The organism is Acidobacteriota bacterium, from assembly GCA_040752675.1.
Taxonomy (GTDB): Bacteria; Acidobacteriota; Polarisedimenticolia; order JBFMGF01; family JBFMGF01; genus JBFMGF01.
Genome location: JBFMGF010000059.1, coordinates 1 through 41610, shown reverse-complemented (window position 1 = coordinate 41610; position 41610 = coordinate 1). Strand labels below are relative to the sequence as shown.

Here is a 41610-nt window from a genome sequence, read left to right as displayed (position 1 = left end):
AAAGATGTTAACAGCATGTTCTGGCATTCTATAATACCGACGCCTCCATCGAAATCATCTGAAACGAGATAACTATTAGAAAACAAAGACAAAAAGAGCCTTTTAAAAGGAATGAAATTTCTCATTGCCTGTTAGCCTTTTCTGAGTATAAATATAAGAGTAAATTATTGATCGAAAGAGGAGTTGCTCATAGAGAGCTAGTAGTGATCCTCATGTGAAATATTACACTTTTTGGAAAGAAAAAGATTTTTAGAAGGAGTTTTTTACTTTCAACTTAAGCTAATTCTATTATGGGAGGCGGGTTATGAAAAAATCCCTTGTACCTTGTTTGCTTTCATTTTTGATCATGTTTGCAGCAGGATCGATATTGGCCGACGTCCTGCCGAAGGATTACAGGATGGAGCCAGTTATGAGAGGGCTCACAAGGCCTTCGGCCATGGCTCTCGCACCTGATGGAAGGATATTCTATCTTGAGAGGACAACGGGGAACGTCAGGGTAATCAGGAACGGGAAGCTTCTCTCCAACAACTACATACACGTCGATGTTTCCACGACAGCGGAAGAAGGGCTTCTTGGAATTGTACTGCATCCTGATTTCCAGAAAAACGGTTACCTCTATATCTATTACACGCAGCTTTCTCCCAAGACAAACCGGATCGTCAGATATGTTGATCAGGGATCGAATGGGAGCAGCGCAACGGTGATTCTCGATAATATCGGTTCAGCCGCAGGAGGAAACAACAACGGCGGTGGACTAGTCTTCGGAAACGATGGGAAGCTCTACGCCACCGTCGGGGACATGGAAAGCAGCGGTGATGCGCAGTTACTCTCATCCCTGAAAGGAAAAGTCCTGAGGATGAATGATGATGGAACGGCTCCTGCTGATAACCCCTATCCAGGTGAACCATATCCTTATTCTTTAATCTATTCCATCGGATTCAGGAATCCTACGGATATCGCCATGAACAAGAATGTCGGCACGATCTATGATACTGATGCCTACGATGGAACGACACAGTGCGATGAGACCAACGTTGTCAAATCAGGGACCAACTATGGCTGGGATGTCGAATTCTGTCAGGGCTCTTCCTATGAACCGGCACTTCATTCTCTCGATCCCATGAACATCTCGGGGTTGTCTCCTTACCTGGGTTCAAAATACCCTGGATTTGAGAACAATCTATTCATTGCAGGAGAGACGGATGGGAAGATCGTCAGAGACGTTCTCTCCGGCTCCGCTTACGATACATTCTCATCCACGGCCAGTTTCTATGACTCTCCTTCGGGAACGGAATGCCCGATCGTCGTAAAGGACCTCACCGATGGCAGGGATAGCTGGCTGTATGCTGTTTCCGATGATTCCACCTCCTCAAGGGCCGGAATCTACCGGGTCATCCGCGACCAGTATGGTTATACCAATGCAAAGCCAAGAGAAGTTTCAAATACCCCTTATCTAAACATGACACTGGCAAAGGATGGTTCGGGCCTGAGGCTCTGGTGGGAAGACCTTAAGAAAGACGTCTGGACATGCTCTGATGCCAATAAAGATGGAAACTGCGACGCTGCTGGTTCTAAGACGAAAAGATATACGATATGGCAGGGAACTCTGAACTCTCCTTTCTCCTACACTCATACAAAGCTGGCGGAGACGGAGGGTGATGGAACCTCCCAGAACGATGCGCTCCGCTCGTATGGAATCGGCTCTATGCCTTCAGGAAACGTTTACTATCTCGTTTCTGGAAGAGGAGCGAACCTGGAAGGAACGGCAGGTTATAAAACAGGGGGAGCCGAAAGACCGGGTTACAGCTCAACAGAATCCGAGATCTGCAACGCCATCGGCTGGGGTGAAACATTAGGGAAATGCACGAATGACTGGGCTCACACGTATCCTGACCAAGATGGCAACATGCGCTCCATTCATGAATTCCGTGGCAAAGCCGTTTTCATCACCATGATGCAATACGGGTGAGCCCCATGCGATTCGGAGGCCAGTGTGGCTAATAAGCTCTACGATGATTTTCGCGAAAGAGGTTTTGAGATCATCCATGTCGTTATCGATGATGGTCCAGATGCTGATACCGTCGTCGATTGGGAGGATGCTAACTATTGGGCCTACGAGAAGGATTTCGATGGAACCGGGAGTTATACACCACCACTTAAATTCACTGTCGTTGCCGATACGGATGGCGGCCTGTGGGACATGTACACCGATCCCTTCCCCTTATGCCAGGTTACTCCTCAAGGGCAGATCATCGATCAGGGACTCGTCACAACCTATGACCCATGTGTCAATCCGTGTCTTACAGGGTGCGGATACAGCGATTCTGAAGTTCGCGACCATCTTAACGCCATTCTCCCAGCTAAGTGGTGTGGAGAGGCAACTCCTTGAACTATCCATGTTAGATGCGTAAGGGGAGCAGTTCCATCTGCTCCCTTTTTTTGTCTCCAAATCGATGCTATATTAAAGCCTAATTTTTTGGCAATATCGAGTATTAATAATAATCATTTTGGGGTGTTAGAAATATGAAGAAAAATCTATTATCTCTTCCCATCCTGAGTATTATCGTTGTCTTTGCATTAATCCCGGCTTTTGCGGATGATCCCCGGCCGTTAGAATCCGATGGCAAGGAAAGTAAGGAACAACCGGCAACTGAGGAGAACCAGGAACAGAACGAGCGGAAACCCGCGGAAAACCTGATGGCGATTCTTTCCGGAGAAAGCGGGGTGCGTGTAGCGCAGATGTGTACTAACTGCAACGTCGCCAACGTGACGATGTGCGGTCAAACCGGAGACAGGGTTCAGGTATGGAAGGATGGTATGCCGGTGATGGGTGGATTGGGTGCCATCTACATCCTTTCCGTCATCCCGCCAGTTGGTGTCGATCGGACCGAAGTGAACCGCGGAGCGGGTTCTGCTCTCACCGGTAGTGAGGCTGCTATCGGTGCTCTAGAGATCACTACGAAAGCATCGAGCCCGGACCCGATGCTTTACTATGAAGCCAATCTGGGAAGCTTCGACGGCTCGACCCAGAAAATCTTCGCCTCTGGAACGCTGGGGAAATGGGGTGGTGAATTGACATTCACCCACAGCCAGTCCGATGGGATCGACGCCAACGGCGATAAGGTTTTTGATCTCGGGGCGTTCAGGCGCTTCACCTATGATGCGAGTGTGACTTTTGACATTACTAAGAATATGGATGTGCGCTTCACTGCTCTCTACTACAATGAAGAGCAGAGAGAGAACAAGGGAGGGTACAGCGGAGCTTCCTTCCCGATCGACCTCGGTCATTTTCACAAGGAGGATGTGGACATCCGGAGGTCCGAGTTTTTGCTCGGATGGGATTACACAACCTCTAACCTTATGAGATTTTCGTTCAGAACTCTATATTCCAACCGCAACCAGAACACTACAGACGACGATGCTTACACTCAGCAGCCTTACATGGAAGTGGACGAAACTACCCGGCTTGCAGAGCTTCGCTTCGATACTCCTCTCTTCACGAAGCATCTACTCATGGCGGGGCTGACATACAGGAATTTTGACGTAGACGGTATATCATATAAACTGGATCCTCCCTTCTTCCTGCCACAGGAGGCGCACGATTTTATTCATCAGAGAGGCGCGTTTGCGCAGATGACGCTGTCTCTCCCGGCACGGATGGAGTTAACGGCAGGTACACGATACGATGATTACGAGCTTTATGGTTCCCGATTCTCACCGCGCATGAAACTGACCTGGAAAGCGACTTCCAAATTCTCAGTTGCATTCTCGGCGGGGGGTGCTTTCCTTGCGCCACGCCCCATCTTCGAGAGGGTATGCTGCGGCGCGCGAATACAGAGCAGTTACTATACGAAACCTGAGATCTCCCGCAACATGCTCCTCGACCTGAACTATCTTCCTATGCCCTGGATCAACCTAAGAGGAACGTTCTTCAGGAATGACTTTAAAGACTACCTGCAAAGGCTGGCGGTATTTGCGAATTCCAACTACATTCCGAACTATGCCCTGGTTAACTTTCCGGATGTCTACATACAGGGGGGAGAGATCGGAATGGACATCCGTCCAATGGAAAGGTTCACAATCAGTGCAAGCTACACGAAGCTAAAAGCAACGAGCGGTCGCGACACACAGACATACTTCACCATGGAGATTCCAGGCCAAGAGGAACCGTTCCGGTTTCCACTAACTCTGCTGCCTGCCGGCAAGATGCCCCTCCAGGCAGAAAACTCCGGAAGCGCCACCATAAAGTGGGATGACTCGCAGCGAAACTTCCAGGTAATGGCTCAAGCACAGTACACAGGTTCATTGCTCATCCAAGAATTGCCTGCATTCGGAGTCGTGAAAGACTTCAAAGAGACGCCGGATTTCTGGGTTTATAATTTCAGGGTCCAGCACAGAATTTATAAGCATCTTTCAGGATATGCCGGAGTGGACAACATCACCGATGAGTACCAGAACTGGCTCGATGACCCGAGATATGAGTTCAACTGGGGTCCACTGCGCGGTCGATACATTTATGCTGGCATCCTGCTGGATTTGTAGATAATAAAGCCAGGTAACCATGAACAAAAAAAGAAATAGGCTATTCCCGGCAACAATTCTTCTCAGCATTTTCTCGATTGCTTTTGCATCTGGAATCTATGAAGCCTGCCTCGCAATGGCTAATGAAGCGAGGGCTTCCAATGAGATTCTCTGGCTTGAAGATTTCGGCAAGACGCTTGATGCTGCAAAAAAGGATAATCGTCTGATGATGGTTGCTTTTTACACCTCCTGGTGCGTCTTCTGCAAAAAGCTTGACAGAGAGGTCTTTACCGATCCGCGAGTAGTCGAACTCTCGAAAGAGATCGTCTGCGCCAAGCTTGATGCCGAGATCCAGAGAGTGGCGGCCACGCGCTATCGACCCGCCGGCTTTCCTACCATCATCTTTGCGATCCCGGACGGGACAGAGGTTTTCCGGATAAGTGGTTACCGCACACCCGATGAATTTTACTCCGTAATGAAGATTTTCAAGGAGAAAGGATTCGAGATCAGCCAGTGGCACGACATCATCAAGAAGAATCCGAAAGAAACTTTCGCTCTAAAATCTCTCGGAAGAATCTATCTCGACCTGGGGTTGAGCGGCGAGGCGGTCCAGTACCTCAACAATGCCAAGAAATCGCTCACCGAAGTGGCAAAGGATGCCACCAAAAAGGCAACGCCGACAGGAAGTTCGGATGAAATGGCTACTAACGAAGCACCTTTGAACATAGAGGCCGAGAGAAATAGCATCTCTTTTTTTCTCGGTCGAGCCTACCTCGGAGCTGGCGAGCATAAGAAGGCCCTAAAGATATTCCAGGGGTTGATCGACGACAATCCGGAAAGCCTGGAGCTTCCCGATTACTATCTGGAACTCGGAAGAGTCTATCTCTTCTGGGGAAAAAAAGACAAGGCAAAAGAGATCTTCGCTTCCCTCACGAAACAATACCCTGACAGCATCGCTGCTAAGAAAGTAGCGGGCCTTTTCAATCACCCTTGACCATAATCATGCAATCAATATAATAATAGGTAATTTTTCTGATTCAGATGCTGGGGAGTCGTCCAACGGTAGGACATGCGGCTCTGGACCGTAGAATTGGGGTTCGAATCCCTGCTCCCCAGCCACTTTTAACCTGATGATAACATCTTTCGATTCCACTTGTTTAATATTCTTACTGTTCTCTTCCCTTAGTATTGTGCAGTAACTCTGTTCCTTGCCTGATGCAACGCTTCAGTTATCGACTGCTTGACATCTTTTTTTATGGGCTGCTATTATTTTTCACGGTGTCTTTGAGATAATATCTGATCAGAAACCCTGAAGAAATGGCTAGGCCGAGGAAAAAATCGCGATCCCCTATCTTGAAACGCATGCCTGACATTGAATTGAATTTGAGTCCACAAGCCCTTATTGAGCTTGAAGCGCTGGGACTTTATGACCGAACATCGATCGGATTCCATAAAATTAAAGGAGTGCAACTTCAACGGAAAGGAAGAAATAGAAGATCTTTCATTGATGGACTCGATCTTGTGAAGAGACGTACCCTGATATTCAAGCGCGCCATCTCTGCACCAGATGTGATCAATGAGGCTTATGATTATCCAGATCCTTCATCATTCAGCCGTGGAATGCGGGTGGAATTGCCCGGAGTGACGATGCTATTCCTCTCCGGCACGGCGAGTGTTGACGATAAGGGGAGGACGATTCATCCGGGCGATTTCCCAGCCCAGTGCCTGCGCACCTTTCGAAATCTGACTGCTCTGCTTGCATCAGAAGGTGCGAGCTGGCATGACGTTGTCCGAACTACCTGTTACCTGAAAGACATCAAGCTCTATTACGGCACATTCAACAGAGTCAGGACGATGTTCATGAAGACAATCGGACTGGACCCCCTTCCAGCAAGCACTGGCGTCGAGGCAAAACTATGCCGCCCCGATCTCCTCGTGGAGATAGAGGCGATCGCCATGATACCAAGAGGAAACAATAAAAGAGCGAAGAGGAATAAGTGATGAATGAAGGCTTGCCGGAGCTCAACATCCTGAGGAAGAACTGGCCGGAATATGCCGACTCTTCAGCGATGCACAAGGTAAAAGTCCGTGACATTACTATTGGGGGCCCACGCCGGGTTATCATAGCCGGGCCGTGCGCCGTCGAATCGCTCGAACAGACGCTCACAGTCGCTACAATCGCGAAGAAAGCCGGTGCTCATCTGCTTCGAGGCGGAGCTTACAAGCCCCGGACCAATCCTCATTCCTTTCAGGGCCTCGGGTTGGAAGGTCTTAAGATTCTCGACGAAGTCCGCCGCCAGACCGGCCTGGGCTTCGTCACCGAGGTTCTGGATCCGCGCCTCGTGGAGCAGGTAGCCTCTTATGCCGACATGCTACAGATCGGCTCACGTTCCATGCAAAACTTCCCCCTCCTGACCGAAGTCGGGCGCGGTTCAAGGCCCGTGCTGCTGAAGAGGGGCTGGAGTGCCACGATCGAGGAATGGCTCTGTGCCGCGGAATACATCGCAAAAGAAGGAAACAGGAACGTTGTCCTCTGCGAGAGAGGCATCCGCACATCATGCCATTGGAGTTATGCAAACTATCTTCTCGATCTTAACGTCATCGAACCACTTCGCAAGGCTACTCCCCTTCCGGTCATTGTTGATCCATCTCATGCCGCGGGTGATTGGAACCTGGTCGCCTCATTGAGCCGGGCAGCAATTTCAGCCGGAGCCGATGGTCTGCTCATTGAAGTGGTGGATTCAGAAGAACGCCGGGCAGAACTCAAATCCGACCGGGGACAGGGTGTCCCACCGGAAGTCTTCATAAAAATAGTTGATGACATCCGAAAGATTGAGAATTGAAAGACTGAGGCGAAATGATGAGTAGAAAAAGAAATAGCTATTTCTTTGCATGCCCTGCCATTATGAGCTGCATTGCCGTGGCCTTTTTGACGATGGCTTCCTTGAACAGTCAGGAAACCGGGAGCAAAGCGACTCCGCGGCGTAGCGATGTAATCCTGCTGGAAGGGAAGGTATTACTTGCAGACGGAGCACCGTTGAGATCCACAGCAGACGACGAGCAACAGAAGTTGATCAGAGGACTCATCCAGGCAGTGGCTGAATTGCGTGACGCCGCCGTGGTAACGATCGACTACCCGATGGATGTCTCGATCTTCCCGCCGGAGATAATCGCTCCGACGTTCCTCTGGCACGATGCGTCTCCAAAGGTCGACCGCTGGCTTGTCGATATTGCAATTAGCACTGGAAAAGAGACAGGAGAATCTCACATCTACGTACTGGTTCTCGCCATGGCACCGCCAAAGGGAGAGATCGACCAGAGCTGCATCGCAGTCACCAACGAAATTTATAAGCCGACTCCTTACCAGGCATCCGCCAGGGCATGGAAGCCCGGAGAAGACCTCTGGAATACAATAAAACACAACTCCGTGGAGAAGCCTGCAACAATCACTTTTTACGGTTATCAAAGCAGCGATGCACGAATCCTCTCACGCGGTAAGATGGTTTTAAGCACGTCAAGAGATCCAGTCGGTGCGCCGATCTTCTACCGTGATGTGCCGCTCATGCCCTCGAAGGGGAAAGATGGCGTAATCAAGCCGCTGGATCAGACTGCATTGCCGCTGATCGCCTGGCGACTGAAGGACATCTCTCGCCCCGATAGTCGCGTTCTTCTGAAAGACATGCCAACATGCGCAAACTGTCATAGTTTCTCCGATCATGGAAAGACGCTGGCGATGGACCTCGATGGCCCTGATGGCGACAAAGGGGCATATGCAATCGTTGACATTGGACCCCAGACTGTGATTCGCGACAGGAATGTTATCACCTGGAATGCATTCGAGGGGAAACCGAAAGACCGCCTGACTCTCGGTTTCCTGGCACGGATCAGCCCCGATGGACGATACGTCATCTCGACCGTCAACGATTCTCTCTATGTAAGAAATTTTACTGACTACAGATTCCTCCAGGTCTTCTATCCGACGCGGGGAATCCTCGCCTACTATTCTCGCGCAACTGGAGAGATCAAATCTCTGCCAGGTGCCGATGACCCGAATTACGTCCACTGCAACCCGGTCTGGACTCCTGACGGCAAGACCATCATCTTTCTTCGAGCGAAGGCCCGTAATTCCTACGATACAAGCAGCCCTGTAGCAATCTATGCCGGTGATCCCAACGAAACGCCTATCTTATTCGACATGTATCGCATTCCGTTCAACGAGGGGCAGGGTGGTCATCCAGAGCCTATCAGGGGAGCATGGAACAACGGCATGAGCAACTCATTTCCCAAGGTCTCCCCGGATGGAAAGTGGATCGTCTTCGTCAAGAGCAAGAATGGCTTGTTGATGCGTCCCGATGGTAAGTTGTGGATCGTGCCGGTAGCAGGCGGAGAAGCGCGTCTGATGCGGTGTAACCTCCCGACGATGAACTCCTGGCACAGCTTTTCCCCCAACGGACGATGGCTCGTCTTTTCCTCAAAGAGCAACACGCCATACACGCAGATGTTTCTGACGCACATCGACGAATCCGGAAACGATAGCCCGCCCATCCTTATCGAAAATAGCACTGCTGCTAACCGGGCCGTTAACATCCCCGAGTTTGTAAACATCTCCTACAATTCATTCCTCAGCATACTGGTGCCTGCGGTCGATCATTACCAGTACTTCCAACGTGGCAACAAGCTGGCGATGGAGAGCCGGCACCGTGAAGCGGTTGCAGAGTTCGAGAAGGCTTTGAAAGGTGAATCGAAAGACTGGAGGATCAACGACTGGAGGATCCACGATAGTCTCAGCAAGGTCTTGCTGCAGCTCGGAGAGACCGACCGCGCCGAGGAGCACATCCGCGAGTCACTTAAATTGAACCCCGACAACGCGGAGATGCATGGCAACCTCGGCTTTATCATGTTTGCAAGAGGTAATCTGGAACAGGCCCGAAAGAACCTGGACGTCGCACTCAAGCTTTCTCCTAAAACCCCCAAGCTCTGGTATGACAGGGCAACGATACGGATGTCCGCCGGGGATTATGGCGGCGGCATCGAGGATTATTCACAGGCCATTCAACTGGATGGTGCATATACCGACGCTTACAACGGTCGTGGCGTAGCGTTGCTTGCACAGGGTGATGCTGCTGGAGCACTGGCTGATTTCAACAAGGCTATCATGCTGGATCCAAAGAATCCGACCCCATGGTATTTCCGGGCGAAGATCCACAAGGATAGAGAAGAATTCTCTGAGGCACTGAACGATTGCGTGAAGGCTAAGGAGGTCTGCCCCCCTGATTCACCTCATCTGAAAGAGATACAGGATCTCCACCGTGAAATTCTTGAACTGCTGCGTAATAAAAAGCAAGCGAGCAGATAAAGATTGCTATTTTTTTCAATTCTTTTGGATTATAATTTTAAAAACTCTCCTGAAAGGAGGTGATAAAATGGCACGCGGGAAGAAGCCAGTCAGAAAGAGAGCCCCCAAAAAGAAAGTAACAAAAAAGAAAATCAAAAGAGCCGCAAAGAAAAAAGTAGCACCGAAGAAGAAGGTCGTGAAAAAAAGAATAGCACCGAAAAAGAAAGCCGTGAAGAAGCCGAAACCGAGGAAGAAAGCGGCGAAGAAACCGGCGCGGAAGCCAAAGAGAGGTCTCCCGGTGAAACCTGTGAGCATGCCCGCAAAACCAGTGGTGGCGCCGCCCATCGAGGAGAAGAGGCCAGCGGAAGAGGCTCCATTCGAAGAGAAAGAGGAAAGTTCTCCTTTTGGTGAAGATTCTGAAGAGTAAAGACTCCGGAGGAGCCGTACCGGCAAAAGCAGCACGGTGCGGCTCTTTTTCTTCTGCTTTTTTCTTTTTTTGCCCTTTCTTCTTATATTCTTAATTATTATTTCTGTCCTCTGTTTTTCCATTCTTGCCCTTCCTTCTCTCACATCTCTATAATATTGATATGAATACAATGATGAAAATCATGAAGAAACTTTTCTATTACACATTAAGATTCATTGGATTCATTATCGGCAAGACGTTCTTTCACCTGAAGGTCGAGGGAAAAGAGCATATTCCGAAGTACGGGCCTTACATCATTGTGGCCAATCATCTGAGCTATCTCGACCCGGTGGCCGTTCATGGAGTGAGCAGGAGGCAACTCAGCTTCTTCATGCTGGCTGAATGGTATTATGACAGAAGGCATAGATGGTTCTATGACATTTTTGGCTGCATTCCCCTGAAGAAAGGAGGAGCCAATCCGGAAGCTTTCGAGCGAGCCATTAAGGTAATAAATCAGGGTGATCCATTCGTGATCTTCCCTGAAGGAGGAGTGAGCCGAACCGGAAAGATAATGACTTGGCAGCCCGGAGTCGGTCTCCTTGCGCTGAGAACCGGAGCTCCCGTTATTCCCGTCATCATCAGGGGGACTTCAGAGGTCCTCCCAGCCGGAAGCTCTGAACTGAAGGTGCATCCGGTGAGCGTCTATGCGGGACCGCCTCTTTCTTTTAATGTGAAGAAAAGGGGAACGACCACGAGGAGCGAGGTCCAGGAGGCAACCCGGAAGATCCGCGATGCTTTCATCGCCCTGGCGAAGGAGAAGGGTCTCTATAATGAAATCGTTGGACCCGAGGTTGAAAAAGAGAAAATCATCGAGGACGAAGAAGACGTTGAAGATTGACATACATGTCCATGTATACGGTCGGGGAGACGGGGGAACGGGTTGTTTCATGAGAGGGAAGTTCTATCAATCTCTGTTGATTCCTTTCCTGAAACTATATCATGGCATCTACGGGAGAGAGTTCCGGGACAATCTCGATGCCATGTACATCGGGATGATCTTCCAAAAGCTTGGAGAATCGCCTTCCATCGAGGGTGCAGTCCTTCTAGCTCATGATCGGATTTACAGACATGACGGAGCGATCGACCCGCGAACTCATCTCTTCACTCCAAACGATTACGTTCTCGCCCTCGTCAGAGACCAGGAAAGATTATTTGAAGAAGTCCTCAAGAAAAATAATATGAAAATCATGACCGAAATGAATAAAAAGAGGGTATTTGCAGGTGTCTCCGTCCATCCCGACAGAAAGGAAGCCATCGACGAAATCCATAGATGCAAGGAGCAAGGGGCCGTTCTCATAAAACTGTTACCGGATTCTCAAAACTTCGATCCGATGAACAAAAAATACAAGGAGTACTATGAAACGCTCCATCGATTGAGCCTTCCCATGCTGGTTCACACAGGAGGAGAGCACATCCTGAGAACGCTGAATAAAGAGTACAGGAACCCTGAGCGGTTGAAACTTCCCCTCGATTGTGGGGTAACGGTCATCGCCGCTCATTGCGGCATGAAGAGCGGGATCGCGGACAGGGATTTTTTCGAGAACTTCTCTTCCATGGTTGGAAGCCACGACCATTTTTACGGAGATACTGCCGCCCTCTTGATACCGACCAGGAGAAGACCTCTGAAGAAGCTGCTGAAGAACGACACTCATTTCAAGAAGCTTGTCCATGGTAGCGATATCCCGGTCCCCTCAATCCCTGCATCGCTGACAGGTATCGTCCCCCTCGAACAGATCAAGAAGATAGCAAGGATCCGGAATCCCTTCGAGCGGGACTATCTGGCGAAAAAAGCCGCCGGATTCCCCGACGACGTCTTCTCGAGAGCCTCGGACATTCTCAATCTCAAAGCAGAGATAAAATAATCAAGGGAGCATGCTTCCGTGTATATCCATGCTCCTTGACAGTGCTACAGGTTCCCATATAATAATCTTCGCTATAAATTTGCGGCGCTATCGTCTAGGGGTCAGGACGGGTGGTTCTCAGCCATCAAACCGGGGTTCGAATCCCCGTAGCGCTGCCAAATCTTTTTAAAGCCTTGCTGCATTTCATATTGCCTTTCATAATCTGTGATCGAATTGGGACACAGTGGCTCACGACTTTTTCTACGCTCAGCGTCTCTCATCTGATAAAATAATCGCGATGAGCAAGAGAAGATACGAATACAGTGATGTTGCAGGATGGTCCTTCTCCCGCTATGACACATTCCGAACCTGCAAGAGGCAATACTACTTCGAATACTACGGAAAGAAACATGCTCCTCCGGAAATCATGGAGAGAATCGACTTCCTGAAGAGCCTGCTGTCGTCTGCTATCCTGCTCGGCCAGATCGTCCATGACGCCATTGCCACGATTCTCCGAAAGATCCAGTCTATGAACGAGGAGATCCCCCTCGATGATCTAAGGGAAAAAGCTACAAGGGTCTTCTCTGAAACCCTGGCGGGTTCTCTCCTGCTCGACACTTACTATGGTGCCATCATCACTCCCGCAAGGAAATTCGAGCTGGAGTTTCAACTCGAGAGTTGCCTTGAGTCCTTCTATGCATCAAAGTGGTATCAGGAGCTTAAATCGACTCCGGACGAGAGAAAGGCAAAGTGGATAATCGAACCGGAAGATTTCGGCGAGTTCAGGCTCGATGGTATGAAAGCATATGCCAGAGTCGATTTCGCCTTCCCGTCGGAGGATGGCTATCTGAACATCATAGACTGGAAGACCGGCAAGCGATACGATCAGAAGCATGCGATTCAGATGCAGGGCTACATCCTCTATGCGCACGATGTCCATGGATTCCCGCTCGAGAAGATCAGGGCAATACTGGAGTACCTTTCCGATAGTGATGATCCCGTGGAATGCGTGATGAATCAGGCACATCTCGAATCTTTCAAGAAAAGGGTCAGGAAGGAACTGACCGAAATGCACTCTTTCTGCCAGAACGTCGAGAGGAATTTTCCACTCTCTATGGAATACTTTCCCCTCAGAGACGATTCAAGAGCCTGCGGCTGGTGCCGCTATCGCGAACTCTGCTCGCGTTAAAATTCAAGCTTCTCCCCTGCTCGAAAGATATCCTTTTCAATTAAATGAATGAGCGGTTTTGATCTGGAGGAGGTGAATGCCGCCTTCTGAGAAGAGGCTTGTCGTCTCTTCCTTCAGGAAACGAAGGAATCTTTCTTCTTCCTTCTCATTAAGATTGTAGGCTCCGTAAATCCGGTGCAGGTGAGCCACTTCGCGCGGAGCATAGAGGATGTGCGTAATGCCGAGGGAGTGGAGCTTCCTGGATATCTCCACAGACAATTCACTCTCTCTGATGATCGGGATGATCGGATTCTCATTGTATGCGGAAGACCATACTGCTCTGCTCTTGCAGTAGAACGTTCTTGCTTCGCCGATAAAGAGGATCCGCGAATCCTTCTCCGCGATCTTATTGTAGAAATCGACGGCATCATAATATTCGAGATACCGCGAGAGGAAACTTCTCTCGCTTTCGATTCCAAAAACTACTTTCATGCTATCGGGAAGAGAGGCTTGCCGACTGAGGAAATACAAAGCGTTGAAGGCAACGATCACGACAAGGGATGCCGATAGAAACCGTCTGATAAAAAGGGACCCATCTTCAAAAGCGTAACGATGGATGGCCCTCCCGGAAAGAATGGAGAGAATAACCATAAGGGGAACGGCAAATCTCATCATGTTGAAGCTGAACGCCCAGAGCAGGAAATAGAGCAGAGCGTAAAGAATGAGGATGTAGTCCAGCCTCTCCTTTTTGTAAACAAAGATCAGAGGAAGGAAGATGAGAAAGACCGGGCCGACCCACGAGAACGATCCGAAGTCGCTGCTGCTGAATGACATCCTGTAGGGAAGATTCCATATCTCTGCTAGATCCCGCGGTGATTCGTTGGCCGCTTTTTTCAAAAGCCTGTCCTGCTGCTCCGTCCAGATTTCGTGGCCGAGATACTTCGAAGCCGCAGGGAAAATCGGGTTTCCCGTATTGATGTAGTTCCGGATCAGCCACGGGGAAGCCGCTGCTAACATGATGAGGATGACGAGAACCATCTTCATGAGATTCAAAGCGGTTTTTTCTCTTCTCACGGCGATGAAAAGGATGAAAAAGAGAAGGTTCAAGGGGAGCGTGAATATCAGGGCAGTATACTTTATCCCGAGAGCTATCCCGGAAAGAAGAGCAGACAGGTATAGGTACCGGTCATTCTTCTCGTAGAGCCAGAAGATGGCAAGAAGGAAGGAAGCAACCGTGAAGAAAGCGAACTCGAGATCGACCAGCGGATGAGTGGATAGTTCCATAATCGGGAAGAGAGAGGAAACTATCAATGCCGAAAAAAGAGCCGATCGCGCTCCGAAGAATCTTTTTGAAAAAGAGTAAACCAGGGCGATGATCAGAGGCAGGAAGGCAAAATTGATGAAATTGGCTACTTTCCATCCCGAGAGAAGAAGGGAGAGAAGATAGAGCATCTCCACGTTCATAGGGAAGTTTGATTGAACATCATGGGGAAGGTAGACCAATCCGCCGTTCTTGATGAACTCGGCAGGAACTGAAAGGTGATACTCCAGAGCATCGTAATGAACGGGTGGCCTGAAGGAAAAGAGGAATGTCAGGATAACAATCATCCACATAATGGTCGTCAGAATCTTTTCTAGTGCTCCATATTTCGTGGACGATAGTTCCCTTTCCTTTCTGAACCTGATGATGTAACAGAAGAATGATATGAGGAGCATTGAGATTATGGTCAGGACGACCCATCTTGAGAGGAAACCCAAAACGGCAAGCATCAGAGCGATTAGAGAGAAAACCCACGATCCTATCCCGATGGAGACAGGATGCATGATGGTAATTTCTGAGATCCTGAATCTCCTCCCTTTTAAGCCTGTGAAGAAGCTTCCCAGGAAAAAGGCGCTTGTCAGCAACAGGAGCATAAAGAATATCTCCCTATAAGATTTCAGGAGCTTCTCCACCGGATGAGCATTCAGAGCATAGAGGAGCAGCATGAAGATGACCCACAGGGATAGGGAAAGAATAATGATGAACCTTGAAGAAGAGGAGAGGAAATCCGGGTCTTTTCCTTCTCCGTTTTCACTCCTGCGCATGAGGTGGTCCATCATTTCTGTCAATCATTGTGGCATAGAATCTTTTAAATTTTCTCATCCCCGGTCGATTATAATCAATCACTTTTTCATAGAAGATACATTTCTTATCTAGAATCTGTCGCAATATTCATATTAATAATATCTGTTCGTCGGATAAAGAGCACCTCTTTTCGCCTGAATTAAAAAGAGCTTAACTTTTTTTACACTTCGCACGATGTTCACCGTATAATTTAGATCGTCCAGACTTTGAATGATTGAAAATTTGATCGATCGCTACATCGATCGGTCGAAACCGTGAATTCATAAGGAGGTAACATGAAGAGGACCAAGAACATTTCGACGCTCGCGATCGTCATTCTGCTGACGGTATTTTTTGGAGGGCTCCTTGGCACGAAGCTGGTGAGCGGCCCTCCGGAGGAATACGTCCCCGATAAGCTGCTCGTAAAATTCCAGCCTGGCACGGATCGCTCAAGGATCGACCTCATCAACGAGAGGATCGGAGCAGTCATAGAAAGCGATTTCCGGATGGATCCCGACCTCTTCCTGATCAGGCTTCCGGAAGATTCGGACCTCGGTAGAGCCATCGATCATTATCTGGGGTTCACCGAAGTAAAGTATGCTGAGAAGAACTGGATCATCCATGCGGTAGTCATCCCCAACGACACCAGCTTCAACATCCTATGGGGGATGCACAACACAGGTCAGAGCGGAGGAAAGGTGGATGCGGACATCGACGCTCCCGAAGCCTGGGACACCATCACCGGTGACCCCAACCTAGTCATCGCTAGCATTGACACCGGAGTGAACTACAGTCATCCCGACCTCTCAAACAATATCTGGACCAACGATGACGAGATACAGAACAACGGGAAGGATGACGACAACAACGGGTTCATCGATGATTATCACGGCTGGAACTTCGCATACAACAACAATAATCCGATGGACGACCATTCGCATGGTTCCCACACTTCCGGAACCATGGCCGCTGAAGGAGACAATGGTCAGGGTGTCGCCGGCGTCGTATGGTCTGCAAAAGTCATGTCTGTCAAGTTCCTGAACTCCTATGGAAGCGGGACGACCGATAATGCCGTGAAAGCCGTTGATTACGCTACTGAAAATGGTGCAAGACTATCAAACAATTCCTGGGGTGGCGGAGGGTACAGCCAGGCTCTCTACGATGCCATCGAGAGAGCCAATCAGGCAGGATCGCTCTTCGTCGCAGCGGCCGGAAACAACTATTCGAATAACGATTACTCCCCCTTCTACCCCGCCTCTTACAATAATCAGAACATACTCTCCGTTGCCGCAACGGACCGCTATGACAACAAGGCAAATTTCTCCAACTACGGAGCGACGACAGTTGATGTTGGCGCCCCCGGTGTCGACATATACAGTACCACGCTCGGCGCATCTTATGGATACATGAGCGGGACCTCCATGGCCTCACCGCACGCTGCCGGAGTCTGCTCACTCATATGGGCTTACAATCCGAACCTGACCCACCTCGATGTCAAAGACATCGTTATGAATAGCGTACGGCCGATACCTGCGCTCAGCGGGCTGACCGTCACCGGCGGCGTAGTCAATGCTCAGGAAGCCATCGCGCAGACTCCTCCTGCCCAGTGTCCCAACCCGGATAACCAAGCTCCTGTCGCCAATGCCGGAGGACCTTACAACGGACCGATGAATAAGAACATCACGTTCAACGGTTCTGGTTCCTACGATCCCGATGGAAGTGTGAAACAGTACCGCTGGGATTTCGGAGATGGCTCCAGGGCTTCAACGAACAAGTCGACCATCACCCATGCCTACAGTGCGGAAGGGACCTATCAGGTCACCCTGACCGTTCTGGATGATTGTTACACTCAGAGCTCTCCCGGCACAACGACTGCCAGGATAAAAGGCGGAAAGAAATAACGATCTCATCAATCAAAATGTGAAAAGCCGCTTCTTACCGAAGCGGCTTTTATTTTCAAGAAGAGCGCAACTAAAGGGAAAAATCAACGATTGGACAAAAAAAGTTTTTCCATTAGAATGAGTGATAAGGTGATCAAGTTGAGCATGCGATGATCGATTCGAAAAAATATCCTTCCATATCTGCTCTTTTCATATCATCAGCTCAGTTCTTCTTTCTTTTCTTCTCTGTCTTACTTTTTATACTCCTTATCCATTTTATTTTGCTGAGATCCTCCACATGCCTCCTGCTTTTCCCTTTTAATCATATTGCCATCGGTGGTCCGGTCCATGATTCTCTCGCCGGTTCTTCCGAGGATGAGGAGAAATCAACCGAAGGGAAACTACTGTATGCTGAAAAAGAAATGACGCCTGTTCCAGAACATCTAATGGAACAGCTAATAAGAAAATCGGCTGAGTACGAAACCTTCGCACTCAAATTCACATGTACGGAGTTGATCAGAAAAGCATCATACAGCATTGCCGGAGAAGAAGCCACGAAGGAAAAACTCGAACGCTACGAATACCTCCTGGAAGCTAATCCCGGCGAGGGAAGCTTTTCTCCCTACCGTGTGCGGTTGGAGAGTCAGGGCGGGAGAAGCCCGGTAACGCTCGAATTGAGATTTCCAGAGGCCTACCCCTGGGTCTTCATCTTCTCAAAAAATTACAGGAACGTGATGAGATATGGCTACATCGGGAAAGAGATCTATGCCTACAAGCTGGCCCACATCATCGCCTTCCGGGGGTTCCAGCCGTTCACCGATGGGAGGGATATCCGTGAATGGGAGGGAAGGATATGGGTTGAAGAGAAGACGTTCAACGTTCTCAAGGTGGAGGCGCAACCGATCCATCAGGATGATATCCTCGAGCTCAAAAGACAGGAATACAACCAGGCTTTCTCTTTCATCGGGATCAAGCTTAAAAAGAAACCCCTTGGATACTCTTCAACCGTCTACTTTGATTTTGAGCACGAGGGATTGACCTTCCCGACGCAGTCGGATAACAGGACCTTTGAACTTGTTGCCAGGAATAAGAAGGTGCCGACGTCGGCTCTGATCCTTAGCTACGCAGATTACCATTTCTTCAAGACGGAAACGAGGGAGAGGATTAAGCCTCCATCATGATCAGGAGTCCTGGAAGATGTCCACCATTATCTCTATCTTCGCTTGACTCTTCAATTCGGAAGCTTTCTTCGCAATGGCCTCGAGAACACCCTTCTGCATCAGCCGATCTATGATCTGCATCTTGATGTTCTCAAAATCCATGTATCCGGCTTCCTTCCTGTCCGTGACCTTCAGGATGTTGTAACCGAATTGAGTCTCAAAGATGTCACTGATCTCACCGATCTTCAAGTCGAAAGCAATCTTCTCGAAATTTGGGACCATCACGCCCCTTGGGAAATAGCCGAGATCGCCCCCCTTCTGGGCATTCGGGGCTCCGGAATATTTCTTCGCAAGCCCGGCAAAATCTTTTCCGCTCTTCGCCTCCCTGAGAGCTTCCTCCGCCTTCTTTCTCAGCTCGGCCTTCTTCTCTGGCGGAGTGTCCTCACTGTACGGGATGAGGATGAAGCTTGCCCTGGTGAGATCCTTCGTCTTGAAATGCTCTCTGTTCTTGTCGTAGTACTCTCTGGCATCTTTCTCCGAAACCCTCACCTGTGGCGCTATTTTCTCCCTTTCATACTTGCCGATGATGAGCTTCTTTTTCGCCTCCTGCTTAAAGTCTGATTCGGAGCAACCCGATGACTTCATGAACTCCTTGAAGTTTTCCTCATTTGGAAATGTCATCTTGACGCTGTTCACGTAATCTTCGACGTCTTTATCCTCGACGCTGATTCCTTCCTTGAGAGCCTGCTGGTAAAGCAGTTCCGACTTGATTGCCGATTCGATGGCGGCACGTGCCAGGTTCTTCTCCATCTCGGCAGGGATGCTACCGATCTGCTTCGAAACTTGCTCCCGATGCCCTTTCTCGATATCCCTGACGACCCATGCTTTTATTTCCGCATCATTCGCTCTGGCTACGACGCTTTGAGGCAGAAGAGTTCCCAGAAGACCTTGGGGCGCCGACGCCGCAACATCCGTTTGCATTCCTGATGGAGATCCTGCAGTCTCTCTGTCCCCTTTTGCCAGCTTCTCTCCCGCACTCTCTTTCACCTGAGCAGGCGGAACCTGAGCTTCTCCTGAGTCCTCGCCGGTCCCTTTTCTGGCTTTTTCACCGCAGGAAGCGATCAAAGCGAGACTGAGGAGCAGAAGGAAGATAAGAGTCAATATTGCGAATTTTTTCCTTTTCATAAAATCCAGCCTTTAAGAATCATGAGGCTTGACCTCCGATCAACGAATGCAGCCTTCACCTCTTAAAAAATTTCTGATATTGTATTATTAAATTTTAGTTTTTGCCAGAAGGCGGTACGAGAAAATGATGCTGCGCATAAGAACGTTGAATTTCTCCACGCTGCTCCTGTTAGCTTTTCTGTTGTCTATTTCTCAACCTCATTCTCAAACTCCTTTCGTTTCCCTGCCTTCCCCTCCTCATTTTCTTCTCGCTAATTTTCCTTCCCATCCTATTCCTGCTTCTCCTCTATCGTTTCAGGTGGTTCCGGCAAAAGAAGAGATGACCTTCGCCGTCTTCGGAGACTCACGACCCGAACGCGATCTAAATCAACCCGAGATCTTTGATAAGATCGTCGAGAAGATCAATGAGGTCTTACCCGATGTCATCTTCCACACGGGGGACATCATTTACGGAAAAACGGAAGACGATGCAAACATCAATCGGCAGTACGACGATTTCTTCAAAGTGGCGAAACGGCTAAGAAGCAAGATGTTCGTCACCCCCGGAAATCACGACATCTGGGATCCCGCCTCCGCAAAGATCTTTGAGCAGAGGTTCGGATATCTCTACCGTTCCGTTACCATTGGCTCCAACAACTTCATCATTCTGAACTGCGAGCTTCCCGACAATAAATGCTTGATCCCCGCTGAGCAGAGGAATTGGCTGGAGAACGAGTTGAAGGAAAGCGGGAAAATGAGAAGGAACATTTTCGTCTTCGTACACCGGCCCGTTTTTCCAGTCGATGGCTATATCGGCAAATCGATGGACAAGTTCCCTTCGGAGCGGAATCTCCTGCATGAGCTTTTCAAATCTCATGGGGTTCGCTTCGTTTTCTCCGGACACGAACATCTCTATCACTTCCAGGAAAAGGATGGAGTGAAATACGTTATTTCGGGAGGAGGAGGCGCCCCCCTGCATGTTGGCGAGGCAAAAGGTGGCTTCTATCACTTTCTGATCTTTACCGTAAAAGGGAAAGAAATCTCCTTCGAAGTAAGAAAGATCGATAGAAGGTAAACGTATAGACAAAATTTGAGAAAAAGCCTGTTCTCAGGACTTTTTATTAATTATGAGATGTTCAAAAGAAGAAATGCTGCGTCACATCCAGAACCTCTCTTTTCCCCGCAGAGCAGGTTCTCCTGGAGAGGAAGCGGCCTTCCGTTACATCATGAATTTTTTCAGAAGATACCCCTTTGACATCGAAGTACAGAACTTTGCATTTTCCACTTTGCCGCCTGCCCTGGTCCCAAGATTGATCCCACTGCTCGTCGTCATTTTGCTGCTGCTCTCTTCTACTTTTCTTGGCGGCCTTCCCGTTCTGAGCACCCTCATCGCCTCTTCAATCATTCCGATCTTTATCTTCAGCACGAGATGGAGCTGCATTGCAGAGATCATCTCGGGATACGGAGGAACCGAAGAGTCAAGAAACATCATTGCCAGGATCCCTGGTAAGGGATCCGAAAGAGAGATCGTCTTCATGGCGCATTACGACAGCAAATCTCAGATCGTACCAATCATGCTCAGAATAGCGGGAACCATCGTTTTTCTTCTATTATCCTTTGTAACCGCTGCCCTTGTCATCCTCGCCGCTTCCGCAGCACCATTCGCTGGAAAAAAGTCCATCCTGTACACACTTTCGATCGCCTGCCTTTTTGCCCTTCCTGGAATATTAAATTTCAGCAGGAACAGATCTCCCGGAGCCATCGACAACGCATCCGGCGTTGCTCTCCTTTTAGAGCTGGCCAGAGTCATAAGTGAGAACCATCGAAAGGGGATGCCTGCGTTCACATTCGTGGCAACGGCTGTCGAAGAGGAGGGACTGATTGGCTCGCTCCACTTCATCAAGAAATTCGGCAGCAGGTTTGACAGGAGGACGACCTCCTTCATCAACTTCGATGGGGCCGGTGCACCAGGAAGGATCATCCTGATGGACCGATATGGAATCCCTCCGGTGAAGACCGGAAAGACGCTGTCTGGCCGATTCATGAACATTGCAGGAGAACTCGGGATCGACCTGCACCAAGGCTATCTTCCACCAGGAGCCGGGGTGGATACGCTTCCCATTTCCTATAGGGGATTTGAGGCCATAACCTTTTCGAGCGGGAAGCTAAGCAGGGCCATACTTTCCATACACACTCCTGGAGATACACCAGACAACGTCAGCATTGACTCGCTCGAAAAGCTGGCGACTCTTTCCATCGCTTTTGCAATGTATTGAATGGTTTTGATTTCAAGCAGTAGATGCGACCCTGATCTATAGCATGGTGTAGGCTGCAACGATCTAATACGTTAACTATGCCACTAATCCTGTTTATTATCGCAATTGTTTTCAGGAATGTCATGCAGTTTTTCCTCACGGCCGGGAAGATAAGAGGAAGAGTGGTCGCAGGAGCGGGAACCGTCTCCCTCTACATTTGCTACATACTTTCCCTAATCCTTGCCCTGAAGCACCTGTGGCTTCATGGTGAAGCAGATCTCTTTTTCACTCTTGGGTATCTGATACTTCTTTCAGGGATTCTTCTGAGAGTTGGGGGGCTAAAACAGCTTGGAAGATACTACAGCTCCTTCGTAGAGATCCGTGTGGATCAGAAACTCGTGACAGAGGGCCTTTACTCGCTGGTGAGACATCCTCTACATCTATCCTATTTGATGGAAGTGGGCGGGATGTCTCTAATTTCCACCAGCCTGCTGTCCATCTTCCTTTTCCTGGCATCTCTCATCACGATAATCCTGAGAAACAGGAAGGAAGAAAAGGCCCTCACGGAGCACTTCGGAAGCGAGTATTTAACCTATATGGCGGCGACTCCATCTATGAACATCTTAAGAGGAATCATGCATAAGATCCGGAAACATAAGAAGAAAAAATAAGAATGGAAATTTTATATTCATGCTCAAAACTGAGGGTTACTCAAAAAGAATGATTGAGGTTGACTTGGCCATGAAATAGTGGTAATTTTGCTACCTTTGCATTAGTTTTCAGGTATTTTCTTAAGCCGGAAGTTTTTAAGATAGGAAATTTGGGAAAAATATCACAAATTGATATGTTGTTTCGACCTATGGATGGAATACAGGAGGTAAGATAAACCTCAGCATAAAGATCAAGAAAAATTAGATACCAATATTGGTGGGAAGCGAACATCATATCGGTCAATGATGAAAAGCGGAGTTTCCCTTCCTTTCTCTGCCTGCGCTTCCCACCATTTTTATTCTTGCCATAATTTCCGTTAAAAGGTTCGATCTACTCTATAACCCGGATGGAAACAATTCGGCATATTCTTTCTTGATACAACGATCCATGACGACTTTCAATCCCGCCTCCCTGGCCCTCCTTGCCGCATCCTCATTGATGACTCCTTCCTGCATCCATACTACCTTTGCCCCGATCCGTATCGCCTCCTCTACGATCTCGCCAACGGCCTCGCTCTTCCTGAAGATATCCACAATCTCCACGTTGCCATCAACATCAACGAGTCGCGGATAGCACTTCTTCCCAAGGATCTCGCGATAGCTGGGGTTCACCGGGATGATATCGAACCCGTTGTCCTGGAGGAACTTTGCAACACGGTTGCTATCCCTCGATTCATCCGCCGACAAACCAACGACGGCCACTCTTCTGTAACTGGAGAGGATCTCCTTTCTCTCATTTTCAGAGAGGCTGGCAGGTTTCGTTTTCATAAAAGTCACCATGTTACAATAAAATTTGCATCTTGACAAAAATCTATGCGGATGAGCGGGAAAGAAGACAGATCTTTTGAAAGACAATTGAGCTATGCAAGAAGTTTCCTTCCGATTGCCCTACGGAAAAGATCAAGAAGGATCTGAGGAAGTTCCTGCGCAAACAGTTCCATGCCTCCTTTTGAATCCTTAATGGAAGAAGACGAAGGTTGCGGAGAAAATTTAAGATGGTAGAATTGGTAAAATCGGAGGCCAAATATGAGGAGAAAATTCTATCTTCCCATATTTATCGCTCTTTTATGTTTCATCACCCCAGCGCTCTCAAGAGATGCCGTGCCGGCAGAGAAAGTCTTTTCCGGGTCCTCGGAATGCCGGAAATGCCATGACCTTCAGTACTGGGCATGGTATGCATCCATGCATGCCAGGAGCGTCAACAGCAAGAACATCCTCTTCACGAAGATCTTCGACATCGCCATGGAAGAATCCAGAGGGACCATGAGGGATAAATGCCTCTCCTGTCATGCGCCGATCGCCGTTGCCCTCAACGACCTGAATCTGAAAAGAGATATCTCAGAGGAAGGAATCACCTGCGATTACTGCCATACGCTGAAGGGAGAAAAGCGGGAGGGAGAGTATTTCAACATCGTCTCCTCGCCGGGTGATACAAAATACGGGCCTTTTACCGACTCCTCAACGGAAGCACATAAGAGCGAATTTTCAGAGATTTACGCAAAATCGGATTTCTGTTTCAAATGTCACTCCTCCATGAAGAATCCTTCAGGCCTGGAGATCTGTTCGACCGACGTGGAATGGTCGGGAAGCTGGTATGCTCAGAAGAAGATGACCTGTCAGGAGTGTCACATGCCTGCCGTTCCGGGAAAAGCGGCGCCGACCGGACCCGATCGGGAGAATATCCACCTTCATAATTTCTTTGGCGGTCATGACACCGGTATCCTGACCAAGGCGGCTCGCGTGGACATTAGAACGGAAGATTCGGAATCGGGAAGGAAACTGATCGTCGCCGTGACAAACACAGGCACCGGACATGATCTTCCCACGGCCTCTCCACTCAGAATGATCTTCCTGAAGCTTTATGCTTACGATCCTGACGGCAAAGAGCTCTGGACAAACTGGAAGGACGATCCTGTGGCCGAGGATCAGCAAGCTGTTTTCGCAAGGATACTCACCGACGAAACTGGGGAGCCCACATTTAGCTGGAAGGCGACAAAAGTTGCCCTCGATTCACGATTGAAAGCCAGGGAGCAGAAAGAGTTGACATACATGCTGCCGTCGGAGCTCAACATCGCAAAAATCACGGCAAACCTGCAATACAAACTGGCACCCGATTCACTCCTTAGAAGGTTGAAGATCGATGAAAGCGATCTCAAAACTCTGCACACCATCGCCCGAGCTGAACTCTCCATCAACGGGGGAGAGGTGGCCGGGCCCAAGATCGTAGTGAAGCAACCGGAAAAGCAGGAACAGCAGGTGATGAGGACGATCAAAGTCTATTCGGAAAAGTTCAAATTCACTCCGGACGAGATCAAGATCAAGCAGGGAGAAAGAGTCAAGTTGATCATTTACACTCTCGATGATACGCATGGATTCCGGTGCAAGAAATTGGGGATCAACGTTAAGGTATTCAGGGATAAACCTGCAGAGATCGAAATCGAGGGGAAGGAAAAAGGGGAATATCCCTTTGACTGTTCTCATCCATGCGGGGATCGCTGTTTCAAGATGAAAGGGGTCATCATCGTCGAGTAAGACTCTCGACGATTTCCGCCTCGAACTCTTTCAGATAAGAGTCTCTATAGTAAAGTTTTTCCATCACGTCGCATAGTCATCTGGGAATCTTTTCAAGGATTTTGCGGGCGGCTTCGGCCGTGCCCCCTTCCTGTTCATACTGGAGGACAGTCTCGAGATGTTTCCTCGCCAGATCGTGCTTTCCATATGCAAAATAGATACTTCCGAGCAGACCATGCGCCTTGAGGTACTGAGGATTTAGCTTGAGGGCTTGATTGAGATACTCGATGGCCATTTGCGGAAGCTTTATATCAGGTTGCTCACCCTTCCTCCTGGCACTGTTGAATTTCTTCCAGTAGTTCAGCGCAGTGCTGTAATAGGGAGTGGCATAGTTCTGTCTTATGGTGATGGCAGTCTTGAAGCACTCCTCCGCCCTGTCAAACTCTTCCCTGCCCATGTAAATGTTTCCGAGATTATTGTAGGCGGTCGACCTTCCCTCCTCATCGTAATTGGCCTTGATGGCTTTGATGTATTCTTGCTCTGCTTCCTTCTCTCTGTCCGTTTCGTTGTACGCAAGACCGAGATTCAGATGTGGAAGCCCTTCATCGGGCAGCTTGCGGACGATGTCCTCCCAGAACAGGACATCATCCTTCCAGACGGGATTTCTGCAGACAGTCTGAACCGAATAAACGGCAGTAACGGCCACCAGGACCATGACGATGATGACCGACATGGCTTTTCTGAGCATGGTCGATCCTTTCAACTTCAGAGGAACGTAAAGGGCGAGAATGCCTGCCATGAGGGAAAATGCAAAAGAAGGTATGTATAGATACCGCTCTGCAAGAGGAGTTTCGGAGACCTTTATGACGGCCACCATGATGGATGGAAGGAGCGTGAGCAGGAAGAACGCAATCGCAAAGAAGATGGTCTTTCTATTCTTTGACAGAGCCCATAGAGCCAGAACAATCAGCGCCACCAGGACGACAATGCTGAGAAGCGTGAACACGATACCTGACGGCACTTCCGGTATGTAGGCCTTCAGATTTACCGGAAAGAAAAGCTTCTCAAGATAGAAACCATAAGAGTTGATAAAATTCCTGGGCAGTTCAAGGAGGACGTCCGACTGAAACGGCCTCCTGGTAGGCTCCTTCAACGCAGAATTTCTCATCAGGAAATAAACGACGGCAGCCCCGACGAATGCGATGTAGCTCTTGAACTGGAACTGACTCCACCAGGAGATCTTTCTTACCATGTCACCGGCATACCTTTGCTTTTTCTTCTTGCTTTTTTCTCCTTTCCTCTTTCTGTCCTCCCCCTGGCTGATTGCATCGATCAGGTGAACCAATCTTGAAGAGAATGCCAGGTCGATGACGGGAAGGAGCAGGATGAGTGAAAGTGCTGTCTCCTTGGCGAACGCCGAAATAAGAAATGCTAGCACTGAAAGGAGAAGAAAAGCCATGCTTCTCCCATCACCAAGCATTTTGGCATTCTGCCCCTTTCTATGGAGAGACGAAACAGAACCGGTATGCTTCGAGAGCCAGAGCCGATCGTTTGTTTCGAGATGCTTCATGTAGAACCAGAGCGAGATGAAGAAGAATAATGCTGTCAGAACATCCGAGCGACCCGCCATCCAGGAGACTGATTCCGTATGGATGGGATGAACGGCAAAGAGAAGGGATGCCACTAGCGCCGCCAGGGAGCCGTACTTACTTCCTTTGAGGATCCGCCTCACGAGGAAGAAGACAAGAACAGTGATGATGACATGGAAGATGATGACGGAGAGATGAAATCCGAAGGCAGCATCAATGGAACTTCCCCACAGCTTCTTATCGATGAGAAAGGAAAGGATAATGAGCGGCCTGTAATAATGGATGCCGAACTGCGGGATACCTGACGGCGGGAAGAAGACGTCTTTGATGGAGCGGAAGGCGCTCAACTGGTTCTTCAGAACAATAGGATCATCCCAGATGAAGCCATTGGAGAGAGCGTTATAATAAACTCCAAACGCAGCCAGCGCCGGGATGATCCACAGGAAGCTCAGCAATTTCTTATTCATATCCCTCGAAATTACAAGGTGGCTTTCAGCCGGTTAATGCACCTTTGATGCAATAATTATAATGTTCTCTCCCCATTTCGGTGGCAGGATCGGATATGCCAGAAGGACCTCGACGGCGCATGGCAGCGAGAAGATGGGATACTGGAGCCAGCACGGGAGGAACTTAACATACGGGACATCCCAGAACCCATCCGAGAAAGATCTTTCCACCTTCATCCCGCTCCGTCTAACAATAGCCAGCCACTCCGCGGGGGCAAGAAGGGAAACATGCGTTTTGTCCTTAACGGCAAACCAGTCTTCCTTCTTGAGATACCTCATGGGAGATTCCATGTTGGGAACAGAGATGATGATCCTTCCTCCATGAGCAAGCAGATCGCAGCAGCGACGTATCGCCTCCTCAGGCTCCTTCAAGTGCTCGAAGATGTACTTGGAGATGACAAGATCGAAGTAGTTCCTCGAGATGCTTTCCGGGATTCCCTCTTCGATATCCCCCTTGAAGAGCTTCGAGCGAGGCGCGATCAGTCTTCCCCTTTCAATGGCATATTCCGAAATGTCCATGCCCCACGTCTCACAGCCCTTCTCGAGTCGTGCGAGAATGAAGGGTAATCCGCACCCTGCATCGAATACCCTTGGTTGTCTCCCCTCTATGCCAATCTTTTTCAGACTCCTCTGCACGAGGAGAGCGTAAAACCGCACAGACCACCAGTTGACACTGAACCGCCTCAGCTCTCCCGAAGGGTAGATCTCCTCATAGAACTCCTCTGTATATCTTGCCATCCCTTCTCGCATCATTCTCTCATGTTCAGGACTCTTGTGATGGCTTCCTTCACATCTTCCACGGTGATGAGTCTCATGCATTCGGCATCCCTTGGACAGGGAGGCGTGTAACCGTACTGCGTGCAGGGAGAACACTCCAGGCTCTTGGTGATGGCAAGATACCGCCTCCCGACCGGAGCCCATTTCTCAAGGATCCCCGGACCGAAGAGATGGACTGTTGGCGTACCGACACCATATGCTATGTGAAGGATCCCTGTGTCGCTGCTGATGTAGATATCAGCCATTGAAACGATGCCAGCCGTCTGGGGAAGGGATGTCTGCCCCGCAAGATTGAGGACTCTGTCTCCCGCAACTTCCCTCTCAATGATGGCAGCATCATCCATGTCTTCCTTCCCGCCGACGATGACAACGCGCATGCCTTCAGATACGAGCCACTTAGCCAGCGATGCAAATTTTACTGCTCCCCACTTACGCTCTGGAATACTGGCTCCAGGAGAGATGACGACCATCCTCCCTGAAGAAAGATTTTCAGAACCGAATCTCTTCAATCTTTCTCTTGCCCAGCGGATGTGTTGATCATCTACCGGGTAAAAAGGCTCATCCCTGCCAAAGGTCGTCTCTTTCCCAGTCAGCACGGAGAAGAGATTCAGAAAAGAATAGATCTCATAGATTTCCTGGCTATAGGGGGCTCGATGGGTGAAGAGAGTCCCCCTCTTACCGGTGTCGAATCCGCAGCGGTACTTCGATGCGGTCAGGAATGCGACGATAGCCGAGAGGTTGTGGTACTGCTCCGTATCGATGACGAGGTTATATCCTTCAGCCACCACTTTAAAAAGATCGAACGTGCTGAACCTGTCATACAGGAGTACTTTAGTCGCGACGTGATTCGCATTGAGGACGCCACTGTTTCTCTTCTCTGCAAGGATGTGGAGTTCAGCTCCGGGAAATTCCGCCTTCAGATGGTGTAGCAGCGGGTAGAAGAGGACGGTATCCCCGATCCCTCCCGGCCTGATGACCAGGATTTTCCGGATATGAGGATAATCACCCTTTGCGATTGGAACGGAGGAGGAGCTTCGAGAAGACATCCGCACGAAGAGCGAGATAAAATTGCACAGGAGAGAACCGCAGACCCTGTCCAGCCCCTTGATGAATCCTATCTTCTTTTCATTCATGGTTTTATGATGTTAGCAAAAATCTCCTAGAATATCTATTTATGAATTGCGTCTATTTGGTTGACATACTGCAACAATAGATTAAAATTATCAGGAACTTTAAATATACTTTGGAGGAAGCGCAATGAAAAGTCATTTAAAAGGTTGCTTTTTAGGTTTCATCCTGATTGCTGCTTTTCTGTTTTCAGCATTCTCTCTGGCAGAGGAGAAGACCCGGTACCGCTTGATCCAACTCTTTCCTGAAGATGCTGCCATCGTTCCGACACAGTGGTGGGAAGCCCAGATCCGCTTCATCAGTGATGGCCAGTACAGGTCGGCCAATATCCCCGACAGCGATACTTTCGTTCTTTCCCCCATCGTTGCTTTCTCGCTCAAAGATGACCTCGAGGTCGGGGCAATTCTTTCCATTGAAAACATCGATTATGATTGGAAGTTCAAAGGTGATGACAGCAGCAGCGGAATTGCAGATACCGACATCTATGTGAAGTACCGCATCGTGAAAGACCCGGCAGATTTCACGCTTGGCGCCGTGGCCACCCTGCCCACCGGAGATGAAGATGAAGGAAGAGGAGCGGGTAAATTCAATGTGGAACTTTTCGGCAGCGGAAGAAAAAGCATGAAAGATTTTACCATCGCCGGAGTGTTCGGCTTCAGGCTCAACAGGGATGCCACGATCCTGGAGATCGATCTGGATGCGAAAACATCCTTCATCCTCGGCGGAGGGATCATCTATCCCTTCTCGGATACCCTGGCATTTACCGGAGAGCTCAACATCGAGACGGAACGTTACGATGACATGGATGCCGACATCAGGGTGACGCCCGGGATCCAGTTCAACGCTTTTAAGAACACCGTCATCCGCGGCGGCATAGGTCTCGGGCTTGCCGATGGTGCCCCGGACTTCGAGATTATTGCCTCCTACGTCTACACATTCTGATCCGGGATCATTGGCTTCCAGGTCTTTACATTCTTGTGGACCCGGATCTCTTGAGCAGGATTCAATCGGCGAAATATCTCTCGAAAAGAATTCACCTAGCAAAATATCTGTTAAGAAAAATTTACTTGGTGAGAATATCAAGAAGATCCGAGATATGTTTGATTTTCGGGCAATCAACATCATCGACTAGTGAATATCGGTCGATGAGGAAGGCATCCATCCCGGCACTCTTGGCTCCTACAATATCAATGGCATAGACATCCCCCACATAGAGAGATTCTGAAGGGGTGGCATGGACTTTCTTCATGGCTTGTCGGAAGATCTCCGGATTGGGTTTCTCGACGCCCATCCAGTGGGAATCAAAAATGTATTCGAAGTAAGAGACTAAACCAGCATCCCTGAGGTCGTTGGCTACTCTCCCGTGAGCGTTACTGATGACAGACATCGGGAATCCGCGGTTTTTCAGCTCATCGAGGATCTCCATGACGCCGCGAATGGGAGTCTTCCACAAACCCTCTTCGGCGTTCCTTTCCCATAGATGTTCAATGACATCTTCCATGGAGCCATCCTCGGCTCCCGCCTCGCGGAAAATGATATTGAAATAGGACTTCCACAGGTCGACCGGCTTCTTGTCGCTACCCCGGAGAGTCCTGTCTACCCAGGCACGCGCCTTCCCCTCTGCAAAGGCTAAGAGCGACTCATCCGTCTCATTCCCTTTCGCCCTGAGGAGCTTCCTCAGATAGGAATAATCAAGGTCGATGAGCGTCCCCCCCGCATCGAAAAAGATATACATGATATGGTCCAGTCTCTTGAGATTTTCAAAATGCCTTGTTTCCATCATTTTTTGTAAACGTTAAAATAGCCAAAAAACCCGCAAAGGTCAATGACTGACATTCTGGAATATATCCTGGAAGCATAATTTGCACACTATAGAAATTATTGCATTACTGGATAGATAGATGTAAGATTCAAAACATTGGTTATCAGATACCTAGCTTCTTATCGCCCATTCATTGGGCTATCTTTCAGGTTCGCTATACGTTGGACGGATATGCGGGTGGCAGGTAGATCATGAGGCAATCAACCAGCTCAAGCGATGTGAGTAAAGTTGTGTCGGCGATTGAAGCGGATATCAAGGAGGCTGAAGTTGGATATTTATGAAATCATAAAATTGCGCAAGAGCGTTCGTTATTTTCAGCCGAAAGATGTGCCGGAAGAAGTGATCACACGGCTTCTTGAAGCGGCTCGTCTGGCACCATCGGCAAGCAACCGGCAGGAATGGAGATTCGTCGTCGTACGAGATGCGGCGACGAGGAAAGCGCTGGCGGATGCTTCCTGCAAACAGAGGTTCGTCGCAGAGGCCCCCGTCATCTTCGTCTGCTGTGCTGAAACCGACAACCATGTGATGGCGTGCGGTCAACTCTGCTACCCCATCGACGTCGCCATCGCCATAGATCACATCACCTTGTGCGCCGTAGCCGAAGGGCTCGGGACTTGCTGGATCGGTGCCTTCTATGAAGAACCGGTGAAAAAGCTCCTTGGAATCCCGGCGCACATCCGCGTCGTGGAACTATTGCCGATCGGTTATCCCAAGGATCCCTGCCCGGTCAGGAAACACCGCTTGCCGCTGAAAGAGATCGTAAGGTACGAACGCTGGGTGTGATGTTTTGTTCTGCCTCTGTCCGCTGGGCACCTTGTCAAGTCCGGGTTTATTCGCTAAACTGAAGCCTCAAAGGAAGCGAAGCTACAATCACAAGAAGGAGCTTCATGGATTTTCATGGAGCCTCGACAATACCGAGGGGTTTGGAAGGAGAGCTACATGACGATCATTCTTGATGGAACCGGACTGACGGCCGAAAAACTGGTCCGCATCGCCCGGCATGGCGAAAAGGTGGAGCTTCATCCTGGCGCGCTGGAACGGATCAGGGAGTGCCGCCGCATGCTGGAAGACAAGATCAAAGCCCGGGAGATCATGTACGGGATCAACACTGGGATTGGTGAGCTGTCGGAGGTGATCCTGACCGATGAGCAGGTGCAGCAGTTTCAGCGATATCTTATTTACAATCATGCAGCGGGGATCGGTGAGCCGGCGCCGGTCGAGTATGTTCGCGGTGCCATGGCGAGCCGGGTCAACGTTCACGCCCATGGAAAATCGGGTTGTCGTCCCGAGATCACTCTAACGCTGGTGGAGATGCTGAACAAGGAAGTCACCCCGGTTGTCTGTCAGAAGGGTTCTGTCGGGGCCTGCGGAGATCTGGCGCCCATGTCGCAGATCGCCCTGCTCCTCATGGGGGAAGGAGAAGCTTTCTATCAAGGGAAGCGCCTGCCAGGAAAGGAAGCAATGGATCGAGCCGGCATTCTCATTCCTGGCCTGCACGCACGCGATGGTCTTGCCATCATCAACGGCTCCAATCTTCTAACCGCTATGAGTGCCATCCATCTTTACGACATGAACCGGTGGCTCAAGCAATCAGAGATTGCCTGTGCGATGACCCTCGAGGCACTCTACGCCAATATGAAGCCTTACGACGTGCGCCTGCACGAGGTGCGCGGCTTCAGGGGAGCGGTGCGAAGCGCCAGAACCATCATGAAGTGCATCGAGGGAAGCGATCTTCTCTCAGGCAAAATCAAGACGAAAGTTCAGGACGCCTATTCAATGCGTTCATCGCCGCAGGTCATTGGCGCCGCTCACGATGCTATCGCCTGGGCCAGGAGCCAGGTAGAGATCGAACTGAACGGCGTTGGCGATAATCCGATCTTCCTGCCCGAGCACAAATTGACCCTCACCGGCGCCAATTTTCAGGGCTCTCCGGTATCTATTCCCATGGATATGGCGGGTGCCGCCATCACCATGGTCTGCGTCCTCTCGGAGCGGCGACTCAACCGCCTGACGAATCCTGCCTTGAGCCAGGGTCTGCCCGCATTCCTGACGAAAGGGGCCGGGATGTTTTCCGGGATGATGCTAAGCCAGTATACGGCGGATATGCTCATCGTGGAACAGAGGATTCTCTCCGCTCCTGCCAGCATCGGCTCAATCTCCGCTGCCGCAGATCAGGAAGATTTCGTTTCGATGGGGATGAACACCGCCATCAAGAACGATCAGATCCTGGATAACGCATACGGCATCCTCGGGATAGAGTTCATGGCAGCGGCGCAGGGTCTCGATTTCCGCGAGTTCACCCCCGGGCGCGGTGTTCAGGCTGCCAGGACCGTCATCCGCAGGTACGTGAAGCATCTTGACGAGGATCGTCCCCTCTATCCTGACCACGACGCGATGAAAGCCCTGGTCAAGCGGTGCGAGATTCTCGAAGAGGTCGAAAAGACTCTCGGCAGCCTGGATTAGCTCTCTTCTACAGTGAATTCCATGATCGTCGCAGTAAACGTGTGCCGGTTAAATCTATCGGTGAATGATTAGATGGAAGCATCTACCGAGGAGAAGAAGCATGTACAAAGAAAAAATTCAGCAGGCAATCGGGATCCTGCGTGAGAAAGATGTGGATATGTGGCTGATCTTCCTGAGGGAGAGTGAAACGAACCACGATCCAGCAATCGATCTCATTCTCGGGACCTCCTGCACCTGGGCCTCGGCCTTTATCATCACGGCTCAGGGGAAGACTATCGCCATCGTCGGAAGCCTCGACAAGGCGAACATTGAATCCAAGGGACTGTACTTGGAAGTCATCGGCTATGTCGGCTCGATCAGGGAACCGCTCCTGGAAACAATCGATAAGATTAACCCCAACAAAATAGCTATAAACTTTTCGAAAAACGACGTCATGTCGGACGGGCTGACGCATGGGATGTATCTCATGCTGAAAGAATATCTGGAAGGCTCTCCCTTTGCGGACAGGATCATCTCTTCTGAAAAGATCATCTCCGCCCTGAGGGGGCGAAAATCGCCCGCAGAGCTTCAGAGGATCCGTGCGGTCTGCAGCTTGACTGAAGTGATGTTCGATCAGGTCACATCCTTCCTGAAAGCCGGACAGACGGAAGCGGAGATCGCAGCTTTCCTCGTCGATCAGGCAAAAAAAGCCGGAGTCGAACTTGCCTGGGATCCCGGCCATTGTCCTTCCGTTTTCAGCGGACCGGAAACTGCTGGGGCGCACTTCGGGCCGACGGAGAGGAAAACGGAGAAGGGGCACATCATGAACATCGACTTCGGCATCCGGAAGAACGATTTCTGTTCTGACATGCAGAGAACCTGGTACTTTCTGAGGGAGGGAGAAAAGGAAATTCCGTCGGAAGTTCTGAAGGCCTTCCATGCTGTCCGGGACGCCATCCAGAAGGCTGCCGAGTTCATCAAGCCCGGTGTGGAAGGGTGGCAGGTGGACGATGTAGCGAGAAGTCATATCACATCGCTCGGGTACGAAGGGTATCCCCATGCCCTCGGACACCAGATAGGAAGGAAAGCCCACGACGGCGCAGGGCTTCTCTGCCCGAGGTGGGAAAGGTACGGCACGCTTCCCTTCGAGAAAGTCGAGGAAGGTCAGGTCTACACGCTGGAACCCCGCGTGACCTGCCAGGGGCACGGGATCGCCACGATGGAAGAGGTAATCGTCGTCACGAAGGACGGCTGCGAATTCCTCTCCCACCCCCAGAAAGACCTCTGGCTGATCAAATAAAATGGATGATTGATATTATTGAAAAAGGAGATGGCAATGGCTATGGATATCAATGTCATGTCATTCAATTGTGCCTGGATCATCTGACGCCCTCTCAGCAGCGTGCTCTCGAGGAAGATTTAGAGCTGGCATCGCAGATCCAAAGGGGACTCCTCCCGAAGAAGGATTTCCAATATAGCGGATGGGAGGTTGCTTACTACTATGAGCCATCTGGTTTTGTCAGTGGCGATTATTGCGATCTGGTGACGTCAGACGATGAAGCTCTCTACTTTATCCTGGGAGATGTTTCGGGGAAAGGTGTTGCAGCGTCAATGCTCATGGTTCATCTGCATGCGATGTTTCGCAGCCTCATTTCTGTGGGCTTACCACTCCATCAGCTGATGGAGCGGGCAAGTCGCGTCTTCTGCGAGAGCACTCTGCCCACACAGTATGCCACTCTCGTATGTGGGAGAGCGGAAGGCTCAGGGCAAGTGGAAATATGCAATGCAGGGCATCTTCCACCCTTATTGATCCAGAATGGAAACGTATCAGATGTGAAAGCAGCAGGCCTTCCAGTAGGTATCTTTTGTGATCAGCAATTCTCTCCTATCAAATTACAGTTAGCCGAGGGAGACACAATTCTCCTTTTCAGTGATGGTCTTACTGAGGTGCAAAACTCAAGCGGCACAGAATACGGAAGAGAGCGTCTTGCCAAACTGGTAGACAAGAATCAAGCATTGCCGCCAGAGAAACTCGTTGCGATCTGCCTTGGGGATCTCAGAACTTTTCGTGGTCAGGCAACAGCGAAAGACGATCTTACCATCATGGCCATCCGCCAGCTCTGAAAGAATTTCAATTGGAAAAGTTGTTCTTGCATGCGGGGGGATTTGTATAGTATATAGGAGGCTCTTGACCAGGAGGAAAGAAGCGCGGGTTGAACGGATAAGATCCACAATGAGATTCATAAATAAGATAAGAAGCGAAACGATGTCCAGTCCTCAATGATGATAAGTTTTCAATGATGATCAGTCTTGAAGGGAGGTCTTATGGAGCCGTCCAATAAGAAAGTTCTTCCACCGAATGCCTATACTGAACTGAAGCCTGGCGAAAGATACATCCCGGTCGTTCCCGCTGAGAAGCTCGTGCCGGAGATAACTAATCGTTCCGTCCTCTTCGGCGTCTTGATGGCCGTCATATTTTCCTTTTCCGCTGCTTACCTGGGATTGAAGGTCGGACAGGTATTCGAGGCCGCCATACCGATTGCCATCCTCGCCGTCGGGCTATCCAACATCTTTGCAAGAAAGAACACAATCCTCGAGAATGTCATCATCCAGTCCATAGGTGCGGCTTCCGGAGTAGTCGTGGCAGGAGGGATCTTCGTCATTCCCGCTTTCTACATACTGGGGATGGATAAGGATATCTCGCTTCTGGAGACGTTCCTCTCCGCTTTCCTCGGCGGCAGCATCGGGATCCTCTTCCTCATCCCGCTGAGGAGGTACTTCTGCGTCGAAGAGCACGGGAGGCTCCCATTCCCGGAAGCGACGGCTACGACTGAGATCCTGGTTACCGGCGAAACGGGGGGAGCCCAGGCGAAAGTTCTCGTCTGGAGCATGGTCATCGGCGGCATCTATGATTTTATCGCCGATGTCCTTTACGGCTGGAACTTTCACCTGGAATCGAAGAAGATCTTCGCGGGGTTAGGGCAATTCCTCGCCGAGAAGTACCGGATGGTTCTCAAACTGGATGCGCTGACCGCCATCCTCGGGCTCGGCTACATCATCGGCCTGAGATACTCCTCGATTATAGTGGCGGGAAGCTTCCTCTCCTTTCTTATCTTCGTGCCGGCCGTTTTCTTCTTCGGACAACACCTTGGCGATACCATCATCGCTCCGGGAACGAAAGCCATCGCCATGATGACCGAGAGGGAGATCTTCTCCGCATATGTCCAGAAGATCGGGATCGGCGCCATTGCCTGCGCCGGGATTATCGGCATCATCAAATCGGCAAAGATCATCGTCTCCTCGTTTGCAGTTGGATTCAAAGAAATGTTCGGCACATCGCATGCTGGCGCAACGATAAGAACGGATAGAGATATCTCCATGAAATTGATAATCTCCCTGGTCGGCATCTTCCTGCTATCCATACTCGTCTTCTTTACATTTGTAACCAAGGCGTTTTCCGTTGCTATCGTCGGGCTGATCATCGTGGTTATCCTCGCTTTCCTCTTCACTACCGTGGCGGCAAGGGCTATTGCCATCGTCGGAACGAACCCCGTTTCCGGTATGACGCTCATCACCCTCATCATCACGAGCCTCATTCTCTCCATGATCATTCCTGAAGGATCCGGAACCAAGGGGATGATCATTGCGCTCATCATGGGCTGTGTCGTCTGCACGGCGCTCTCCATGGCCGGGGGATTCATCACGGATCTAAAGATCGGCTACTGGCTTGGCGCCACACCTCAGAATCAGCAGAGGTGGAAGTTCTTAGGGACTGTAGTCTCTGCCTTATGCGTGAGCCTTGCCATCCTCGTCATCAACAAGGCTTACGGATTTGCCATCATGGAGGGTGGTGCTCTCGTTCCCAATCCGAATGTGCCGGCTCCGCAGGGGAACCTGATGGCAACCATCATCCAGAGCCTGATGGATCCGAACCAGCAGCAGCCCTGGCTGCTTTACGGAATCGGCGCTCTCATCGCCGTGATACTCGAGATGAGCAAAGTGCCTCCCCTTCCCTTCGCCCTCGGAATGTACCTCCCGATCCAGCTCACCACGCCACTTTTCGTCGGTGGATTCCTGGCCTGGCTGGTCGAGACGAGCAGCAAGAAGAAAGATGTCAGCGATGCGAGAAGAGACACGGGTATCCTCATCACATCCGGCTTCATTGCTGGCGGAGCGTTAATGGGAATGCTCGGCGCAGTCCTCAATCTTGACTGGCTAAAGGAGAGGATACTCCAGTACATCAGCATAGGCATGAACTACACATGGCAGACTCGGACCATCGGAGGAGAAACAATGCAAAAACTGGTAGAAGATGTGCCACGTGCCTATTATCAGCACTGGGGTCAGTGGATCGGTCTGATCATGCTCATAGTCATCTGCGTTTTCGTCTATTATTACTCAAAGCACGCTGCCAAAGAATAGTCAAGCTCTGTATAAAATTACGGTCAGGTGCTAGATAAGGAATTTGCCGTTCTGGAGGATATATCTGCTGTCTGAAGTGATGGTCACCTTCTCGACGAGGGCATCGTAGTGGTGCTTGCTCTTGTTCTTCCCGAGCCCATAGGAATCGCCGATGGCGAAGTGGCAGGTCCCGAAGGCCTTCTCAGCCTCGAGCATGTTCTTGCAGATCTTCGCTCCCCTGTTTGTCCCGATGCCAAACTCTCCGACTATCCTGCCTGATTCATCGCTCCCGATATTCTTGACCACGGCTTCGATTCCTTTCCCCTTGAATCTCACGAGCTTTCCAGCTTTGAACTCCATCTCTCCCCAACCGACCTTATCATCGATGAGGCTCATGACTATCCTGCCGGTGAAGGAATCCTCGACTGGGGCAGTGTAGCACTCCCCGGCGGGGAGATTGCCATGCTTTCCCTTCTTGCTGATATTTCCGTTGTCGTTTTCCCACCTTCTTCCTTCCAGGCTGAATCTGATGTCGGTTCCTAGAGGATTGGTCACATGGACCACTTTCGCGTCGGTCATCTTCCTGATCACCTTCCTGGAGAGATCGTCCATCTGCTTGAAGTCAATGTTGACGAGCCGCTCCATCATGTCCACCGTGATACCCGGCATCATACAGATCCTTCCATACCTGGAGCCGTTCCTGACCATGAAGTAGCGGAAAGGTTTCTCCTGGATCCTTGAATCGAGCATGTACATCGTGACGGTTACCTTTTTTATCATCTCCTCGAACAGCTTCGTCGGCTCCGTAATTGGCCGCAGTGTTTCAGTCATCAGGTAGGTCGTTGTCTCTGCCCCTGCCTTCTTGCACCAGAACGCCAGCGCTTCCGCCACAGGCATCTTCTGCCTATCGGTCACGAGAAGGACCTTCTCGCCTTTCTTGATTTTCAAAACATTCATAATCGCCTTCTTCGCGGCACTCAAAAGTTTATCCATTCTCCTTCTCCTTTCTCCAAGGTAATATTGCCTATGACCACAGCGCTGATTTTCAAAGCGGAGCAGCAAGCTTTTTAAAATACTTCACTGTTTCTTCATCAAGTCGGATGGTAACCTACCGCTTTCCATTCAGTGCCAGCGACGGGGGATGAGTTTACGGGTGATATGCTCCAGGCAGGGGAAGCTGTTCCTCACTCTCTTCAGGTACTGAAAGTCAAGTCTGGCTGTAACGACTCCTTCCCCATCCTGAAGGAGAGCTACGACCTTTCCCCAGGGATCGATGATGGCGCTGTGCCCATAGCTCGACCTTTTCTCGCTGTGCCTACCCGCCTGGGCTGGTGCCACGATGTAAACCTGATTCTCAATAGCTCTTGCTCTCAGGAGCGCCATCCAGTGGAACATCCCGGTATAGGAGGTGAAGGCAGAAGGAACGAAGATGATCTCCGCACCCTTCAGGGTCAGGCTCCTAAACAACTCCGGAAATCGCAGATCGTAACAGATGGTCATCCCCCATTTTCCCTTATCCGTCTTCACGAGTACGACGTCCTTTCCCCCCTCATAGTAGTTGGATTCCTGAAAGGCTGCCTTCCCCTTAATGTTGATGTTAAACAGGTGGATCTTTCTGTAAACGCCTATGCTCTTCCCTTTCGGATCGATCAGGACGCTCGTATTGTAAATCTTCTTGCTTCTCTTGATCTTCTCCGGAATGCTGCCGCATAGCAGGAAGATCCCGAGGTCCTTTGCCAGATTCCTCATTCTTTCTATCAACTCTCCGCCGATCGGTTCGGCATAGGGAATCTCTTCTCCTTCGGAGCTCAGATACGAGAAGTATTCCGGAAGTGCAATGAGCTCTGCTCCTCCGGAGGAAGCCTGCTTGATAAATCTTTCCGCCTTTTCGATGTTCAGGTCTCTTTTATCTGTGGAGTTCATCTGAATGGCAGCAACCTTGATCATAAAAAAGCTCCTCATTTTCTTGATAATTTTACCTTTTTCAACATCCTGACACAATTCATTTTTTACTGGAGTTTGCGGCGTTGATGCTACCCCGCTTTGATGGTATATTTTCAAATCAAGAAAATGGCTGGGAAAGGAAGAGCCTCTTGATGCTTAAAAGGATCAGGCTGTGGCACTTCATCGTGCTTCCCCTTATCACGATCTCCCTGCTCCTCTCTCTATGGTTTTACCTGCAGCACATCCTATTTAACCTGAGGGATCTTCCAGTCTTCTACACACACCTCTTCTACGGAATCAGAGCGGTTATCTCGTCTCTGGCCATGGCTTCGCTTGTTGCCTGGCTCGCCATCCGGTACCGAAGAAACTATGAAGAGGAGATCCGGAAGAAAACAGAGGAACTGGAGAAGGTTAAGGATTATCTTTACACGATAATCAACGATGCTGCGGAAGCCATTATCGGAATGGACCTCAACGGAAAGGTCACTTCATGGAACAAAGCTGCCGAGCAGATCTACGGATATTCTGAAAAAGAGATGCTGGGAAAGGGCTTTGAAAAGCTTCTCCCCGAGCATCTGCTGAAAAGCCAGGAACTGGAGATGATCTCCAGGGAGGTCAGCGCAAAAGGATACGTTAAGTCTCTCATCACAGAAAGGATAAGAAAGGATGGCCGTAAGATCTGTGTAGCCATCACGAGAACGGCGTTGCGGGACAAAAGTGGAAATCCCATCGGAAGCTCGGCCATAGTCAGAGATATAACAAAGCTGAAGGAAATGGAAACCAAGCTCATAGAATCGGAGAGGCTGGCCGCCGTTGGCGAGCTCGCCGCCAGCATCGCCCATGAGATAAAGAATCCTCTCGCAGGCATCAGAAGCGCAAGCGAGATCATCGTCGATTCCTTCCCCTATGGGGATCCCAAGCGGGAGATGACCGAAGAGAGCATCCATCAGATCGACAGGCTCGACAGGACGATCAAAGACCTGCTTGTCTTTGCCAAGCCCAAGGCTCCAGTTAAAGAGGAATGCAATATCAACGATATCGTCAACAGGGTCTTCATAGTCCTGAAGGAAGATCCCGCTGGAGAAAATCTCAAAATTGAAACACGGCTCTCTGAAAACCTGTCATCCCGGAGAGCCGACCATCAGCAGATTGAACAGGTTCTCTTCAATGTGGGGTTGAACTCCATGCAGGCGATGAATCATCATGGAACGCTCACCATCCGGACCTATGAAAGGGATTCTAAGGCTTGCATCTCCTTCACCGACACGGGAACGGGGATTCCCGAAAACATCAGGGATCAGATATTCAAACCCTTTTTCACGACCAAGGCAAGGGGGACGGGCCTCGGCCTTTCCATCGTCAAGAAGATAGTTGCTTCTCACGGCGGCGAAATCAAGATCGAGACCGAAGAAGGAAAAGGGACGACCTTCACAATCTGCCTTCCCTGATCCCCTTCAGGATAAAGAGTAGTGCATTAATACCTCGAATGTTCTATGATAAGGAAGCATGAGCTATTTAACATGAGTGCGATCATAGCGGGTATCAGGCGTGGGTAGCGAGAAAATCCTTATCGTAGATGACGAAAAGATCATACGGATGACACTGAAGGAACGCCTTCAGAAGGAGGGGTATCAGGTCCTCGAAGCCGAGAAAGGGGAACAGGCTCTATCGTTTCTCGGCGAAGAGGGAATTGACCTTATCCTCCTTGACTACAGACTCCCTGATCTGAATGGCATCGAGATCCTCAAGCGTGTCATATTAAGTTATCCCGACACGATGACCATCATGATGACTGCCTATAGCAGCATCAGCAACGCCGTGGAAGCTATCAAGCTCGGTGCCCACGATTACATCAACAAGCCGTTCAGCCACGACGATCTCATTAT

The 41610-nt window shown here is 49.9% G+C and carries 34 protein-coding genes and 2 tRNA genes; 27 read left to right on the top strand and 9 right to left on the bottom strand.

Going from position 1 to position 41610, the window contains the following annotated elements:
- Positions 1 to 367: 367 nt before the first annotated feature.
- The 13 genes from AB1756_05945 to AB1756_05885 all read left to right on the top strand — a co-directional run bounded on the left by AB1756_05945 (position 368) and on the right by AB1756_05885 (position 13352).
- Complete coding sequence (locus tag AB1756_05945) at positions 368 to 1969, top strand: PQQ-dependent sugar dehydrogenase (GenBank protein MEW5806868.1); 1602 nt, start codon at positions 368 to 370, stop codon at positions 1967 to 1969.
- Between the two features lie 24 nt (positions 1970 to 1993).
- Complete coding sequence (locus tag AB1756_05940) at positions 1994 to 2389, top strand: hypothetical protein (protein ID MEW5806867.1); 396 nt, start codon at positions 1994 to 1996, stop codon at positions 2387 to 2389.
- Between the two features lie 134 nt (positions 2390 to 2523).
- The gene (locus AB1756_05935) at positions 2524 to 4542 is read left to right on the top strand and encodes a TonB-dependent receptor (protein ID MEW5806866.1); all 2019 of its coding nucleotides are present in this window, start codon (positions 2524 to 2526) and stop codon (positions 4540 to 4542) included.
- A gap of 19 nt (positions 4543 to 4561) precedes the next feature.
- Complete coding sequence (locus AB1756_05930; GenBank protein ID MEW5806865.1) at positions 4562 to 5515, top strand: thioredoxin fold domain-containing protein; 954 nt, start codon at positions 4562 to 4564, stop codon at positions 5513 to 5515.
- 51 nt (positions 5516 to 5566) lie between these two features.
- A tRNA-Gln gene (locus AB1756_05925) sits at positions 5567 to 5640 on the top strand.
- 402 nt (positions 5641 to 6042) lie between these two features.
- Positions 6043 to 6522, top strand: a complete 480-nt coding sequence (locus tag AB1756_05920; GenBank protein ID MEW5806864.1) for a Rid family hydrolase — start codon at positions 6043 to 6045, stop codon at positions 6520 to 6522.
- Positions 6522 to 7364, top strand: a complete 843-nt coding sequence (aroF, locus tag AB1756_05915) for a 3-deoxy-7-phosphoheptulonate synthase (GenBank protein ID MEW5806863.1) — start codon at positions 6522 to 6524, stop codon at positions 7362 to 7364. Before AB1756_05920 ends, aroF begins: the two co-directional genes overlap by 1 nt.
- 14 nt (positions 7365 to 7378) lie before the next feature.
- Positions 7379 to 9877 (top strand): tetratricopeptide repeat protein, encoded by a 2499-nt coding sequence (locus AB1756_05910; protein ID MEW5806862.1) that lies wholly within the window; start codon positions 7379 to 7381, stop codon positions 9875 to 9877.
- 67 nt (positions 9878 to 9944) lie between these two features.
- Positions 9945 to 10283 carry a hypothetical protein gene (locus AB1756_05905; protein ID MEW5806861.1) on the top strand — a complete coding sequence of 113 codons (339 nt, stop codon included), beginning with the start codon at positions 9945 to 9947 and terminating at the stop codon, positions 10281 to 10283.
- 181 nt (positions 10284 to 10464) lie between these two features.
- Positions 10465 to 11160, top strand: a complete 696-nt coding sequence (locus AB1756_05900) for a lysophospholipid acyltransferase family protein (protein MEW5806860.1) — start codon at positions 10465 to 10467, stop codon at positions 11158 to 11160.
- Entirely contained in the window at positions 11093 to 12184 is a 1092-nt protein-coding gene (locus AB1756_05895; GenBank protein ID MEW5806859.1) for an amidohydrolase family protein, read from the top strand. The genes AB1756_05900 and AB1756_05895 overlap by 68 nt, the downstream gene beginning before the upstream one ends.
- Positions 12185 to 12267: 83 nt before the next feature.
- Positions 12268 to 12342: transfer RNA gene (locus AB1756_05890), tRNA-Glu, on the top strand.
- A 119-nt stretch (positions 12343 to 12461) separates the two neighbouring features.
- Positions 12462 to 13352 carry a PD-(D/E)XK nuclease family protein gene (locus AB1756_05885; GenBank protein ID MEW5806858.1) on the top strand — a complete coding sequence of 297 codons (891 nt, stop codon included), beginning with the start codon at positions 12462 to 12464 and terminating at the stop codon, positions 13350 to 13352.
- Positions 13353 to 13388: 36 nt separating this feature from the next.
- Here AB1756_05885 and AB1756_05880 read toward each other — a convergent pair whose 3' ends face one another.
- Entirely contained in the window at positions 13389 to 15431 is a 2043-nt protein-coding gene (locus AB1756_05880; protein ID MEW5806857.1) for a glycosyltransferase family 39 protein, read from the bottom strand.
- A 300-nt stretch (positions 15432 to 15731) separates the two neighbouring features.
- Between AB1756_05880 and AB1756_05875 the strand changes: the two genes are divergently transcribed.
- Positions 15732 to 17336: a S8 family serine peptidase gene (locus tag AB1756_05875; protein MEW5806856.1), complete on the top strand. Its 1605-nt coding sequence runs from the start codon at positions 15732 to 15734 to the stop codon at positions 17334 to 17336.
- Between the two features lie 260 nt (positions 17337 to 17596).
- Positions 17597 to 18496 (top strand): hypothetical protein, encoded by a 900-nt coding sequence (locus AB1756_05870; GenBank protein MEW5806855.1) that lies wholly within the window; start codon positions 17597 to 17599, stop codon positions 18494 to 18496.
- Here AB1756_05870 and AB1756_05865 read toward each other — a convergent pair whose 3' ends face one another.
- The gene (locus AB1756_05865) at positions 18497 to 19660 is read right to left on the bottom strand and encodes a peptidylprolyl isomerase (GenBank protein ID MEW5806854.1); all 1164 of its coding nucleotides are present in this window, start codon (positions 19658 to 19660) and stop codon (positions 18497 to 18499) included.
- 124 nt (positions 19661 to 19784) lie between these two features.
- On the opposite strand from AB1756_05865, the gene AB1756_05860 reads away from it, so the two are divergent.
- The 3 genes from AB1756_05860 (at position 19785) to AB1756_05850 (ending at position 22565) form a co-directional block, all read left to right on the top strand.
- Positions 19785 to 20714: a metallophosphoesterase gene (locus tag AB1756_05860; protein ID MEW5806853.1), complete on the top strand. Its 930-nt coding sequence runs from the start codon at positions 19785 to 19787 to the stop codon at positions 20712 to 20714.
- A 73-nt stretch (positions 20715 to 20787) separates the two neighbouring features.
- Entirely contained in the window at positions 20788 to 21915 is a 1128-nt protein-coding gene (locus tag AB1756_05855; protein ID MEW5806852.1) for a M28 family peptidase, read from the top strand.
- 122 nt (positions 21916 to 22037) lie between these two features.
- Positions 22038 to 22565 carry an isoprenylcysteine carboxylmethyltransferase family protein gene (locus AB1756_05850; GenBank protein ID MEW5806851.1) on the top strand — a complete coding sequence of 176 codons (528 nt, stop codon included), beginning with the start codon at positions 22038 to 22040 and terminating at the stop codon, positions 22563 to 22565.
- Positions 22566 to 22940: 375 nt separating this feature from the next.
- Here AB1756_05850 and AB1756_05845 read toward each other — a convergent pair whose 3' ends face one another.
- On the bottom strand, positions 22941 to 23372 hold the full coding sequence (locus AB1756_05845; protein ID MEW5806850.1) for a CoA-binding protein: 432 nt from the start codon (positions 23370 to 23372) through the stop codon (positions 22941 to 22943).
- 258 nt (positions 23373 to 23630) lie between these two features.
- Here AB1756_05845 and AB1756_05840 point away from each other — a divergent pair, with 258 nt between their 5' ends.
- Positions 23631 to 25136, top strand: a complete 1506-nt coding sequence (locus tag AB1756_05840) for a cupredoxin domain-containing protein (protein MEW5806849.1) — start codon at positions 23631 to 23633, stop codon at positions 25134 to 25136.
- Between the two features lie 76 nt (positions 25137 to 25212).
- Here AB1756_05840 and AB1756_05835 read toward each other — a convergent pair whose 3' ends face one another.
- From AB1756_05835 to AB1756_05825, 3 genes are read right to left on the bottom strand one after another with little or no spacing between them, the layout of a single operon-like run.
- Positions 25213 to 27171: a tetratricopeptide repeat protein gene (locus tag AB1756_05835; GenBank protein ID MEW5806848.1), complete on the bottom strand. Its 1959-nt coding sequence runs from the start codon at positions 27169 to 27171 to the stop codon at positions 25213 to 25215.
- Between the two features lie 33 nt (positions 27172 to 27204).
- A complete protein-coding gene (locus AB1756_05830; protein ID MEW5806847.1) occupies positions 27205 to 27948 on the bottom strand; it encodes a methyltransferase domain-containing protein in 744 nt (247 codons plus the stop codon).
- 11 nt (positions 27949 to 27959) lie between these two features.
- Positions 27960 to 29120, bottom strand: coding sequence for a glycosyltransferase family 9 protein (locus AB1756_05825; GenBank protein MEW5806846.1), 1161 nt, complete (start codon positions 29118 to 29120; stop codon positions 27960 to 27962).
- A 124-nt stretch (positions 29121 to 29244) separates the two neighbouring features.
- On the opposite strand from AB1756_05825, the gene AB1756_05820 reads away from it, so the two are divergent.
- Positions 29245 to 30057: a transporter gene (locus tag AB1756_05820; GenBank protein MEW5806845.1), complete on the top strand. Its 813-nt coding sequence runs from the start codon at positions 29245 to 29247 to the stop codon at positions 30055 to 30057.
- A gap of 121 nt (positions 30058 to 30178) precedes the next feature.
- On the opposite strand, the gene AB1756_05815 is transcribed toward AB1756_05820, so the two are convergent.
- On the bottom strand, positions 30179 to 30850 hold the full coding sequence (locus AB1756_05815; protein MEW5806844.1) for an HAD family hydrolase: 672 nt from the start codon (positions 30848 to 30850) through the stop codon (positions 30179 to 30181).
- A gap of 354 nt (positions 30851 to 31204) precedes the next feature.
- Here AB1756_05815 and AB1756_05810 point away from each other — a divergent pair, with 354 nt between their 5' ends.
- From AB1756_05810 to AB1756_05790, 5 genes are all read left to right on the top strand, one after another.
- Positions 31205 to 31720, top strand: coding sequence for a nitroreductase family protein (locus tag AB1756_05810; protein ID MEW5806843.1), 516 nt, complete (start codon positions 31205 to 31207; stop codon positions 31718 to 31720).
- A gap of 156 nt (positions 31721 to 31876) precedes the next feature.
- Positions 31877 to 33400 carry an aromatic amino acid ammonia-lyase gene (locus AB1756_05805; protein ID MEW5806842.1) on the top strand — a complete coding sequence of 508 codons (1524 nt, stop codon included), beginning with the start codon at positions 31877 to 31879 and terminating at the stop codon, positions 33398 to 33400.
- Positions 33401 to 33500: 100 nt separating this feature from the next.
- Positions 33501 to 34679 carry a Xaa-Pro peptidase family protein gene (locus AB1756_05800; protein MEW5806841.1) on the top strand — a complete coding sequence of 393 codons (1179 nt, stop codon included), beginning with the start codon at positions 33501 to 33503 and terminating at the stop codon, positions 34677 to 34679.
- 5 nt (positions 34680 to 34684) lie between these two features.
- A complete protein-coding gene (locus AB1756_05795) occupies positions 34685 to 35503 on the top strand; it encodes a PP2C family protein-serine/threonine phosphatase (GenBank protein ID MEW5806840.1) in 819 nt (272 codons plus the stop codon).
- Positions 35504 to 35704: 201 nt separating this feature from the next.
- Positions 35705 to 37801: an oligopeptide transporter, OPT family gene (locus tag AB1756_05790; GenBank protein ID MEW5806839.1), complete on the top strand. Its 2097-nt coding sequence runs from the start codon at positions 35705 to 35707 to the stop codon at positions 37799 to 37801.
- A gap of 30 nt (positions 37802 to 37831) precedes the next feature.
- On the opposite strand, the gene AB1756_05785 is transcribed toward AB1756_05790, so the two are convergent.
- Entirely contained in the window at positions 37832 to 38773 is a 942-nt protein-coding gene (locus AB1756_05785) for an aminopeptidase (GenBank protein ID MEW5806838.1), read from the bottom strand.
- A 129-nt stretch (positions 38774 to 38902) separates the two neighbouring features.
- The gene (locus AB1756_05780; GenBank protein MEW5806837.1) at positions 38903 to 39727 is read right to left on the bottom strand and encodes a carbon-nitrogen hydrolase family protein; all 825 of its coding nucleotides are present in this window, start codon (positions 39725 to 39727) and stop codon (positions 38903 to 38905) included.
- 149 nt (positions 39728 to 39876) lie between these two features.
- Here AB1756_05780 and AB1756_05775 point away from each other — a divergent pair, with 149 nt between their 5' ends.
- Together AB1756_05775 and AB1756_05770 are read left to right on the top strand one after the other, a co-directional pair.
- Complete coding sequence (locus AB1756_05775) at positions 39877 to 41172, top strand: ATP-binding protein (GenBank protein MEW5806836.1); 1296 nt, start codon at positions 39877 to 39879, stop codon at positions 41170 to 41172.
- A 100-nt stretch (positions 41173 to 41272) separates the two neighbouring features.
- On the top strand, positions 41273 to 41610 hold a 338-nt coding region (locus AB1756_05770), incomplete at its 3' end, for a response regulator (protein MEW5806835.1).

What these genes read in the sequence shown, in the direction of transcription:
- AB1756_05825 (MEW5806846.1), bottom strand. Translation starts at nt 29,120, where the DNA reads ATGAATGAAAAGAAGATAGGATTCATCAAGGGGCTGGACAGGGTCTGC.
- AB1756_05815 (MEW5806844.1), bottom strand. Translation starts at nt 30,850, where the DNA reads ATGTATATCTTTTTCGATGCGGGGGGGACGCTCATCGACCTTGATTAT.
- AB1756_05930 (MEW5806865.1), top strand. Translation starts at nt 4,562, where the DNA reads ATGAACAAAAAAAGAAATAGGCTATTCCCGGCAACAATTCTTCTCAGC.
- AB1756_05935 (MEW5806866.1), top strand. Translation starts at nt 2,524, where the DNA reads ATGAAGAAAAATCTATTATCTCTTCCCATCCTGAGTATTATCGTTGTC.
- AB1756_05905 (MEW5806861.1), top strand. Translation starts at nt 9,945, where the DNA reads ATGGCACGCGGGAAGAAGCCAGTCAGAAAGAGAGCCCCCAAAAAGAAA.
- AB1756_05805 (MEW5806842.1), top strand. Translation starts at nt 31,877, where the DNA reads ATGACGATCATTCTTGATGGAACCGGACTGACGGCCGAAAAACTGGTC.
- AB1756_05800 (MEW5806841.1), top strand. Translation starts at nt 33,501, where the DNA reads ATGTACAAAGAAAAAATTCAGCAGGCAATCGGGATCCTGCGTGAGAAA.
- AB1756_05785 (MEW5806838.1), bottom strand. Translation starts at nt 38,773, where the DNA reads ATGGATAAACTTTTGAGTGCCGCGAAGAAGGCGATTATGAATGTTTTG.
- AB1756_05775 (MEW5806836.1), top strand. Translation starts at nt 39,877, where the DNA reads ATGCTTAAAAGGATCAGGCTGTGGCACTTCATCGTGCTTCCCCTTATC.
- AB1756_05860 (MEW5806853.1), top strand. Translation starts at nt 19,785, where the DNA reads ATGATGCTGCGCATAAGAACGTTGAATTTCTCCACGCTGCTCCTGTTA.
- AB1756_05865 (MEW5806854.1), bottom strand. Translation starts at nt 19,660, where the DNA reads ATGAAAAGGAAAAAATTCGCAATATTGACTCTTATCTTCCTTCTGCTC.
- AB1756_05840 (MEW5806849.1), top strand. Translation starts at nt 23,631, where the DNA reads ATGAGGAGAAAATTCTATCTTCCCATATTTATCGCTCTTTTATGTTTC.
- AB1756_05910 (MEW5806862.1), top strand. Translation starts at nt 7,379, where the DNA reads ATGATGAGTAGAAAAAGAAATAGCTATTTCTTTGCATGCCCTGCCATT.
- AB1756_05895 (MEW5806859.1), top strand. Translation starts at nt 11,093, where the DNA reads ATGAAATCGTTGGACCCGAGGTTGAAAAAGAGAAAATCATCGAGGACG.
- AB1756_05835 (MEW5806848.1), bottom strand. Translation starts at nt 27,171, where the DNA reads ATGAATAAGAAATTGCTGAGCTTCCTGTGGATCATCCCGGCGCTGGCT.
- AB1756_05845 (MEW5806850.1), bottom strand. Translation starts at nt 23,372, where the DNA reads ATGAAAACGAAACCTGCCAGCCTCTCTGAAAATGAGAGAAAGGAGATC.
- AB1756_05780 (MEW5806837.1), bottom strand. Translation starts at nt 39,727, where the DNA reads ATGATCAAGGTTGCTGCCATTCAGATGAACTCCACAGATAAAAGAGAC.
- AB1756_05820 (MEW5806845.1), top strand. Translation starts at nt 29,245, where the DNA reads ATGAAAAGTCATTTAAAAGGTTGCTTTTTAGGTTTCATCCTGATTGCT.
- AB1756_05830 (MEW5806847.1), bottom strand. Translation starts at nt 27,948, where the DNA reads ATGGCAAGATATACAGAGGAGTTCTATGAGGAGATCTACCCTTCGGGA.
- AB1756_05850 (MEW5806851.1), top strand. Translation starts at nt 22,038, where the DNA reads ATGCAGTTTTTCCTCACGGCCGGGAAGATAAGAGGAAGAGTGGTCGCA.
- AB1756_05900 (MEW5806860.1), top strand. Translation starts at nt 10,465, where the DNA reads ATGAAGAAACTTTTCTATTACACATTAAGATTCATTGGATTCATTATC.
- AB1756_05855 (MEW5806852.1), top strand. Translation starts at nt 20,788, where the DNA reads ATGCTGCGTCACATCCAGAACCTCTCTTTTCCCCGCAGAGCAGGTTCT.
- AB1756_05875 (MEW5806856.1), top strand. Translation starts at nt 15,732, where the DNA reads ATGAAGAGGACCAAGAACATTTCGACGCTCGCGATCGTCATTCTGCTG.
- AB1756_05885 (MEW5806858.1), top strand. Translation starts at nt 12,462, where the DNA reads ATGAGCAAGAGAAGATACGAATACAGTGATGTTGCAGGATGGTCCTTC.
- aroF (MEW5806863.1), top strand. Translation starts at nt 6,522, where the DNA reads ATGAATGAAGGCTTGCCGGAGCTCAACATCCTGAGGAAGAACTGGCCG.
- AB1756_05790 (MEW5806839.1), top strand. Translation starts at nt 35,705, where the DNA reads ATGGAGCCGTCCAATAAGAAAGTTCTTCCACCGAATGCCTATACTGAA.
- AB1756_05795 (MEW5806840.1), top strand. Translation starts at nt 34,685, where the DNA reads ATGATTGATATTATTGAAAAAGGAGATGGCAATGGCTATGGATATCAA.
- AB1756_05880 (MEW5806857.1), bottom strand. Translation starts at nt 15,431, where the DNA reads ATGATGGACCACCTCATGCGCAGGAGTGAAAACGGAGAAGGAAAAGAC.